Annotated in this window: 35 protein-coding genes and 1 tRNA gene (1 of these 36 cut by a window edge); 23 read left to right on the top strand and 13 right to left on the bottom strand. The window is 69.6% G+C overall.

Features of this window, described 5'->3' with window-relative positions; genetic code table 11:
* The 3 genes from IT359_19150 to IT359_19140 all read left to right on the top strand — a co-directional run.
* On the top strand, positions 1-852 hold an 852-nt coding region (locus IT359_19150; protein MCC6931117.1), incomplete at its 5' end, for a TolC family protein.
* Positions 849-2,018, top strand: coding sequence for an efflux RND transporter periplasmic adaptor subunit (locus IT359_19145; GenBank protein MCC6931116.1), 1,170 nt, complete (start codon positions 849-851; stop codon positions 2,016-2,018). The genes IT359_19150 and IT359_19145, both read left to right, overlap by 4 nt.
* On the top strand, positions 2,015-5,191 hold the full coding sequence (locus tag IT359_19140) for an efflux RND transporter permease subunit (GenBank protein MCC6931115.1): 3,177 nt from the start codon (positions 2,015-2,017) through the stop codon (positions 5,189-5,191). The genes IT359_19145 and IT359_19140 overlap by 4 nt, the downstream gene beginning before the upstream one ends.
* A gap of 220 nt (positions 5,192-5,411) precedes the next feature.
* On the opposite strand, the gene IT359_19135 is transcribed toward IT359_19140, so the two are convergent.
* Complete coding sequence (locus IT359_19135) at positions 5,412-7,709, bottom strand: carbohydrate binding family 9 domain-containing protein (protein ID MCC6931114.1); 2,298 nt, start codon at positions 7,707-7,709, stop codon at positions 5,412-5,414.
* Between the two features lie 294 nt (positions 7,710-8,003).
* On the opposite strand from IT359_19135, the gene IT359_19130 reads away from it, so the two are divergent.
* Entirely contained in the window at positions 8,004-9,764 is a 1,761-nt protein-coding gene (locus IT359_19130; GenBank protein ID MCC6931113.1) for a hypothetical protein, read from the top strand.
* Positions 9,765-9,793: 29 nt separating this feature from the next.
* Here IT359_19130 and IT359_19125 read toward each other — a convergent pair whose 3' ends face one another.
* Positions 9,794-10,825, bottom strand: a complete 1,032-nt coding sequence (locus tag IT359_19125; GenBank protein ID MCC6931112.1) for a hypothetical protein — start codon at positions 10,823-10,825, stop codon at positions 9,794-9,796.
* Positions 10,826-10,990: 165 nt separating this feature from the next.
* Between IT359_19125 and IT359_19120 the strand changes: the two genes are divergently transcribed.
* From IT359_19120 to IT359_19110, 3 genes are all read left to right on the top strand, one after another.
* Positions 10,991-11,755 (top strand): hypothetical protein, encoded by a 765-nt coding sequence (locus IT359_19120; GenBank protein ID MCC6931111.1) that lies wholly within the window; start codon positions 10,991-10,993, stop codon positions 11,753-11,755.
* Between the two features lie 132 nt (positions 11,756-11,887).
* The gene (locus tag IT359_19115) at positions 11,888-12,523 is read left to right on the top strand and encodes a TlpA family protein disulfide reductase (GenBank protein ID MCC6931110.1); all 636 of its coding nucleotides are present in this window, start codon (positions 11,888-11,890) and stop codon (positions 12,521-12,523) included.
* 147 nt (positions 12,524-12,670) lie between these two features.
* The gene (locus IT359_19110; GenBank protein MCC6931109.1) at positions 12,671-14,881 is read left to right on the top strand and encodes a S9 family peptidase; all 2,211 of its coding nucleotides are present in this window, start codon (positions 12,671-12,673) and stop codon (positions 14,879-14,881) included.
* Between the two features lie 27 nt (positions 14,882-14,908).
* On the opposite strand, the gene IT359_19105 is transcribed toward IT359_19110, so the two are convergent.
* Complete coding sequence (locus IT359_19105; protein ID MCC6931108.1) at positions 14,909-15,613, bottom strand: thioredoxin domain-containing protein; 705 nt, start codon at positions 15,611-15,613, stop codon at positions 14,909-14,911.
* A gap of 154 nt (positions 15,614-15,767) precedes the next feature.
* Here IT359_19105 and msrA point away from each other — a divergent pair, with 154 nt between their 5' ends.
* Entirely contained in the window at positions 15,768-16,310 is a 543-nt protein-coding gene (gene msrA / locus IT359_19100; protein ID MCC6931107.1) for a peptide-methionine (S)-S-oxide reductase MsrA, read from the top strand.
* 21 nt (positions 16,311-16,331) lie between these two features.
* On the opposite strand, the gene IT359_19095 is transcribed toward msrA, so the two are convergent.
* Entirely contained in the window at positions 16,332-17,684 is a 1,353-nt protein-coding gene (locus IT359_19095) for a UDP-glucose/GDP-mannose dehydrogenase family protein (GenBank protein ID MCC6931106.1), read from the bottom strand.
* A 254-nt stretch (positions 17,685-17,938) separates the two neighbouring features.
* Here IT359_19095 and IT359_19090 point away from each other — a divergent pair, with 254 nt between their 5' ends.
* From IT359_19090 to IT359_19080, 3 genes are all read left to right on the top strand, one after another.
* Positions 17,939-18,484, top strand: a complete 546-nt coding sequence (locus IT359_19090) for an Hpt domain-containing protein (protein ID MCC6931105.1) — start codon at positions 17,939-17,941, stop codon at positions 18,482-18,484.
* Entirely contained in the window at positions 18,481-19,278 is a 798-nt protein-coding gene (locus tag IT359_19085) for a response regulator transcription factor (GenBank protein MCC6931104.1), read from the top strand. Before IT359_19090 ends, IT359_19085 begins: the two co-directional genes overlap by 4 nt.
* A gap of 411 nt (positions 19,279-19,689) precedes the next feature.
* Positions 19,690-22,068 (top strand): PAS domain-containing protein, encoded by a 2,379-nt coding sequence (locus tag IT359_19080; GenBank protein MCC6931103.1) that lies wholly within the window; start codon positions 19,690-19,692, stop codon positions 22,066-22,068.
* Positions 22,069-22,157: 89 nt separating this feature from the next.
* On the opposite strand, the gene IT359_19075 is transcribed toward IT359_19080, so the two are convergent.
* The gene (locus IT359_19075; protein MCC6931102.1) at positions 22,158-23,966 is read right to left on the bottom strand and encodes a hypothetical protein; all 1,809 of its coding nucleotides are present in this window, start codon (positions 23,964-23,966) and stop codon (positions 22,158-22,160) included.
* A gap of 185 nt (positions 23,967-24,151) precedes the next feature.
* Between IT359_19075 and IT359_19070 the strand changes: the two genes are divergently transcribed.
* Positions 24,152-24,224 (top strand) — tRNA-Asn (locus IT359_19070).
* A 98-nt stretch (positions 24,225-24,322) separates the two neighbouring features.
* Here IT359_19070 and IT359_19065 read toward each other — a convergent pair.
* Positions 24,323-25,492 (bottom strand): PAS domain S-box protein, encoded by a 1,170-nt coding sequence (locus IT359_19065; GenBank protein MCC6931101.1) that lies wholly within the window; start codon positions 25,490-25,492, stop codon positions 24,323-24,325.
* A 114-nt stretch (positions 25,493-25,606) separates the two neighbouring features.
* Positions 25,607-27,205 carry a DUF4403 family protein gene (locus tag IT359_19060; GenBank protein ID MCC6931100.1) on the bottom strand — a complete coding sequence of 533 codons (1,599 nt, stop codon included), beginning with the start codon at positions 27,203-27,205 and terminating at the stop codon, positions 25,607-25,609.
* On the opposite strand from IT359_19060, the gene IT359_19055 reads away from it, so the two are divergent.
* From IT359_19055 to IT359_19020, 8 genes are all read left to right on the top strand, one after another.
* Complete coding sequence (locus tag IT359_19055; GenBank protein ID MCC6931099.1) at positions 27,198-29,438, top strand: multicopper oxidase family protein; 2,241 nt, start codon at positions 27,198-27,200, stop codon at positions 29,436-29,438. The two genes, IT359_19060 and IT359_19055, sit on opposite strands and share 8 nt — an antisense overlap.
* A gap of 33 nt (positions 29,439-29,471) precedes the next feature.
* On the top strand, positions 29,472-30,905 hold the full coding sequence (locus IT359_19050; GenBank protein ID MCC6931098.1) for an amidohydrolase family protein: 1,434 nt from the start codon (positions 29,472-29,474) through the stop codon (positions 30,903-30,905).
* A gap of 107 nt (positions 30,906-31,012) precedes the next feature.
* A complete protein-coding gene (locus IT359_19045; GenBank protein MCC6931097.1) occupies positions 31,013-31,417 on the top strand; it encodes a transcriptional repressor in 405 nt (134 codons plus the stop codon).
* Positions 31,414-32,187: a ZIP family metal transporter gene (locus tag IT359_19040; protein ID MCC6931096.1), complete on the top strand. Its 774-nt coding sequence runs from the start codon at positions 31,414-31,416 to the stop codon at positions 32,185-32,187. The genes IT359_19045 and IT359_19040 overlap by 4 nt, the downstream gene beginning before the upstream one ends.
* A gap of 123 nt (positions 32,188-32,310) precedes the next feature.
* Positions 32,311-33,285, top strand: coding sequence for a ChaN family lipoprotein (locus IT359_19035; GenBank protein MCC6931095.1), 975 nt, complete (start codon positions 32,311-32,313; stop codon positions 33,283-33,285).
* 87 nt (positions 33,286-33,372) lie between these two features.
* On the top strand, positions 33,373-33,879 hold the full coding sequence (sixA, locus tag IT359_19030) for a phosphohistidine phosphatase SixA (GenBank protein MCC6931094.1): 507 nt from the start codon (positions 33,373-33,375) through the stop codon (positions 33,877-33,879).
* Between the two features lies 1 nt (position 33,880).
* Positions 33,881-35,371, top strand: a complete 1,491-nt coding sequence (locus IT359_19025; protein MCC6931093.1) for a CHAD domain-containing protein — start codon at positions 33,881-33,883, stop codon at positions 35,369-35,371.
* A gap of 16 nt (positions 35,372-35,387) precedes the next feature.
* Complete coding sequence (locus IT359_19020) at positions 35,388-36,503, top strand: glycosyltransferase family 4 protein (GenBank protein MCC6931092.1); 1,116 nt, start codon at positions 35,388-35,390, stop codon at positions 36,501-36,503.
* Positions 36,504-36,606: 103 nt separating this feature from the next.
* On the opposite strand, the gene IT359_19015 is transcribed toward IT359_19020, so the two are convergent.
* From IT359_19015 to IT359_18995, 5 genes are all read right to left on the bottom strand, one after another.
* Positions 36,607-37,746, bottom strand: a complete 1,140-nt coding sequence (locus IT359_19015) for a glycosyltransferase family 4 protein (GenBank protein MCC6931091.1) — start codon at positions 37,744-37,746, stop codon at positions 36,607-36,609.
* A 59-nt stretch (positions 37,747-37,805) separates the two neighbouring features.
* Entirely contained in the window at positions 37,806-39,257 is a 1,452-nt protein-coding gene (locus IT359_19010) for an MFS transporter (GenBank protein ID MCC6931090.1), read from the bottom strand.
* Between the two features lie 16 nt (positions 39,258-39,273).
* On the bottom strand, positions 39,274-40,164 hold the full coding sequence (locus IT359_19005) for a lysophospholipid acyltransferase family protein (GenBank protein MCC6931089.1): 891 nt from the start codon (positions 40,162-40,164) through the stop codon (positions 39,274-39,276).
* Positions 40,165-40,242: 78 nt separating this feature from the next.
* Positions 40,243-41,841, bottom strand: a complete 1,599-nt coding sequence (locus IT359_19000) for a sigma 54-interacting transcriptional regulator (GenBank protein ID MCC6931088.1) — start codon at positions 41,839-41,841, stop codon at positions 40,243-40,245.
* 519 nt (positions 41,842-42,360) lie between these two features.
* Positions 42,361-43,284 (bottom strand): hypothetical protein, encoded by a 924-nt coding sequence (locus tag IT359_18995; GenBank protein MCC6931087.1) that lies wholly within the window; start codon positions 43,282-43,284, stop codon positions 42,361-42,363.
* 497 nt (positions 43,285-43,781) lie between these two features.
* Here IT359_18995 and IT359_18990 point away from each other — a divergent pair, with 497 nt between their 5' ends.
* Positions 43,782-44,396, top strand: coding sequence for a DUF3052 family protein (locus IT359_18990; GenBank protein ID MCC6931086.1), 615 nt, complete (start codon positions 43,782-43,784; stop codon positions 44,394-44,396).
* A gap of 67 nt (positions 44,397-44,463) precedes the next feature.
* On the opposite strand, the gene IT359_18985 is transcribed toward IT359_18990, so the two are convergent.
* A complete protein-coding gene (locus IT359_18985; GenBank protein ID MCC6931085.1) occupies positions 44,464-44,886 on the bottom strand; it encodes a prepilin-type N-terminal cleavage/methylation domain-containing protein in 423 nt (140 codons plus the stop codon).
* 599 nt (positions 44,887-45,485) lie between these two features.
* Between IT359_18985 and IT359_18980 the strand changes: the two genes are divergently transcribed.
* Both IT359_18980 and IT359_18975 read left to right on the top strand, forming a co-directional pair.
* On the top strand, positions 45,486-46,160 hold the full coding sequence (locus tag IT359_18980; GenBank protein ID MCC6931084.1) for a TetR/AcrR family transcriptional regulator: 675 nt from the start codon (positions 45,486-45,488) through the stop codon (positions 46,158-46,160).
* Position 46,161: 1 nt separating this feature from the next.
* Positions 46,162-46,171 carry the 5' end (the start) of a TolC family protein gene (locus IT359_18975; protein MCC6931083.1) on the top strand. The gene runs 1,676 nt beyond the window's last position, so 10 of the gene's 1,686 nt are visible here — the first part of the coding sequence; its start codon is at positions 46,162-46,164; its stop codon lies beyond the right edge, outside the window.

Here is a 46,171-nt window from a genome sequence, read left to right as displayed (position 1 = left end):
GAGAACCTCGCGGCGGCCGATCGCCGCCACGAGGTGGGGCTGGCCACGATCGCCGACGTGCTGCAGGCGCGGACGGCGCTGGCGCAGGCCGAGCTGGCGCAGCAGGGGGCCGACGGGGCGCTGCAGGGGGCGCGCGCGACGCTCGCGCTGGCGATGGGGCTCGAGGCCAACCGTCCCTTCGAGGTCGCCATCGACACCACCCCACTCCCGCTGCGCGAGCTCGGCGAGAGCGTCGATTCGTTGATCGCCCGTGCCGAACGAGACCGTCCCGACCTGGCGGCCGCGCGGGCGCTGGCGCGACAGGGGGAAGCGCAGGTGCAGGTCGCCCGATCCGCGACGCTCCCCAGCCTGACCATGGGAAGCTCGGCCGGGCGCAACTTCTCCAACGCGCCCGCCCTCGAGGGGCAGACCTATGCGCTGTCGTTCGGGGTGCAGATCCCGATCTTCAGCGGGCTCGCGCGGCAGTACGACGTGGTCGTCGCCCGCGAGAACGCGGCCGCCGCACTGGCCCGTGCCGAGCAGGCGCGGCTGCAGGCGGCGGCGCAGGTCTTCACTTCCTACCATGCGCTGCGCACGGCAGCGCAGCGCGTCACCACCTCGGCCAACCTGCTGGCGAGTGCCACGCAGTCCGAGCAGGTGGCGCGCGGGCGGTATGCGGAGGGGGTGGGGAGCATGCTCGACGTGCTGACGGCGCAGGGGGCGCTCGCCGATGCGCGGGCGCAATCGGTCACGGCGCGCTGGACCTGGTATTCGGTGCTCGCACAGCTCGCCCGCGATGCGGGAGCGCTCACTCCGGCGGGGGCCATGGCCCCTCGCGTTTCTCCCGACTCTACCGCTGGATTGCCTCGATGACGTGGTTCGTTTCCCTCGCGCCTGCGGTCGTTCGTTCCCGGGCCGCGACGCTGCTGCTCGCGAGTGCGGCCCTGGTGGCCGTCGGCTGCAAGAAGCCCGCGGCACCCACCCGGCCGCCCGTGGCGGTCACGGTGGCGACGTCGGCGCGTGGCGCGGCGCCGTATGTCGTGACGGCGAACGGGCTGGTCGAGCCGCAGCAGTCGGTGGCGCTGCAGTCGCAGGTGGGGGGCGTCCTGCTCGCGGTTCATTTTCGCGAAGGAGACGAGGTGCAGGAGGGGCAGCTGCTCTTCACCATCGACCGGCGCCCGTATGAGGCGGCGCTGCGGCAGGCCGAGGCGGTGTTGGCGCGCGACGTGGCACAGGCGGAGAATGCGAAGCGCGATTCGGCGCGTTTTGCCGCGTTGGTGCAGAAGGACTACGTCACGCGCGCGCAGGCCGACCAGTCGGCGGCCAACGCCACGGCGCTCGCCGCCGTGGTCGATGCCGATCGCGCCGCGGTCGCCAACGCCCGCTTCAACCTCGACAACGCGACGATTCGCGCCCCCATCGCTGGCAAGACGGGGAGCTTGCTCGTGCGCGCCGGCAACCTGGTGCGCCCCGGGGCGGTCCCGCCGCTGGTGGTGATCAACCAGATCCGCCCCATCCTGGTGCGCTTCTCGGTGCCGGAGCGCGAGTTTCCACAGGTGCAACGGTATGCGGGGCAGGGGGCACTCCCGGTGCGTGCCCTCCATTCGGCCAACGATTCGCAGCCGATCGTCGGGCAGCTGAGCTTCGTGGACAACGGGGTCGACACGACCACGGGCACCGTCACGCTCAAGGGGCGCTTCGCCAACGACGACCGGCGGTTGTGGCCCGGGCAGTTCGTGCGAGTGGAGCTGGAGCTGTTCAGCGATTCGAGCGCGGTGCTGGTCCCGAGCCAGGCGGTGCAGGCGGGACAGGACGGGACCTTCGTCTTCACCGTCGATGCGAAGGGGGCGGCGGTGATGAAGCCGGTCGTCGCCGGCCGTCAGGTGGGTAACCAGACCGTCATCGAGCGGGGGCTCGACGCCGGCGAGCGCGTGGTGACCGATGGGCAGGGGAAGCTGGCGCCGGGTTCCAAGGTGAGCATCAAGGAGGCTGGGGGGGCGGCCACCGCCGCTCCCGCCAGGCAGGGCGGGACCCCATGAACTTCACCGCGCTCTTCATTCGCCGTCCGGTCATGACCACGCTGGTCATGATCGCGATTCTCGCGTTCGGGACGATGGCGTATCGGCAGCTGGCGGTGAGCGACCTCCCGAACGTCGACTACCCCACACTCACCGTCACGGCGTCGCTCCCCGGCGCCAGCCCGGAGACGATGGCCTCCGCGGTGGCGACGCCGCTGGAAAAGCAGTTCACGACGATTGCCGGGATCGACAACATGGTGAGCTCCAGCTCGTTAGGGGCCACGAGCATCACCATCCAGTTCACCCTCGATCGCAGCATCGACGCGGCGGCGCAGGACGTCCAGGCGGCGATCTCCAAGACGCTGCGGGAGCTTCCGCCGGGGATCGTCCCGCCGTCGCTACAGAAGACCAACCCCGCCGACGAGCCGTTCCTCTACCTCAACCTGCGCTCGAAGTCGTTGCCGCTGTCGGCGCTGGACGAGTACGGGCAGACGGTGCTGGGGCAGCGCATCTCGACCATCAGCGGCGTGGCGCAGGTGTCGATCTTCGGGACGCAGAAGTACGCGGCGCGCATCCAGCTCGACCCGCGCGCCCTGGCCTCACGCGGGATCGGGATCGACGAGGTGGCGAGTGCCGTGTCGCAGGGGAACGTGAACCTCCCCACCGGCGTGCTCTGGGGGCCCAACAAGGCCTACACCGTGAGAGCCGACGGGCAGCTGGAGAACGCGGCGCAGTTCGCCGAACTGGTCGTCGCCTATCGCAACGGGAACCCGGTGCGGCTGCGCGACGTGGGGCGCGTGAAGGACGACGTCCAGAACAACCGCGTGGCCGCCTGGTTCAACGACACGCGTTCCGTCACGCTGGCCGTGCAGAAGCAGCCGGGGACCAACACCGTGCAGGTGGCCGAGGCGGTGCATGCGCTCCTCCCCACGCTGCGCGCGCAGATGCCGGAGTCGGTGGAGATCGAGACCTTCTTCGATCGCTCCGAGGGGATTCGCGAGTCGGTGGCCGACGTGAAGTTCACGCTGGTGCTGACGCTCGCGCTCGTCGTGATGGTGATCTTCCTCTTCCTGCGCAACGTGCCGGCGACCGTCATCCCGTCGCTGGCCCTGCCGATGTCGCTGGTCGGGACGTTCGCGGTGATGTGGTCGTTGAAATACAGCCTCGACAACCTCTCGCTGATGGCGCTCACCCTGGCGGTGGGCTTCGTGGTCGACGACGCCATCGTGATGCTGGAGAACATCGTCCGGCACATCGAGATGGGAAAGAAGCCGATGCAGGCGGCGCTCGATGGCGCCAAGGAGATCGGCTTCACGATCCTGTCGATGACGATCTCGCTCACCGCGGTCTTCATCCCGCTGCTGTTCATGAGCGGGATCGTCGGGCGACTCTTCCACGAGTTTGCGGTGACGATCGCGGCGGCCATCCTCGTGTCGGGGTTCGTCTCGCTCACGCTCACGCCGATGCTCTGTGCCCGCTTCCTCAAGGGGGGGCACCACGGCGAGCAGGAACTCCACAACCCGATCTTCGACGCCTTCGAGCGTGGCTACGAAGCGGTGCTGCACTTCTACGAGCGCACGCTGCGCTGGGCGATGGGACATCGCCGCTCGGTGATGGCCTTCTCGCTCGTCACGCTCATTGCGACGGTCGTTCTCTTCCAGATGGTCCCGAAGGGATTCATCCCCAGCGAGGACACCGGGCGCATTCGTGCGTCGACCGAGACGGCGCAGGGGACGTCGTTCACCGACATGGTCGCGCACCAGAAGCTCGCCGCCGATCGCGTGCGCAAGAACCAGTACGTCGATGCGGTGCTGTCGAACATCGGGACGGGGTCGGGCAACTCGACCGGGTTGCCGAACCAGGGGCGCCTCACCGTGCGCCTCAAGCCGCGCGGTGAACGTCCGAGCGCCGACGAGATGGTGCGCATCCTCGCCAAGGAGACGGCTGACATCCCCGGCATCTCCGTGTACTGGCAGAACACCCCGATCATCCAGCTTGGCGGGCGCACCGCCAAGGCGCTGTACCAGTACACGCTGCAGGGGGCCGACCTCGACGTGCTCTATCCGGCGGCGCAGGCCATGGAAGCCAGGCTGCGCACGCTCCCCGCCCTCACCGACATCTCCACCGACCTGCAGATCCGCAACCCGCAGGCGACCATCACCCTCGACCGCGACCATGCCTCACGACTGGGCGTGAGTGCGGAGCAGATCGAGCAGGCGCTGTACAACGCGTACGGGTCGCGGCAGGTCTCGACGATCTACACGCCGAACAACCAGTACTGGGTGATCATGGAGCTCCTCCCGGAGTTCCAGAGCGACCTGAGCGCGCTCGACCTGCTGTACGTGCGGTCGCGCAGTGGCGTGCTCGTGCCGCTCTCCACCGTGGCGCGCGCCGACCGGACGATCGGCCCCCAGCTGGTGAACCACACGGGGCAGATCCCGTCGGTCACGCTCTCGTTCAACCTGCGCGAAGGGGCGTCGTTAGGTGAGGCGGTGAACGAGGTGGAGGGGGCGGCGCGCGAACTCCTCCCCGAGGGGGTCAGCACCGGCTTCGCCGGTGCGGCGCAGGCGTTCCAGGACACGCAGCGCGGGCTGGGGATGCTCTTCCTGGTCGCGATCTTCGTGATCTACGTGGTGCTCGGGATCCTGTACGAGTCGTTCATCCACCCCATCACGATCCTCTCCGGCATTCCGTTCGCGGCCTTCGGCGCCTTCCTCGCCCTGCTCCTCACCGGGACGGAGCTGAGCGTCTACGCGTGGGTGGGGGTGATCCTCCTGGTGGGGTTGGTGAAGAAGAACGCGATCATGATGATCGACTTTGCGCAGGAGGCCGAGCGCTCGGGCGGGAAGAACGCCTTCGAGGCGATCTTCGAGGCGTGCATGGTGCGCTTCCGTCCCATCAGCATGACGACGATGGCCGCGCTGGTGGGGACGCTGCCCATCGCGTTAGGCGCTGGTGCCGGCGCCGAGTCGCGGCGCCCGCTGGGGATCGCGGTGGTAGGCGGGTTGGCCTTCTCGCAGCTGGTGACCCTGTACGTGACGCCGGTCATCTACACGTACTTCGACGACTTCATGAAGCGCACGCGGCGGCGCGACGAGCCGGTGGAGGAGGGCGTGGCGGCGGAACCGCCGGTGCTTCGCGCGGGAGGCGGGCAGTCGGCGGCGGCGTCGGTGGTGGCGCCGAGGGTTACGTGAGGGGACGGGAGACGGGAGTGCAAACGGCGCCAAGAGGCGCCGTTTGCGTTGTATCTGCGAGGTGAGGTCGTACCACAGGTGGGTGGGTGCAAGCTTCGAGCGGCGCGCCGTGCGCGCCGCCCAACGCTCCTCCCGTCCGTCTCACCCGGGGAAGCTCCCAGCCGCCTGACACGCACCGCGCGCGGCTTCGCCGCGCGCACTCCCGTCTCCCGTCTCGCCCTTAGGTTCCCGTCCCGAACTGCTTCGTGTACTTCACCACCAGCGACCGCGAGCGCGGCCGCTCCCAGCTGAAGAACGAGTTGGCCACCTCGCCGTCGTTGAAGACGACAAACAGCCCGGTGCCGGCGGTGTTGAGCCAACCGAAGCGCGCGTTCGCGGTCCAGATCTTCTGCTGGTTGTTGAACTGTGTCAGCGACTGGATGAAGATGCGCGGCGTGAAGAAGTACGCGGCCTTGAGCCCCACGAGCGACCGGGTGAAGCTGAAGTCGGGCAACCGGACGTCCTGGTAGTCGAGCAGGAGCGACGACGAGATGTTCGGCCCGCTCCGCGCGGTGATCGTCACCGTCCCGCCATTGCGCGTCCCGGTGTAGAACTGCCCGAAGTCGCCGCGCACGATCATCGAGAGATTCGCGCTCGGGTTGGTCTGCCAATCGAGGCCGAGCTGCACCCAGTCATAGCCCCCGATGCCGAGCGAGTCTCCCGGGTTGATCTCGAAGGGCCGCTGCAGTCCCTCGTGGAAGACGTTGACCTCGGGGCCGAAGCGGGCGCCACTCGAGAACTCGATCTCCGTGAAGTCGAGGTGGAACTGCCCGCTCTGATAGAAGTCGTCCAGCCCGTAGTAGCCGCGGTAGTTCACGTGCGGGTTCCACTGCCGGAACCACGACGCCCACTCCGTCTTGCGCACGTAGCGCATGAAGTTGACGTCGTAGAAGCGGTAACCGGCCGGGCGGCTCAGGAACCCGACCTCGGGATTGAAGTCCTCGCCGATCTGCAGGAAGCGCACACTGTTGTTCCAGTCGCGTGTGGTGTACGCCGCGCGCGCGCTGTAGCCCAGTTCGTCACCGCTGCGGTTGGGGGTCTGGGTCGTCGCCCCCCACCAGTCGATGGTCCACGCGTCGCCGAGTCCCACGCGCCCGTCCACCGCAAAGGTCCGGTTGTAGCTGCCGGAGCTGTCGGTGGTCATGCGCTGCACGCCCATCACGCCAATGCGCGAGCGGCGCGACACCTCGCGCAGCGCGCGCAGCACCGTGTACGACTGGCCGGCCAGCGTCCCCCCCGGGGCGTCGTCGGTGAAGATCTGCATCGCGCCGACCGTCGTGCTCCCCACGCGCCCCGTGAGGCGCCCGCCGCCGATGATCGGGACCGGCGTCCCGTTGTCGATCCCGATGCGCCGGCTGAAGAACAGGTCGACCGCCTGCGGCGTCCCCGCCGAAAAGACCCCCGCATTCTCCAGGAAGAAGGGACGCTTCTCGGGGAAGAAGAGCGGGAAGCGCGTGAGGTTCGTGCGCTGCTCGTCCACCTCCACCTGCGCGAAGTCGGTGTTGTACGTGAGGTCGAGCGTCAGGCTCGGCGTGAGCCCGTACTTGAAATCCACCCCCCACTCCGTGGGATACTTGGCTTTCAGCTGCGTCTCGTAATCGCGCGAGGCCGACGTGAGCAGGTACGGCGTCGCCGTCGCCACGCGGCGCACCGGAACACTCAACCCCTCGAGCGTCCCCGCCAGCGACATGCGGTACAGGTTGAACTGCCGCGGGATGAACGACCAGAACGACTCCTCGTTCTTGCGCCGGATCATGCGCGCGATGTTGAGCCCCCACGTCTGCATCGCCGCGCCGCCATAGCGCAGCGTGGAGAACGGGATGCGAAACTCGGCGTACCACCCCAGCGAATCGCTGGAGGTGGCCACCTTCCAGCTTCCGTCCCAGTTGAGGTTGAAGCCACCCATCGAGCCCGACTGCGCACGAGTCTGCCCCGTTTGGGTGACGCCCCCGCCTTCGCCCTCGCGGATGATCTGCCCGTCGTATTCAACGCCGGCCGGTGTCGTCGCGAAGAGGAAGCCGTTCTGCCGATCGTGGTAAGTATCGAAGGTGATCGCGATGTAGTCGCTGTTGGTCAGCGTCACGTCGCGCACCTTCTCGCCGGGGACGATGGCGCCCGGCTCACGGTCGTACAGCCACGCGCCGATGTAGAGCGCTTCGCCATCGGTGAGGATGCGGACTTCGGTGCGCTCGCTCGCCGGCGCCCCCTCGCTCTGCTCGCGTTGCACGAAACCGCGGAACGGTTCTCCCTCACGCCACTGCTCTTCGTCGAGTCGCCCGTCGACGACCGGTGCCTTGGTGATGAGGTGCGCCTGCCCGGCTCGAGGGGCGCGCAGGGCGCGATTCCCGCTCGGCGTTGTCACTTCCTGCGCGGCCAGCGTGGTGGCGATGGACGCCAGGCAGGCGAGCGACGCGGCGAGCCACACACGGCGACAGGCAGCGCCCGGGGCAACGCGCGCACCGAGCGTTCGAAAGGGCAAGTGCATTGAGAAGACGAAGCGAGAGAAGAGGACTGAGTATTCCCGACTTTACGCGATGGCAGGGCGTGATGCTGAGCGCCCGGGACCACAAACCATCGATGTGGTGATGCCTTGCGCGACCAGCGTGCTTGCGGGATCCCGTGCGGCGCGGACGGCATTTGCCCGGGCGGTGCCAAGCTGTCGCCATGGGCCGTCAGATGGAAGTCGCGCCTCGTGCGGTATTCGTCGCCGACGATTTGACGCGTTCGCCGGCGCGGTGCACGTTGCCAGCGCCCGCACCGTCCGAGGATCCCGATGTTCGTCGCCTCCCGCTCGCTGGCCGCCCGCATGGTGGCGGTCGCGCTCCTCCTTCTCGCCGCGTCGCTCGCCTCGGCGCAGCCAGCGTCGCGCCTGCGCATCTCGATCGCGCTCCCGCGCACGATTCCCAACGGGCTCCCCGCGGGCGCGACTGGGCTCGACGGTCGCCTCCTCGTCGTCTTCTCCGTCGACTCCGGCGCCGAGCCGCGCTTCCAGGTGGGGTCCCACGCCGGGGCGCAGCCGGCCTTTGCCGTCGATGTCACCGGGTGGAAGCCCGGCGAGGTCCGCACGATCGACGCGACGGCCTTCGGCTTCCCCGTCAGGTCGTTAGGCGCGCTCCCCAGGGGCACGTATCGCGTGCAAGCCATCCTCAACCGCTACGAGACCTTTCTCCGCGGCGATGGCCACACCGTCTCGCTCCCCCCGGACCAGGGCGAAGGGCAGCACTGGAGCACCAAGCCGGGCAACCTGTACTCCGCGGTGCGCTCGGTGACCATCGATCCCCCTGCCGGCGGCGATGTGCGCCTGACGATCGACCAGGTCATCCCGCCGGTGCCTCCCTTCCAGGAGACACCGTACGTCAAGCACGTGCGCATCCGCAGCGAGCGGCTGTCGCGCTTTTGGGGGCGCGACATGTACGTCGCCGCCTTCGTCACCCTCCCCGAGGGCTTCGACTCACACCCCAACTCGCGCTATCCGCTGGCCATCAACCATGGCCACTTCTCCACGGTCCCCGACAACTGGCGCGAGTCACCCCCCGATCCCGACCTCAAGCCCGATTACAGCGAGCGATTCTCCCTCGCCGGCTACAACCGCGTGGTGCAGGACTACTCGTACCAACTCTTCAAGGACTGGACGGGACCGGGCTTCCCGCGCTTCCTCCTCGTGCAAATCCAGCACCCCACCCCCTTCTACGACGACTCCTACGCCGTCAACTCGGCCAACAACGGTCCCTACGGCGACGCCATCCAGTATGAACTCCTCCCCGAGATCGAGAAACGCTTTCGCGGGTTAGGTGCCGGCTGGGCGCGCTTCACCTTCGGCGGATCGACCGGCGGATGGGAGTCGATGGCCGTGCAGATGTTCTATCCCGAGGAGTACAACGGCGCGTGGATCGCCTGCCCGGACCCGATCGACTTCCGCCACTTCACCGTCGTCAACGTCTACAGCGATACCAACGCGTACTTCTACCCGTCGCGCTGGAAGCGCACCCCGCGCCCCGGCCTGCGCAACTACCTGGGGCACGTCACGGTGACGCTGCAGGAAGCCAACGAGTACGAGTACCTCGCCGGGACGCACGGCCGGTCCGGCGACCAGTGGGACGTCTGGGAGAGCGTGTATTCACCGGTGGGGAGTGACGGCTACCCGCGCCGCATCTGGGACAAGCTCACCGGGAAGATCGATCCCGTCACCGCCGCCTACTGGAAGGAGCACTACGACCTCTCCTGGATCCTCCAGCGCGACTGGGCAACGCTCGGCCCCAAGCTCAAGGGGAAGCTGAGGATCTTCGTGGGCGACATGGACAACTACTACCTCAACAACGGCGTCTACGAGGTCGAGAAGTTCCTCAAGTCGAAGCCCGAGGCAGAGGCGGTGGTGGACTACGGCGATCGCGCCGAGCACTGCTGGAACGGTGACCACACGCGCGCCAACGCCTACTCGCGCCTGCGCTACACGCAGATGGTGCTGCCGTGGGCGGTGGAGCGGATCCTGCGCACCGCGCCGCCGGGGGCGGACATACACAGCTGGCGGTACTGACAGGGCGGGGGGAACGCACCGCCCCCGCGCTACCGCCGGTGTCGCTCGGCGCGTGCCTTGATGCCGCGCAGCATCCCGCGCTCCATGATGAAGTGCGCGGGCTCGAACAGGTAGAATCCCAGCGCGGCCAGCGGCACGGCGCCTAACGACGGCCGTCCGGGGCCGCGCGTGTGCACCACGAGGCGGCTCGTCGAGTCGTCGACGGCGCTCACCACGAAGCTCCCCCAGTGCTCCAGCGTCATGGCGCGCGGCGGGTCCCAGTGCGTGATGCGCCACCCGAGGTCGCGCCCCACCCGGCCACCGAGAAAGTCGGGTTGTGCCGCGCGTACCAGCTCGCCCACGGCGCGCTCCTGCCACGCCGCGACCAGCGAGTCGGCGTTGCGGATGTCGTCGCCCAGCGCGCGCTCCAACCAGGCGTAGCTGTAGAAGCCGGCGCGGTCCTGCCCCACCTGCGACAGCCATTGCCATGTGACGGTCGCCGGGGCGTGAATCGTGACGCCGTGGTCCACGCGATACATCGCCGGTTCCACGGTTGACAACCCGTCAATTGCCGCTGCGCGCTCCGCGGCGCTCGTCCCCCATGCCATGTGCCAGGGGCGGAGCACGATCAGCAGCGCCGTGACGCCGAGCATCGCAGCGGCGAGCGTCCCCCCAAGGCGGTGCCGCCACGGTGCGCGCTCGGGGATGGCCGCGTGCTCTGCAGTGGTGAAGGTGGGGGTGTGTATCTCCGGGTGCGCGCAGCGCGCCCAGCGATGCACCAGTGCGCAGAACGCGATGCCGATCGCCAGGCCGACGAACGACCACAGCCCGATCCCCGCCAGGCGCAACAGGATGGCCGAGGCGATCGTGGCGGCCATCGTGATGCCGAGCGCGCGCTCGCGCAGTCGCTCGATGCCAAAAAGGGCAAACGCGGCGGCGAGAAAGCCAACCATCGAGACGAGCCACACCGGGGTGACGATCCACGCCGTGGCACGCGCGGCCGCCCACATGCCGGCACCCGCATGGGCGAGTGCGTGCAGGAGGAGGGCAAAGGCGAGCAGGCGGGGATGCAGCGCGCGCATCTTCGCAGCGTGCGCCGGCGACAGCCGCGGTGTCAATGCTCCGCGATGAATGGGCGCTCCCGGCGACTTAACGTTGCGCCACTTGTGCCATCAAACAGACCGAGGTTCACGACACACCCTATCGCCGACGCGCCGTGGGCGCTCGCGATCGCATTCGGAGGAAATATGAAGTCAGTCACACGCCAGGTTCCGGCGCTCTCGCGAGCAATGGTGCTCGCCGTCGCCCTGACCGCTGCCGCGACCCAGATCGCCGTCGCGCAAACCACCGACTCGACCCAACCGCCGCGCGCGCGTGTGGGACCGGGGCGCGCCTTGGGGGAGGGGAGGGGCATGCGCGCGCGCATTCCCATGCGTCGCAATTTCGCCCAACCGGGTGCCCCGGGCATGAGGGCGCCGGCGATGCGTGTGGGCGAGAGGGGACCGGGGCCGCGCGCCCTGCTTCGCGGGATCACGCTCTCCGTCGAGCAGGAAAAGTCGCTGCGAGCGTCGCAGGCCAGGAAGCTGCTCGAGGCCAAGCCGCTGCGGCTCGAGATGCTGTCGGCGGGGACCGACCAGCAGCTGGCGCGCCTGAACGGTGACCAGAAGGCGCTCGACGTGGCCACCGCGCGCCTGACCGCGGCCCGAAGCCGGCTCGACTCGCTGCGCTCGAAGCGCTCGCCGGTCGAGGAACTGCGGAGCGTCCTGACCCCGGATCAGCAGAAGATCCTGGACAAGAACCTCGCCGATGCGCCGCAGGGTGGTCGCGCCTTTGGCCCGGGGCGGGGAATGGGGCGGGGGATGGGTGGTGGCTTGGGCACGCCAGGCGGGATGCGTTTCCGCGACGGGGCCGCGCCGCGCGGTTTCCGGAACGCGCCGCAGCCGCGTCGTCCAACGGGTGAGGAAGGCGAGGGTGAGGCCACCATGGACCGCGCCGACATTCCGGCTCGGTAGGCCACACGGCGGCAGCGCCCGGGGGCGCGTGCCGGCCCGCAGGGCGGTTCAAGCAAGAGCGTTGGATCGGGGCCACTCGAATCATCGGGTGGCCCCGAACGTTTTTCGGACGTGCGTGATATGCTAGGCACCATGTCCGATCGCGCCGCCCCCGATCCGCCAGCCGCTCCGTCCGTGCCGCCGGCTGCGCCTGCTCCGCCTGCTCCGGCTGCGCCGCGCCCGGCGTGGCGACGCTGGTTGTCTCCCTGGAACGTTGTCACGGCCGTCGTCCTGGTGTGGGCACTGCCGCGCCTCATCCCGCACCTTGGCGCCGTTGTTGGCGTGCGATCGGGTGAGAGCCGCCACCCCGCATTTGCCGCGACGACGATCGATGGCCAACCGGTGAGCGACGCCTCGCTGCGCGGCAAGGTGGTGCTGGTGAACTTCTGGGCGACGTGGTGCGGACCCTGTCGCGTCGAGATGCCGCTCCTGGAGCAGATGTACCAGCGGCATCGCGACCGAGGGTTCGTCCTGTTGGGATTCAGCGTCGATCGCGCGGGGGACCAGGTGGTGCGCGATTACGTGCGCTCGCGCGGGGTCACGTACCCGGTGGCGGTGGTGGGGGCGCGGGAGGAGGGGGCGTTCGGGGGAGTGCGCGGCTACCCGACGTCGTTCCTCCTGGGGCGCGATGGCGTCGTGCGGCACGCGGTGATCGGCCCGCTGGCTCCCGCCTCGCTGGAACTCGCGGTTCGCCGCCTCCTGGACGAGGCGCCGCCTAACGCGCCATAGGGGTTGGTCGACACGCCTTGGCGTGCAGGGGTCGGGCTCGCGGGGGCGATGCACGCGGGGGCGATGCCTTCGGTCGTGACGCCTATCGCAACGTCCGTCGACGCTGCACCGTAGCAGGAAGGTCCCCCACCCTCCGCTTCTGCCCCCATGCGCTGCCCAGTCCCTGCCGGCCTCCTCCCCCACGCCGCGCTCGCCGCGCTTGCGTCATTCTCGCTCGCCGCGGCCGCGCCGCGCGCCGCCCAGGCGCAGCGCCCCGCCCCGGCGGCGTCGTCGTTCACGCTCGACCAGCTCACGCGCTATCCCTTCCCCTCGGAGCTCACGGCGGCGGCGCGGGCGAACCGCATCGTGTGGGCGTTCAACGAGGATGGGGTCCGCAACCTGTACGTCGCCGAGGGTCCCGACTTCGTGGCGCGGCGCCTCACGAACTACACCAGCGACGACGGGCAGGAACTCACGTCGGTGCAGCTGACGGCCGATGGCCGCACCGTTGTCTACGTCCGCGGCGGCGACCACGGCTCCAACTTCGACGACATCCTCCCGGTCAACCCGCTCGGCATGCCGCAGCCGGTGCGCGTGCAACTGTGGAGCGTCCCGTTCGAGGGAGGGGAGCCCAAGTCGTTAGGTGAGGGCGACTCGCCGGTGGTGTCGCCGCGCGGCGACGTGGTGGCCTTCGAGCGCGAGAACCAGGTGTGGACGGTGGCAATCGACGGCTCGGCGCCGGCGCGGCGCCTGTTCACGGCGCGCGGAAACAACGGCGACCCCCAGTGGTCACCCGACGGAAGCCAGCTCGCCTTCACCTCGAATCGGGGCGACCACGCCTTCATCGGGATCTGGCGCGCGAGCGATGCGCCCATCACCTACCTGTCACCGTCGACGAACCGCGACGGGAGCCCACGCTGGTCGCCGGACGGCAAGCGCCTCGTCTTCGTGCGGCGCCCGGGGGCGGGCGGGGCGGCGCAGAACGTGCTCGAGCAGCGCCCCACGGAGTGGGCACTCTACACGGCAGATGCAGCCACGGGCGAGGCGCGCCTCCTCTGGACGTCACCGCGCACGCTGCGCGGTTCGGTCCCCAACACGCACGGCGGGACGAACCTGCACTGGGCGGCGGGGGGGCGCATCGTCTTCCTTTCGTACATGGACGGATGGCCGCACCTGTACTCGATTGCCGAGTCGGGGGGAGCGCCGCTCCTCCTCACGCCGGGGAACTACATGGCGGAGTACATCCGCCTCTCGCCGGACGGGAAGACGCTCGTCTTTGCGGCGAACGCCGGGAGCACGCCGGATGACCTCCATCGCCGTCACGTGGTCGCCGTTCCGGTGGACAAGGCGGCGCCGCGCGTCGTCACGCCAGGAACAGGGCTCGAGTGGACCCCCGTGGTGCTCGGTGACGGCGCCACGCTGGCCTATGTCGGGGCCACGGCGCAGCGCCCGCCGCTCCCCGCGGTTGTCCCGTTAGGCGGCGGGAGCGCGCGCACGCTGGCCGCCGATCGCGTCCCCGCGGACTTCCCCGCCGCGCAACTCATCACCCCCAAGGCCGTCAGCTACACGAGCGAGGATGGCGTGCTGGTGCACGCGCAACTGTTCGACGCCGGGACGTCGGCGCGTGGCGCCACGGCGGCGCGCCGCCCGGCAATCGTCTACGTGCACGGCGGACCGCCGCGACAGATGCTCCTGGGGTGGCACTACTCCGACTACTACACCAACGCCTACGCGATGAACCAGTATCTCGCCTCGCGCGGGTACGTGGTGCTCTCGGTCAACTACCGGCTCGGCATCGGCTACGGCTACGAGTTCCACCAACCGCCGAATGCCGGCGCCCGCGGGGCCAGCGAGTACCTCGACGTGAAGGCGGCCGCGCTCTACCTCCGCACGCTGCCGCAGGTGGACGGGGCGAAGATCGGGATCTACGGCGGGTCGTATGGCGGTTACCTCACGGCGCTGGCACTCGGCCGCAACTCCGACCTGTTTGCGGCCGGCGTCGACGTGCACGGCGTGCATGACATGTCGGCCTCCACCTCGGGCGCGGGGAGCGCGCTCGCGGCGGCAATGAGCGGGGCCAACCGCTTCGAGCCCAACGATCGCGACAAGGCGGTGGAAGTGGCGTGGCAGTCGTCGCCGGTGTCGAGCGTCAAGACGTGGAAGTCCCCCGTCCTCCTCATCCACGGCGACGACGACCGCAACGTCCGCTTCTCGCAGACCGTCGACCTGGCGCGGCGCCTGGCGGCACAGGGAGTCGACTACGAGGAGATGATCATCGTCGACGACACGCACCACTGGATGCGTCACGCCAACCAGCGGCGCGTGAACGCGGCGATCGTCGGCTACTTCGACCGCAAGCTCAAGGGGGCGGTGCAGTAGGCGCGCACGACGACGCTCGTGCGCGCGTCAGCGCCCGCCCCGTCCGCCGTATGACTTGATCACGGCGTCCATCCCCTTCACGAAGACGTCGGTGGGGAGCGCCCCCGGGATCACTTCACCGTTGATGAAGAAGGTCGGCGTGCCACGCACCATCAGCGTGCGGGCCAGGACGTTGTTGCGCGCCAGTTGCTCGCCAGCGCCCTTCCCCTTCATGCATGCCGCGAACTTGGTGAGGTCGAGCCGGGCGCGCTGCGCGTAGGTAGTCATCTGACCGCGCGCGTCGCTCGCCTTCATCCACTCCTTGCGCTTGTCATAGAGCACGTCGTGCATCGGGAAGAAGCGCCCCTGCTCGGCGGCACAGATCGAGGCCTCGGCCGCATGGCCCGAGTTGGGGAAGGTGCCCAGGGTGAACGGGACAAACTTCCAGTAGATGCGCCCCTTGTTGATGTAGAGCGAGTCGAAGACGGGGAGCGTCTCGCGGAAGAACTTCTCGCAGTAGCCGCAGCCGAAGTCGGCGAACTCGACGACCCAGACATCGGCCGAGGGGTTGCCCCGCTGGTAGCCCACGGCGTCCAGCGCGATGGTGCGTTCCCCGGCCTTGACCAGCATGCGGGAGACCATCTGGCCGCCGGCGTTCGTGCTGGCGAGCGACAGCGCGACGATGGTGCCAAGGGCGCCAACGGCGGCGCGCGCCCAGGCGAGCCCGGCAAGGGGACGAGAGAGGAGTGTCATGGTACCGACAAGCTAGCGCACCGTGCCAGCGGCGGCATGGGGCTGGTGGGCATGCGCACCCCGCGGCGCCCCGCTCACGCGTGGGGTGTGACGCCGGGCGGTGCCGCGGGAGCGATTCGGCGCTCCGCCGTGTTGATTCCAGTGGATCCCAACCATGAGGGCAACGGTGCAGGGGATGACACGGCAGGCAACGTTAGGCGGTGGGTGCTTCTGGTGCCTCGAGGCGGTGTACCAGGAGGTGGATGGCGTCACGTCCATCGTCTCCGGGTATGCGGGCGGACACGTCGCGCACCCGACGTACGAGCAGGTGTGCGGCAAGAACACGGGCCACGCCGAGGTCGTGCAGCTCACGTATGACCCGGCGCGCGTGAGCTATCGGGCGCTGCTGGAGGTGTTCTTCGCCATCCACGACCCGACCACGCCGAACAGGCAAGGGGATGACATCGGCCCCCAGTACCGCTCGGTGATCTTCACGCACGACGACGAGCAGGCGCGCGAGGCGCGGGCCATCATCGACGAGCTGTCGGCGGAGCACGTCTTCCCTGCGCCGATCGTGACCGAGGTACGCCCGCTCCCCGAGTTCTACCCTGCCGAGGGCTACCATCGGGACTACTTCCGGCAGCACACCGAGCAACCCTACTGTGCCTTCGTCATTGCGCCAAAGCTGGCCAAGTTCCGCAAGCGCTTTGCCACGTGAGCGTGCGCTAGCGGGAGCGCGCTACGACGCGTGCGTGTCGCGGTCGTTGTCCCGCAGCGCGGCGGCTGCCGTGTTGTAGGCAATGCCGGCGCCCAGCATCTCGCGCTGGTTCCACAGCCAGAGCGGGTCGACGACCACCGGGCGCGCCATGAGTCGCCGCGCGCGCGCGAAGTCGGTGGCGCGAATGGCGGGGAGGTCGCACAGCACGATCAAGGCATCGGCACCGGACAGGGCCGCCATGGAGGAGTCCGAAAGCTCCGTCATGCTGCCTAACGCGGTGCGTACGCCTTCGTCGAGTCCCGGGGCATGGACCACGACATTGGCCCCCGCGGAGCGCAGCGAGCGGGCCACCTGCAGCCCCAGCGAGTCGCCGTCACCGTCGTCCTCGCCCCATCCGGCGAGCCCCCACATCGCGATGCGCTTCCCATCGAAGGTGTCGCCGATCGCCCCACGCAGTCGCTGCAGGATGCTCTCCACGGTGCGGGGGACCTGGTCGAGCGCCGCGGCCGCGGCGCGCGGTGCGCACCCCCACGTCATCGAGAGCTCGGTCATCGCCCTGGCGTCGCGCAGGTCGCCGGCGGTGGGCGATGCGCACACCGCCGAGCCCAGCGCCAGCGAGCGCCACTCGCCAGCCGCAACCGACGACAGCTCGCGCAGGACCTCGGCGATGTCGGCGCCGCCTTCCTCGCAGAAGTCCGCCACCTCGCGTGCGAACGACTGCACCACCACCTGCATTGCCGCTGCCGCATAACGCATCGCTTCGGCGCTGCGCTCGTCCACCGTCACCAGCGTGCTCCCCTGCCGCAGGAAGGGGGCGTAGAGCGTGCGCAGCACGCGCAGCGCGTGTTCCGTGTCGCCCCCCACGACGATCCGCTCCGGCGCGAGCGCCTCGTGCAGCGTGGCACGACGCAGGTGCATCGACGGGAGCGTGACGACGTCGAAGTCGCGCCCGGACTGCCGCCCTTCCTCTTCCAGGATGGTGCGGATGAGCTGCGTCCCCCCCGGTCGCAACGTCCCGACCACCCCCACCACCGTGTACGGCCGCAGGAGCGAGGCCAGACGGCCGGCCATCGTGGCCCACGCCGACATGTCCGTCATGCCGTCGCTGTGCGCCGGCGACGGCAGGGCGAGGAAGATCACCTCGGCCCCGCGAATGCCCTCCGACAGGTTCGTGCTGAACTCGAGGCGCAGCTCCTGCGCGTTGCGACGCATCGACTCGGCGAGCGCCGGTTCGCGAACCGGGAGGATTCCCTCCCGCAGCCGGGCCATGCGACCGCGATCCGTGTCGACGAGTGTGACCGAATGCCCAACTTCGGACAGCGACGCGGCGGTGACGAGTGCTGTATGTCCAGTACCAATGATGGCGACTTTCATTTCGAGCTCCTGAGGGTCCCGTGTTCCCCAAAGGAAGCCGCCCAGCGGCGCGCACACCCTCGCCTTTCGACCAGCACCCCCGTTCGGTCGACGAACGCGCCTGAGGGGGCGATGAACGCGGCGCCGGCCGGGCGGCGACTGCGCCGGCGGGCCCCGCCTGCCGACACTAGAGAGGGGGCCTTGTCGCGCGGGCGCCTGCAGGCGCCGCGCGCCACGTGGACTTTGCCCCCCTTCATCCGGACCCGCCGCCTTCCGTGCCCGAACCGGCCAACGCCCGTTTGCAGCTCCTGATCGCCAGCCTGGACGAGGCGTTGCTCATCGATGATGAGCGCGCCCTCATCGCGCTGGCGAACCGCGTCGTGTGCCAGGGGCTTGGCGTCGCCGCGCCGCAAGGAACACGCGGGGGCGTGGATGGCTCGCTCGTCGCCGAGGAGGGTGCGATCGACTTCACGCTGCTCGAGGCGCAAACCCTTGGACAGCCCGAGTTCACCGTCGAGATGATCGACGTCTACCTGGAGAGCCTGACGCCGCAGTGGGAGGCGGTGCGCGCGGCGGGCGCCGATATGGACCGCCCAGCGTTGCACGCGGCGGCGCACAAGCTCAAGTCGGCGAGCGCGGTGGTGGGGGCCAATGCGCTGCGCGAGACGCTGGAGCATCTCGAGGATGTGGCGCCGTCCGCATCGCTGTCGCAGGTCGCCTTCCTCATCCACGTGGCGTCGATGCAGGGCAACGCGGTGCGGCGCTCGCTCACCAGCGCGCGCCTGCGATACCAGGCCTCGTGTGCCGGGGGCGCGGCATGACGCGAGCCATCGCGTCACCACCGGCGGTGCTGCGCGCCCTCGTGGTCGACGACGACCCGGTGTCGCGCGCCCTCCTGGCCCGTTATGTCGGCCAGCACGATGCGTTGCAGCTGGTGGCCACGTGCGAGTCGGCGGTGGCGGCGGTTCCGCATCTGCGCGCCGGGGAGGCGGACGTCGTCTTCCTCGACGTCGAGATGCCGGAGATGTCGGGGCTCGAACTCGTGCGCGCGCTCGACGCCTGCCCGGCAATCATCCTGGTGACGGGCAAGGCGCACTATGCCGTCGAGGCGTTCGCCGTCTCGGTCACCGACTATCTCCTCAAGCCGGTGCAGTACCCGCGCTTTCTGCAGGCGGTAGAACGCGTGGTGCGCCAGTGCCGCCAGGAGCAAGGCGCGCAGGGTGCCGCTTGCGCCACGCCTGGTGACCTCGCGGCGCCGTCACGCCCCCGCACCACGCAGTCGCGCGCCGGCGACGGTGAGGTGCGCGACGTCCTCTTTGCCCGCATCGACGGGCGCCTGGTGCGCATCCCGCTGGCCGAGGTGCATTGGGTGGAGGCCAAGGGTGACTACGTCCTCCTCCACGCCCCCAAGCGTCGCTACATGGTGCACACGACGATGAAGACAATGGAGGAGCGTCTCCCGCCCAGCGACTTCGTGCGCGTGCACCGCTCGCACATCGTGCGCGTCGACCGGATCGTCGACCTCGAGGACGCAACGATCGTCGTCGACCGGGATGTGATTCCCGTAGGAGCGTCGTATCGCGACACCCTGCTCTCCCGCCTGAACACGCTCTAATCATCCGGCGCGGACGCGGTTTTTTTCACCGCCCCGCTCGACAGGACAAATCGGGACGACTGGCTCCGTCAGTCCGCATGACCTCACCGATGTAACCCGCGTCTCCCCGCGTTCGTCACTGATCGCGGGCGGGGGCAGGGGTCCATCGCGCGCATGAAGAACTTCTCATGCAGGCATGGAGCCGGCGCCCAACAGAACCGCTCGATCGCGCGTTGAACCGGCGACTGGAATGCGATGGCTCTTGGGGCTGCTTCGCCAGCGAATGCCCAGGTGATGACGACGTGCAGTTGTACGGAGGCGAGTGTGGCGCAGGCGAATGAGCGGGCGACGTTGCCTATGGGGCGCGTGCAGGCAGCTTCGGCGGACCGAGGGACTTCGCCGGAGCGCGCCCACCTGCGGCAGTTGCGCCGCATGCTGCAGACCGCGGTTGGTGGCGGGCCGCTGGGCGACGTGCTCACGCGCGTGGCAGAATGGGTCGAGCGGGCCAGCCCGGGCTCGCTCTGTTCGGTCCTCCTGCTCGACGAGCGGCGATCCCGCGTTCGCCATGCGGCGGCGCCCTCCCTCCCCAGGGCGTACGTGCGCCTCATCGATGGCCTCGAGATCGGGCCGCGCAATGGCTCGTGCGGCGCGGCAGCCTACACCGGGAACCCGGTCATCGTCGCCGACGTCGAGACCGACCCGCTGTGGGAGAACTACCGCGCACTGATTGCCCCCTTCAATCTGCGCGCCTGCTGGTCGCATCCGATCGTTGGGGGAAACGGTGCGGTGCTCGGAACCTTCGCCGTCTATCGCCGCGAGCCGGCCACCCCGTCGGACGATGAGTGGGAACTGCTCGTCGATGCCTCGCACATCACGGCGCTCCTCATCGAGCGGTCGCGTGCCGAGCAGGCCAGGGTCGAACACGAGCGCAACCTGCGCTCGATCGTCGACAACGCCCTCGACTACATCATGCGGCTCGACGCCGATGGGCGCTTCACCTACATCAACCCTGCGGCACTCGCGCGCATGGGGCGCACGTGGGAGCAGGTGATCGGGCGGCGCTTTCGCGACCTGGGATACTCGCCCCACATCGCCGACGCACTCACGGCGCACTTCGATGAGGTCACGCGCACGCGCGCGCCACTTCGCATCGAACTCGCCCTCCCGGTCCCGGATCGCGACATCTGGTTCGACGCCGTCTTCGCCCCCATCATCGACGAAGCGGGCACGCTGACCGCCGTGGTGCTGATTGCCCGCGACGTCACGGAGCGGCACCTGAGCCAGGAGGCGCTGCGCCGTTCCGAGGAGCGGCTCCGCCTCCTCTTCGCGCGCTCCGAACGATCCATTGCCCTCCTCGACGTGGAAGGGCGCGTGCGTGAAGTCGGGGACCATGCCACGCTGTCGACGAACATCGCGCGCGACCTGATCCTGGGCGTCCACTTCTGGGAACTCCCCGCCGTCGCCGCCACCGCAGATACCCAAGCGGCGCTGCGACGGGCCATTCGCGACGCCGCACACGGACAAACCACCAGCGGCAACATCACCTACCGAGGGGCAGCAGGCGAGCATCGCCATGGCTGGTTCCAGGTCCATCCCGTTCACGACGCCGAGGGGCGGGTGGCCGAGCTCCTGCTCGAGGGAAGCGACGTGACCGCCATGCGCGAGCTGGAGGTGCGCCTGCGCCAGTCCGAGAAGATGGAATCGCTGGGGCGACTCGCCGGCGGCATCGCCCACGACTTCAACAACATCCTCGCGGCAATCCTCGGCTATGGCGAACTCCTGCTCCACGACGCCGTCCCCGGGACGGTGTCGCACGAAGGGTTGCACCACATCGTCGCGTCATCGCGCCGGGCGCGTGACCTCGTGCGCCAGATCCTCACCTTCAGCCGCAAGGCGGAGATCGCCCACCAGCCGGTGAACCTCGCGGCGGTGGTGGCCGATGGGCTGCGCCTCCTGCGCGCCTCACTGCCATCGACCATCGAGCTGCAGGAGAAGCTCCCCGAGCGGTCGCTGGTCGTGATGGGCGACGGGTCGCAGCTCTCGCAGGTCATTCTCAACCTTGGCGCCAACGCGGAGTACGAACTGCGGAAAGCCAAGGCGGGAACGCTCCATGTGTCGCTCGACCTGCAGCTGTTCAACGACGCGCAGGCCAGCGCGTTCGGCGTGCACGCGGGGCCGTACGCGCGGCTCGTCGTGCGCGACAGCGGCGGTGGCATCCCGGCGGACGTGCTCCCCAAGATCTTCGAGCCCTTCTTCACCACCAAGCCGTTAGGCGAGGGGACGGGGATGGGACTCGCCGTGGTGCATGGCATCGTCGTCGCGCACGGCGGCGGCGTGCGCGTCTCCAGCTCTGCTGCCGGCACGACCTTCGACCTCGTCTTTCCCGTCGTCACCACGCCGGCCGACGCGCCTACGCAGCGCCCGGACTCGACGGCGCACGGATCGGGGTGCGTCCTCGTCGTCGACGACGAAGTGGCGATCGTGAACCTCCTGCGCCGGATCTTGCCGCGCCGCGGCTTCGAGGTGGTCTGCATGACCTCGCCCGTCGACGCGGTCGAGGCGTTCCGCGCCGATCCGCAGCGCTTCGACCTCGTCGTGACCGACCGCACCATGCCGCGCATGACCGGCGAAGCGCTCGCCGACGCCGTGCACCGGCTACGTCCCGACCTCCCCATCGTCATCACCAGCGGGCAGGGATGTTCGGCCGACGAGGAGGATCGCGAGGGGCGCACCGTCTTCCTCGCCAAGCCGTTCGATGCCGGCGACCTCATGGCCGCCATCGAGCGTGCCCGGCGTCGCGTGGCGCGCTGAACGCGCCCGGCGCCCTGAACGCGCCCGGCGCGCTGAACGCGCCCGGCGCGCGCGGCTGTCGCCGTCCGCCAGGTGCAGGCTGCGATTGCCTAACGCTTGCCCGCCATCTCCTCCGCGCGGCAAAAGTCGGACAGGGCGCGCCACAGTGCGGTGTGCTGGCGCGAGCGCAGCGCGAAGTCGCGTTCCTGCGCGTTCCCCTTGGCCTTGAACAGCGCCACCAGGGCGCGGCGGTCGTGCGGCGACCACTGCTTCACCTGGTCGAGGACGAGAGCGACGATGGGCCCCACGCGCTGGAGCCCGAAGCGCGTCTCGGCGTCGCGCGAGCGCCACTGCCGCAGGCCGATCGCGCGCGCCACCGCGTCGAGCGTGGCATCGCGTCGCGCCAGGCGCGCAGCCGCCTCGGGGGTGGCGAGCGTGCGTGTCACCGCACGCGCCAGCGTCACCAGCCATCGCTCCTCGAACAGCGACGTCTCGACCGCGCCTGGCAGTTCGAGGACGAGGTCGCCCGCGGCGAGGCGGCGCAAGGTGGCTATCGACGTGCGGTGTTCGCGGTTCGCCGCGCGCCGCGCGCGCTCCTGCGCCGCCAGCGCAGCCACGCGCGCGTCCACCGGATGGAACCCCAGCCGGTCGTAGAACCAGAACGCACCGCTCGCCAGCGCCTCGTCGTTTCCTGCTCCGAACTGGTAGGGATTCACGATGAAGCGCGTGACGCCGAACAGCGTGCGAAACGCGCGCAGCGCCTGCGCGAAGAGCATCGCCGCCTCGGCGTGGCGGAATGCATCGAAGATGTTGACCCCCGTGTTGGCCTGCGCCGCCAACGGTGTCACACCGCCGTAGCCCACGGGAACACCGTTCGAGAAGAGGACGTAGCCGTAGTTGGCCTCGAGCGTGAGCCGGTCGTCGGGCGCCGCGCCGATGAGACAGAGATGCGCCCCCTCGCCCAGGTCGGCGCGCCAGATCTCGTCAGGGTTGGCGTAGGTGATGGCGTGCACCTCGCGGCAGCGCGAGGCCAGCGCCGCGCGCGAGGCGTCGAGCCAGCGTTCCCCCTCCGCGCCGGCTAAACGTACGATGCCGGGGAGCGGCGCGGCGATGTGCGCCACCGGGTCGGCAGGTGCACCGCGCATCGACGTGCGGAATATGGGCGTTGCCCCCGCGACCGCATTCCCCGAGACGGAGCGCGCCGGCGACACGCGCCAGCGCACAGGGAGTTCGAGCGCTTCGTACATCAGTCGCACCACCGCAGGATCGGGCGCCTCCGCTGGGCGACGCGCGGCGTCATGTACGGCGAGCGCCGAGCGTGTCCCGGCCGGCCCCGCGGCCGTCTGTGCGTCGCGCGCCAGCCACGCCAGCGCCCCTGCTCGGGCGCTGCCACGCGCGAGGTCCAGCCAGCCGCGCGTCGACAGTTCGCCCGAATCGAAGGCGTCGGCCTCGGCCTGCGTGAGCGTCAGGCGGAGCAGCGGGTCCAGCCGTTCCGGCGTTTCCACGTCGTCCCACGCGATATCCGCCGCTTCGCCAACGTTCACCAGCCAGCGGGCGATCCCGAAGGCGAAGGCGTGCTTCGTCGTCGTCCCCGCCACGCCACTGTCGTCCAGCGCGCGCCGCTGCCGCGCCGGGAGCGCGTGTACGCGCCGCGCCGTGTGCCCCAGCGCGCGAATCGCCAGAGTCTGCACGCGCAGGTTGTCGGGAAAGGCGCGCAGGAAGAGAAGGTCGTCGTGATACGCGGCGAGCGCAGGGCGCGCGCGCGGCGGCTGGCGCTCCAGTTGCGCGAGGAGGGCGAGCTTCTCCGCCGTTTCCGCCGGCGAGTAGCGATGGCGAATCGCGTGCAGCCGTTCGAGGGCAGACGCCGGGCGGGGCGGTGCCGACGACGCGCGTCGCTTTGCTGCGGTTGACCTGGCCATGCGGGCGAGAGCCTCACGAGTGGGATCGGACTCCCCAAGCTGCGGGATATGGTGGGACGCGGCGTCCGAAAGTACCGCTCCGATTCGTAGGGGAAGGGACGAGTTGCGTCCGGGGGCGGGAGGCGGTCATTATTCGGCGTCCGCTGCGACGTGCTCGCGCAAGCGAGGGCGTGGCCGGGCTGTCTTGGGGTGTAGCTTAGTTGGCAGAGCGCCTGACTGTTAATCAGGAGGTCGCTGGTTCGAATCCAGCCGCCCCAGTTGCGTGTACGCACCAGAACCATCAAACGCCCGCGACCACCTGGTCGCGGGCGTTCTGCCGTGCGGGATCGTGCGAATCGCCACGCCGCCCGCGCCGCCTACAACCTCGCGAACTCCACGGTGAACCGGCTCCCCTCGCCCGGCGCCGAGCGCACGTGCAGCCGGAACCCCATCAGCTCGCAGAGCTGTCGCGCGATAGCCAGCCCCAGCCCGGTCCCGCCGAACTTGCGCGCCGTGGTGGTGTCGCCCTGCTCGAACGGTTCGAAGATCGTCGATTGCACCTCGAAGGGGATGCCGATCCCGCTATCCTGCACCTCGAGCGAGGTCGGCTCGCCGTCCACGTCGGCACGCACGCGCACGACCACGTCGCCGGTCGGGGTGAACTTGAGTGCGTTGCCCAGCAGGTTGATGAGGACCTGGCGCAGGCGGTCGGCGTCGGCCATCACCGGCCCCAGTTGGTCGGGGATCTCCGCCGTCAGTTGCAAGCCGCGCACCTGCGCCTGGTCGGCGAGCTGTCCCACGGTCTCCAGCACGAGCGCGCGCAGGTCGACCGGGAGGCTCCGCACCGTCACGCGCCCCGCCTCCACCTGCGACAGGTCGAGGATGTCGTTGATGATCGTGAGCAGGTGCGTCCCGTTGGCCCGGATGCGCTCGAGGAAGGCACTGTCGGCGTGCTCGCCCTCGCCGTTCGTGCGGCGCCGGGACAGGAGCAGCGTGGCGAAGCCGATGACCGAGTTGAGCGGCGTTCGCAGTTCGTGGCTCATGCGAGCCAGGAAGGCACTCTTGGATCGGTTCGCGAGCTCCGCGGCCTCCTTGGCCGCGCGCAGGACCTGCTCGGCGTGCACCTGACGGGAGATGTCGGTGAACGTCGTCACGACCGCCGTCGGGAGCGCGGCGCCGCCCTCGACGATCGGGGTGCTGTTGACGTTGATCCAGGTCAGCGTCCCGTCGGGCTTGTGCACCCCCATCACCGTTCCCCACACCGGGCGTCCGGTGCGGAGCGTCTGCATTGACGGATGCTCGGTGGCCGGGAAGGGCGAGCCGTCGAGCCGGACCGCAAGCCAGGGCGGATCGGTCGAGCCACGTCCGGAAAGTTCGTCGCCTGAAAGCCCAAGGATCTCCTCTGCCCGCGGATTCCACCCGCGAATCGTCCCGTCGGCATGCTGCACCACCACCCCCTCGCTCATCGCCCCCACCACCTGCCGAACGTCCAACGATGCGAAGCGATCGAGGCCACTCGGCGTTCGAGTGGGTACTGCGAGTGTCATGTGCGGTCGAACGAGAAGGAAACCGGCGGTGAGTGTGCTCCAATAGTGTCGGCGCCGGCTCGCGAAAGCTTGACGTGGCGGCGACGAAATGCGGTACCGGCTACCGGTGTTTTGCTAGCGCGCCGGTTTCGAGCGTGAAGGGGCGCGCTTCACGTCGATCGGTCGCTCGATGTCGAGGCGAATCGATCCCGAAGCGTCGGCCTGCACGTGGATTGCATCGCGCCGTGCCCGCACCGTGACATCCTTCAAGGGGTCGAGCGCCGCCACGAGCGCGACTCCCTCGGCCAGACTGCGATTCATGCCGCGCTCGGCGCGCGTGCGCAGTTGGTCCAGCTCTCCCTGCAACGGGAATCGCGCGTTCTGGCGCAGCAGGTCGCGAATCTGGTTGTCGCCCAGGAAGGCCAGCCCCTTCACGAAGAGCGAGGTGGTGCGCAGGTCGTAGTCCAGGTCGGGAATGAGAAGCTGGTCGACGGCGTTGTCGTAGCGCGGCGTCCCCGTGAGGTAGACGAGTCCGCGCGCCTGGCCATCGAAACGCACGCCTAACGCGACGCGCCCGCCGCCGATGCCCGAGAGCGTTACGTCGCGGAGCGTGATGCGCCGGTTGGCCCACGTGAGCGTCTTGCCGACCAGCGCGCGGCGCAGCATCCCGCTCGCCACGTCGTACCCGAACAGCCCCTCCAGCGCAACGCGCATCCCGCGTCCCGCGAGCGCCCCCTTGGTGAGTGGCGGGAGCGGCGTGAACAGCTCGAAGTCGTTGGGGCGGTTTCCCGTCCCGATGCGCGGCGCCGCCTCCAGGCGCAACGACGCCACCGCGACGCTGCTGTCCACGCGAATGCCGCCCAGCTGCACACGCTTTGGGTTGATGGTGAGGTAGATGGAGTCGGTGAGGCGGATGGGGCGCGAGATGTCGCGCCACCAACGCTCGAAGCGCTCGCGCGTGTGCACGGCGGCAATGGCCCGGTCCAGGGTGCGCAGCTCCTTCTCCAGCGCCTGGCGCGTTGCCTTCATCACGCGATCCGTCACGTCGATGCGAAAAATCGTGACGGCGCACTTGTCGCGCGACTCGCTGCTGTACGGCGCCACCCGCGTCACGCGCGTGCGCGCCGACAGCTGCCACGACTCCTGCAGCGCCAGCGTGCTCTCCAGCCGCACGCGCGTCCGTGGCTTGGGGACGTTCCCCGTGCCGCAGGCGGCGCTGATCTCGGGACCGATCGGCGGCTTGTACCACCCCCGTCCCTCGTACTCGACGATGCTGGAGACGGTCACCCGCTGAGAATCCACCGAGATCACGAACGGCGAGCGCCGAGCCTCGAACGCCACGTGCATGCGCTTGTTGCTGGCGACGTCGAGCCGCTGCGTGATGTCGCCGAAGGTGCGCGGCACCGCGCGCTCCAGCGCGGCAAGCGCCGGCTCGAGGTCATAGCGGATCTCCGACTCCACCACCGATGGCGCGAGCGTGAGGAGGGTATCGGCGGCGTCTTCACTCACCTCGGGGGGCGGGGCGTCGATGTCGGGCGTGCGGTCGCAGGCGACGGCCGCCGCCAGCGCCAGCACGCCGAGCATGCGTCGCGCGGCGAGCATGCGTCGCGCACCACGCGCACCAGCCGCGAGGCCGCCGGCGTCGCCTGGGGGCCATGCGCCGTCACGCCCTGCGGTGGCACGCCCCTCTCCGCCACGCTGCTGGCGACCCTCCCGCCTGCGACTCATGTTCATCGTCATGAAGGCTATCGCGCGCAGCCAAGCTGTCGAGTCCCTCGCCAAGGGGCGAGGCGCCGTGCAGCGCGGGCATCGTGTGCCTTTCATCGTGGTGCTCACCTCCCTGGCGGTACTTGATGTCGCCCCGGCGCGTGCGTCCGCGCAATCGCCCCCGCGAGGTGAGCCGCTCTGCCCTGCAGGGATTGCCCCGTTCGCGTCGCCGCTGTGCGCCGAGCTCGTCCCTACGCCCGATCTCCTTGGCGTAACGGGGATGCTCGAGCTGCGCGCGGTTCGTTCGCCCTTCGGTGTCGCGGTGACCGCCGACGGGCGGTTGCGCCATCGTCTGGTGGCGCGCATTGCCGGGCTCCCGGCGCCGTCGTCGTTAGGTGACTACGGCGCGTACGTGGCCTGGGGATACGACGTCACCATGGCGGGAGAGCGGCGCCTCGGGGTGGTGCGCGACGGCGAGTTTGACCTCGGCGAGCTTCCCTGGGAGCGCTTTCGCGTGGTGGTGAGCGCCGAACGCTCCTCCAGCGCAACCGCGCGGCGGGGGCGACTCGTCCTGCGCGCCACCTCACCGGCCGCCCTCCTCCTCGCGCATCGCGACGCGATGGGGGCAATGAACGCCGGCGCAGCCTCGCCCGCATCGCCCACCGCGTCACCCACGGAGTCGCCGCACGTCGAGCACGCGCACCACGCCGGCGGCTGGCCCGCTCCCCCAAACGACGCGCGCATTGCGCCGGCGCCCATGGCGCACCCACCGCCCAGCACCGCACCCTGGCGCCCCGACACCGCGGGCGCCGAGGTGCGCGAGGCCAGCGCGCGCCGCCTCGTCGACCTGCGCGACGGCGACACGTTGCGGCTGACGGCAGGTTTCGTGCGCCGCACCATCGGCTCGCGCACCTTCGTCATGTACGGCTACAACGGACAGTACCCGGGGCCTCTCATCCGCGTTCGGCAGGGCGCGGAGGTCGTGGTCCGCTTCCTCAACGCGATTGACCTCCCGTCGACCATCCACTGGCACGGGCTCCGCCTCGACAATCGCTTCGATGGCGTCCCGGGCGTCACGCAGGCGCCGGTGGCCCCGGGCGACTCGTTCACCTATCGCCTCCGCTTTCCCGACGCGGGGATCTACTGGTATCACCCGCACGTGCGCGAGGACATCCAGCAGGAGCTGGGGCTCTACGGCAACCTCCTCGTGATGCGGCGCGCGCGCTCGCGCGTCCCCGTGCACCGGGAGGAGATCCTCGCCCTCGACGACTTCCTGGCCGGAAGCGAGGGCGCGTATCCGTTCGGTGCCGATGCCCCGTCGCACGCCCTCATGGGGCGCTTCGGCAACCTGCTGCTCGTCAATGGCGAGCCGTCGTACCGATTGCAGCTGCCGACAGGGAGCGTGGTCCGCTTCTACCTCACCAACGTCGCCAACGCCCGCATCTTCAACCTCCGCATCCCCGGCGCCCGCCTCAAGCTCGTGGGCGCCGACCTCGGCGACCTCGAACGGGAGGAATGGGTCGAGTCGGTCGTCATCGCCCCGGCGGAGCGCTACATCGTCGAGGCGCGATTCGATGCGCCCGGCGAGTACGCGATGGTGAACGCCGTGCAATGGCTCGACCACATGCGCGGCTCGGTGCGACCGGCCGTCGACACCATGGGGATGATCACGGTGGGCCGGACGGCGGCGCACCCCGACCTCGGCGCCTCGTTCGCCACGCTGCGCTCCAACCGCGACGTGCAGGAAGAGATCGCCCCCTTCCGGCGGTTCTTCGACCGCCCCGTGGACCATACCCTCACGCTCGGCATGCGCACGACCGGACTCTCGCCGGCCATGGTCGCCATGCTCGTCGGCGTCGCCGTCCCGCTCGACTGGAACGACGCCATGCCGATGATGAACGCGCCGCTGAGCGGGAAGGACGTCACCTGGACACTCACCGACGAGCGCGGGCGCGAGAACATGGACATCCACTGGCGCTTTCGCGTCGGTGACGTGGTGCGCATCCGGCTGCGCAACGACCCGGCGGTCACGCACGCCATGGCGCACCCGATCCACTTTCACGGCCAGCGCTTCCTCGTGGCCTCGCGCAACGGCGTCCCGAACGACAATCTCGTCTGGAAGGACACCGCCGTCCTCCCCGCGGGGGAGACGATGGAGCTCATCCTCGAACTCTCCAATCCCGGCGACTGGATGTTCCACTGCCACATCGCCGAGCACCTGGGGACCGGGATGATGGGCCTGATGACCGTCACGCGCTGATCCGCCGACTTCCTCCCCTCACGCGAGCGCCCCATGCGATTCTCCCCCCTCACCGTCGCTGCGCTGGTGGCGGCTTTCAATACTGCGCTGCAGGCACAGCCCGCGGCGCGCACCATCGCCCCAGGCATTCGCCAGTTTGTCTCCATCGATGCGCCGGTCGTCGCGCTCACCAACGTGCGCCTCGTCGACGGCACCGGCGCCCCCGCGCGTGATGGGCAGGTCGTCGTCATCGAGGGAGCGACGATCCGCGCCGTCGGGCCCGCATCGTCAACCCGCGTCCCCGCCGGGGCGCGCGTGGTGGACCTCGCCGGGCAGGTAGTCATCCCTGGCATCGTCGGGTTGCACGACCACATGTACTACTCATCGGCTGCCGGCGGCTCGATGAAGATGATGCTGCAGTCGTACCCCAAGCTCTTCCTCGGCGCCGGCATCACCACCATCCGCACTGCGGGGAGCACCGACTCGTACCAGGAACTCAACCTCCGCGCGGCTATCGAAAAGGGGCTCGCCGTCGGCCCCGAGCTGTTCGTCACCGGCCCCTATCTCCAGGGCCCAGGCGTGGGTCCCGGCGCCATGCACGCCGTCAACGGCCCCGAGGACGCGCGGCGCATGGTGCGCTACTGGGCCGAGGAAGGGGTGACCTGGTTCAAGGCGTATACGCAGATCTCGCGGGCCGACCTGGGCGCCGCCATCGACGAAGCGCACAAGCACGGGGTGAAGGTCACCGCCCACCTCTGCTCCGTGGGGTATCGCGAGGCCGTGGCGTTAGGCATCGACAACCTGGAACACGGCCTGTTCGCCAACACCGAGTTCTATCGCAACAAGCAGCCCGATGCCTGCCCCACCGTGGGCGACTCGATGATCTTTGCCGACGTGCGCCCCGACAACCCGGAGGTGAAGCGCACCATCGACGAGATGATCCGCCACGGCGTCTCCCTCACGTCGACGCTGGCGGTGTACGAGACCGCCACGCCGAGCCGGGTGCGGGAAGACCCGCGCGTGCTCGAGGCCCTCATCCCCGATGCCGCCGCCGCGGTGAAGCGGTGGTACGACGCCGCGCCTAACGCCAATGACGCCCCGTCGCGCGAGGTGCTGCGCAAGACGATGGAGTTCGAGCGCGCCTTCGCGAAAGCCGGCGGACTCCTCGCCGCCGGCTCGGACCCGTGCTGCCTCCACGTCATTGCCGGCTATGGCGACCAGCGCAACTTCGAGCTCCTGGTCGAGGCCGGCTTCACCCCCGAGGAAGCGGTGCAGGTGATGACGCTCAATGGCGCGCGCGTCCTCGGCATCGACCGGCGCGTGGGGAGCATCGCCCCCGGCAAGCAGGCCGACCTGGTCGTGATCGCGGGCGACCCCACCAGGAATCCCGCCGACATCCGGAAGGTGGTCACCGTCTTCCGGCAGGGAATCGGCTACGACTCGGCCAGGCTCATCGCCTCCATCAAGGGACAGGTCGGTCTCAAGTAGCGACTTGGGAAGCGCTTGTACGGCGGGGTGGACGGGGTGCCAGTCGCGCCCCGTTGCCAGCCAGCCGGAGTGCACCGTTTGTTGAGAATCGGTTATCATTATCGGCGATGACCGTCGAGCGCCAAACTCAACAGACCCGCCGGACTCGTCAGCGCGCCGCCGTACGCGGGGCTCTCGAGGATACGCTCGTTCCCATGCGGGCGCAGGAGGTGCGCGCCGCGGCGGCGCGACGCGCCCCGGGAATCGGGCTGGCCACGGTCTATCGCTCGCTCAGGTCGCTCATCGAGGCGGGGGAGGTCGCGCTGGTGACCCTTCCCGGCGAGACGCCGCGCTACGAGTTGGCGCACCTGCATCATCACCACCATTTCCACTGCCGAGCCTGTGGCGGCGTGTTCGAGGTGGAAGGGTGTCCGGGCGACCTGGCGACGCTTGCTCCGATCGGCTTTGCCGTCGACGGGCATGAGGTCGTTTTGTACGGGCGTTGCGCCGGGTGCGCCGGGTGCGCCGGATGAGTGGAGGGAGTGCGGTGTGGGGGGCGTCGCTCGCCGCCGTCTTCGTGGCCAGCGCCATTCCGCTGCTCGCCACGTGGTTCCTGGCCAACCGGCCGGCGCTCACCGCGCAGCTCGTCCCGCGCCTCATCATGATCGCCGCCGGGGCGCTGCTGGGCGCGGCGGCCTTTCACCTCATTCCCGAATCGCTGGCGCGCGTGTCGTCGGGACACGTGTGGCTCCTTACCGGAGCAGGGGTCGCGGCGCTGGCCCTGCTCGAGCGCGTCATCCACGCCATGGAGCACCCCGCGGCCGGGGTGAGCGTGACGCCGCACGAGACACTGGGGCACCGGTCTCACCTCATGCCGCTGGGCATCGTCAGCGATGCGCTGCACAACACCATCGACGGCGCGCTGGTCGCGACCGCGTTCATGACGAACCCGTCGCTTGGCGTCTTTGCCGGTGCGGCGATTGCCCTGCACGAACTGCCGCGCGAGTTGGGGACGTTTGCCCTGTGCGTGGACGGGGGGATGACGCCGCGCCGGGCAATCCTGATCAATGCGGCCACGGGGGTGCTCGCGCTGCTTGGCGCGGTGATCGCCTTGGCCATCGGGTTCGATGCGCGGCGGTTCGGCGAGTTGCTCCTCCCGTTCGCGGCGGGGAACTTCATCTACCTGGCCGGGGCGATCCTGGTGGCGCAGCGCCGCGAGTCGCGCACCGGGTCGTTGGCGATGCGTATCGCGCTCGTGCTGGCCGGGGTGGCCATGACGGCAATGCTCCAGGGGCAGCACTGAGGTATTCCCTCCCGCCCGATTGACCGCACCCCGCCAACTGGCGAGACTCGCACATCGCTCCCGCGTCGCGGGCGCGGCGTGCCCGAAGCGCTGCCGCGCGCCCACATTCATCCGATGTCATCCATGATTGCCCGACTGTCCCGCACGCTCCCCGTGGTCTCGCTTCTGGCGTTGGGTGCCTGCGCGCGCGCTGGCGGCGCGAGGATCGCACCGTCACCCGCGCCGGAGAGCCGCTACGTCTCGTCGGCCACCGGGCGAGACGTGGGGCTGGAAGGGGTACTGCAGCGGGCCGCTGGGGCCGACGTGGTCTTCCTGGGCGAGCAGCACGACGATCCCGCCACGCATCGTGTGGAGCTGTCGATCCTCGCCGCGTTAGGCAGCGGGGCGCGCCCGGTGGTCCTCTCGCTGGAGATGTTCGAGCGTGACGTGCAGCGGGTGCTGGACGACTACCTGGCCGGGAAGATCTCCGAGGGGGAGTTCCTGGCCAAGTCGCGCCCGTGGGAGCGCTACACCACCGACTACCGCGGCATGGTGGAGCTGGCCAGGGCGCGCGGGTGGACGGTGGTGGCGTCCAACGTCCCGCGCCGCCACGCCACAGCCGTCAGCCGCAAGGGGCTCGCCGCGATCGATTCGCTCCCGGCCGCCGAGCGGGGACAGGTGGCACGGGAACTCATCTGCCCGCGCAACGACGACTACTACACACGCTTTGCCGACACGATGAAGGGACACAGTGCCGGCGGCGGCCCGCCCACCGCAGCCGACTCGGCCATGATGCGCAGCATGACCGATCGCTTCTACGAAGCGCAGTGCGTGAAGGATGAGACCATGGCCGAGTCGATCGTCGCCGCCCTCGCGGCCGCGCCGAAGGACGCCCTCGTCTTTCACGTCGACGGCGCCTTTCATTCGGACTATGGCCTGGGGACGGCCGCGCGTGTGCGCCGCCGCAACCCTGGCGCACGCGTCCTCGTCCTCAGCGCCGTCCCGGTCGACACGGTGGCCCAGGCCAATGCGGCGCCGTTCGCCAAGCGCGGCGATATCGTCATCCTCACGCGGAAGGCACCGGCCGCGCCGCCGTCGCCCGCCGCGCCCGCCAAGTAGCGCCACGTAGCGCCAAGTAGCGACACGTAGCGACACGCCACCGCCGGATCGACGTTCGCGCTTCACGCCGTCCCGTAGCGACTCCCCATGTTCCTCCTCGTCATCCGACACGCCATCGCCGAAGAGCGCGACGCCTTTGCCCGCAGCGGGGCGAGCGACGACGAGCGGCCGCTGACCGCGCTGGGCAAGCGGCGCATGCGGCGCAATGCGGCGGGACTGCGTCGCGTGGCGCCGCACCTGGATGTCCTGGCGACATCGCCGCTGGTGCGCGCGCAGCAGACGGCGCGCCTGGTGGCCGAGGCGTACGGCAAGAGCGCGATCGAGACGGTGGAGGCGCTGCGGCCCGAGGCCGCGCCGCGTGCGCTGTTCGCGTGGCTGGCGCGGCAGCCGTCAGATGCAATCGTCGCCGTGGTGGGGCACGAGCCGCACGTGGGACGCCTGATGAGCTGGTCGCTGGCCGGCGTCGACGATTCGGCGGTGGTCTTCAAGAAGGGCGGGGTGGCGCTGGTCGAGTTCGCGATCAAGCCGGCGGCACGGAAGGGGCGCCTGCACTGGCTCCTGACGCCGGCGCAGCTTCGCGCGCTGGCGAAGTAGCGTGGCCGCCTTTCCCGCCACGATCCTCGACGACGACGACGCGCGCGCCGTGCGCCTCGTGGCGCTCGCGCTCCTCAGCGACGCCGCGGCGCAGCGCGAGCGCCTGTCGCAGCCCGACGACCCGGAGGCGTTGCACGACTTCCGCGTCGCGGTGCGCCGCCTGCGGTCGTGGCTGCGCGCGCACGAGGAGACGCTGGGACGCAGTGCGCCGGCGCGCGCCGCCAAGTGGTTGCGACGCCTGGCCAGCGCCACCAACCAGGCGCGCGACGCCGAGGTGTTCGCGGAGTGGTTGGCCGGCGAGAAGGCGAGCCTCACGGAGCGGCAACGCAGCGGCGCCACCTGGCTCCTCAAGCGGCTGGAGGCGCTGGGCGCCGCGGCCGACGCCGAGGTGATGAGCGAGGTGGCACGCGACTTCGAGCGCGCGCGCGAACTGCTGGAAGAGCGCCTGCCGCACTTCCGCCTGCGGATGCACGTGCACGACGGGGCGCGCGTGACCACGTTCGCGGCGGCCATGGCCATGATGCTGCGCTCGCACGCCGCGTCGCTGCGGCGGCGACTCGAGGCGGTGCGCAGTGTGCATGACGACGAGGCGGCGCACCGCGCGCGCATCGCGGGCAAGCGCCTGCGCTACCTGCTGGAGCCCATCGTCCCGCACGTTCCCGGCGGGAGCGACGTGCTCGCGCGCCTCAAGCGACTGCAGGACGCGTTAGGCGACTTCCACGATGCGCACGCCTGGCAGCTGGTGGTCGCCGATGCCGTGGAACGCGCCGCGCGCGAGGAGGCGCGCGCCCTTGCCTCTCGCATGCCGGACGAGGATGACGCGCTCGAGGGCGGGAAGCCGGCGCGCGCGCGCGCTGCATCCCGTTCCCGCAACCCGCGCCCCGGGATGATGGCAATCATCGCCCATATCCAGGAACGCGCGCGCACCACGTTCGACGCGGTCGAGCGCGACTGGATCGGTGCACCGGCGGCCCAGCTCCTGGACGGCGTCGAGGCGATTGCCCGCGCGCTCGACGAACGCGCGCGCAGCGGGTTGGAGATCGAGCGGAAGTACCTCCTGCGCGGCATGCCGCACCCCATGCCCGAGGCGACGGTGAAGGAGATCGAGCAGGGCTACCTCCCGGGGGAGCGCCTCCTCGAGCGCGTGCGCCGCGTGCGCGTGCGCGTGGGCGAGAGCGAGCGCTACTTCCGCACGGTGAAGCTGGGGACTGGGCTCGTGCGTACCGAGATCGAGGAGGAGTGCGGGCGCGACGTCTTCGACGTGCTGTGGCCACTCACCGAGGGAAAGCGCGTGCGCAAGCGCCGGCACGTGGTCGCGGACGGCGCGCTCAACTGGGAAGTGGACGAATTCACCGATCGCGAGCTGGTGCTGGCGGAGATCGAACTCCCGGCGGCGGGAATCACGACCGAGTTTCCGGCGTGGCTCATGGCGCACGTCGAGCGCGACGTGACCGACGACCCGGCGTACGTGAACGCGAACCTTGCCTGCTGACGGGACGCGGGAGCGCGTGCGCGTCTTCGTCGTCACCAACGACTTCCTGCCGCGCGTGGGCGGGATCAACGATTACGTCGCGCAGCTCTTTCGCCGCTTCCCGCCGGGATCGGTCACGATCTTCTCGTCGAGCTACCGAGGCGCAGCGGCGTACGATCGCACCTATCCGCAGGAGGTGATCCGGCTCGACACCGAGATGATGCTCCCCACACCAGGGGTGCGCCGCCAGCTGCATGCTGCGCTGCGCGATCGCCGTCCGGATGTCGTCCTCTTTGGCGCGCTGTGGCCGCTGGGGCACATGGGGCCCGCCGTCAGCCGCAAACTGGATCTCCCGTACGGCGGCTTCTCGCACGGGCTCGAGCTCACCGGAGCGCTCGTCCCCGGGTTGCTGTCGCACATTGGACGCCGCGCCACGCTCCTCACCGCCGTCAGCGACTGGGCGCGGCGCCGGCTGGAGCCGGCGTTTGCGCACGCCATGCAACTCCTCCCGTCGGGAATCGATACGGAGAACTTCCACCCTGCCGTCTCCGACGCGGCGGTGCGCGAGCGGCACGCCCTGGGCGATGCGCCCGTGGTCTGTTGCGTGTCGCGCCTGGTGGCGCGCAAGGGGCAGGACATGCTCATTCGCGCGCTGCCGCAACTGGCGCAGGCGGTCCCGCGGGTGCGCCTCCTGATCGTGGGGAGCGGTCCCTTTGACGGCGCCCTGCGCCGCCTTGCCCGCGACACGGGGGTGAGCGACCGCGTGACGTTCGCCGGCGCGGTTCCGTACGCCGAGCTTCCCGCGTACTTCCGCGCCGGCGACGTCTTTGCCATGCCGTGCCGGTCGCGACTCGGCGGGCTCGACGTCGAGGCGTTAGGCGCCGTCTTCCTGCAGGGACAGGCGGTGGGGCGGCCGGTGGTGGTCGGGAACTCGGGCGGCGCCCCCGAGGCAGTGCGCGATGGCGAGACCGGGGTCGTGGTCGACCCGGAGCGTCCCCACGCCATCGCCGACGCCATCGCCCGTCTCCTGCTCGACCCTGCGCGCGCCGCCGACATGGGGCGGGCCGGCGCCGCATGGGTCCACGATGCGTGGAGCTGGGACGCGATGGTCGGTCGCCTGCAGCGCTACCTGGGCGAGTCACTCGCCCGTTAGGCGGCGGCCCGTCAGGCGTTCGCCCGTCAGGCGTTCGCTCGTTAGGCGTTCGCCCGTTAGGTGGCACCGCGCGCCGCTTTCGCGGAGCGCGCCGCCGGGTGCGTCAGGCGCCGGCGAGCACGGGGACGCGACGCTGGATGCCGGCCAGGCGCTCGTACACCAGTTCCAGCTCGTCGATGATGTGGTCCCAGGCGTAGGCCTGCGCCCGCTGCGCACCGTTGGTGCCCAGCCGCGCCCGCTCCTCCGGGTGGTCCAGCAGGTGCGCGATCCCTTCGGCCAGCGCCTCGGCGCTGGACGGCGCCACGAGCACCGACTCGCGCCCGTTGCGCGCCACATCGCGATAGCCGGGAATGTCGCTGGCCACCACCGGCAGCCCGGCGGCCATCGCTTCCACCAGCACGATGCCGAACGACTCCGCCCCGGTGGCCGGCGACACGAAGATGTCCGACGCGCGATGGTACGTGGGGAGCGCCTCGTACGTGACCTTCCCCTTCATGTGCACGCGCGCGCGCCACTCCCTCGGCACTTCCTTGATGGCGTCGCGCTGCGGGCCGTCGCCCACCACGATGAGCGAGAGGTCGGGATAGCGGCGCGCCAGGTCGATGAAGGCACGCATGGCGAACGGCAGTCCCTTGCGCGGGTCCAGGCGGCCGACAAACAGGAGCTTGCGCCCGGCGGGGACGTCACGCGCCGGCGTGGCGTCGGCGAAGCGCTCCACCTCGATCCCGTTAGGCAGGATCTTCACGTCCCCCTTCCCCATCCGCCCCTTGGCCGAGTGGCGCGCCGCCTGGCTTACCGCAATCCGCTGGTGCACGCGGTTCCAGGTGGGGCGCAGCAGCGGCGCAATCGCGGTGTAGATGCGCCCCTCGCGCGTCTCGCGCGGGAAGTACGAGTGGAACGTCCCCACCACGGGCGCCGGCGCATGCTTGGCCGCCGCAATCCCGATGGCCGGCGCGAACGGCTCGTGCACGTGCACGATGTCGGGGGCAAAGCTGCGCATCTGCGCCGCCAGCTCGCGGATCGTGCCCGGCGCGCAGGAGATCTGCGCGGTGGAACCGTTCGACCACGTCGTGAACGTGCGCCCCACGATGTGCACGTGGCCGTGACGCCCGGGCGCCTCGCCGGGGGCCAGCACCAGCACGTCGTGCCCACGCTCCTGCAGGTGCTTCGTGAGCTGCCGTATGTGGATCTGCACCCCACCGGGGGCGTCCCAACTGTACGGGGAGACCTGGATGATCCGCATGCGATCGATGGTGAGTGGGGGGGCGCCAGACCGTGTCGTGAACAGGCGGAGTGAGTGCCTTAGCCCTGCGGCGCGCGACGTCGCTCGGCAGCCAGCGAGAGCTGCCCCGCAACGCCGCTCGTGAGAACCACGAGACCAACGCCCGACAGCGCCAGGCGATAGGGCTCGTCGACCCCGAGCAGGCCGAGCAGGTAGATCGTCCCCCCAACCGTGAGCGCCGACAGCATGAAGACGCCCGCCAGGATGAGGTCCTTCGTCGAGAAGACCAGCGCCCGCGCCGTCGGCGGGGCGCTTTCGTGCAACAGCGTATCCTGCGACACCATGACAGGTGCAAGCAACGCCCCGCCCAGGAATGCCACGGGGGCAAAGATCGCGAACGAGAAGAAGACCCCGCCCACGAGCATCAGGAGACCGATGATCGCGTTCCCCACCAGGATGGTGCGCCGCTTGTCCCAGCGGGAGCCGATCGTCCCCACCAGGAGCGACCCCAGGATCATCCCCGCCCCCAGGATCCCCCCGAGGTACCCCACCCCCTTCGTCCCGCGCCCCATCACCGTCTGCACCGAGTAGGTCATTGCCACGTACACCGTGCTGGCAAAGAGCGACAGCGCCACCAACGTTCCAAAGACGAAGCGCAGGTTGCGGTCATGCCGGATGACCGAAAGGGTGCGGACCACGTCTCCTACGACAGTCCCGAGCGACCGTTTCACCCTGATCTCGGGAGGGGGCGCAACGGCGCTCGACGCGGCATCCCGCGCGTCGCCGTGCGGCGACATTGCCCGCGCGAGCGGCGTCCCCCCGCGCCCAAGGACCACGATGCCGAGCAGCGTGAGCACCGAGACCAGATACGACGTCGCGTCCAGGTAGAAGCCGGCGGCGTAGTCGCTCCACCCGAACTGGCGCCAGAACCCCAGGCCGATGATGACTCCGCCACCCACGATACCCAGCACGGTGGCGAAGCGCCCCACGAAGGTGAGCGCGGCGTTGGCCGGCAGGAGTTGCGCGCGCGGCACCAATTCCGGAATGAGCGCCATCTTCGCCGCATTGAAGAAGACGCCGAGGAGGAAGACAAGGAAGGCAACGAGGTAGACGGGCCAGAGCTGCCCGGTGGCCGCGAAGAGCGCAGGGATGATCGCGACGAGCAGCGTGCGTAGCGCGTCGCAGGCAATCATCACGGTACGCTTGTTCCAGCCATCCACCATTGCACCCGCCACGGGGCCGAACACGACCACCGGGGCGGTGAAGACGACGGAGAGCTTGGCGAGTTCCAGCCCGCCGGCGTTGGTCGCCGCCCCCGCGCCAATGAGGGCGATGAGCGCCATGTGATGCAGCTTGTCGCCCAACTGCGAAATGGTTTGCCCCGCCACGAGGATGGCGAAGCGCGGGCGCGCCAGCACCGTCGCGATCGTCACCGGGGCGTTGGGCGACTGCTCTTCTTCGCTGGATGGGATGAAGGTCGGTGTCACGGCCGACGCCGATCGCGCCGAAACGGTCGCGATCGGTGAGTCCACGGTGCCGGGAACGAGCTCAGTTTCGGGGAGAAGCGTCACGCCGGGCCCATTCGGGTTGGAAGACGTACCACTGATCGGGGTGAGATTGCACAGCACTCGCCAGCGATGAAGCGATACGGCGCGTGAGCCGATCGCGATCTCGGGGTCCGTCACCCGTCCTCGATGCAACAACCGGGGGTTCCATCTCCACTATGTATCGCGTCGCCCCCGTCTGGTTCCGTGCGATGTGACCGATGATGAGCGGTGCACCCGTCGACAAGGCGAGCGTTGCAGGTCCCGTGGGGATACGCCGTTCCCCTCCGGCGAACGGAACGGCGATCCCTTCGGTCCCATCGCCAACCACGCGGTCGGCAACGAGGACGACGATCTGTCCTTCCTTGAGCAGTCGCAGCACCGGTCGGATCCCCGCGTTGCGCGAGAGGAGCTTCATCCCCGTTGCCTCCCTATACAGCGCGAGCGCCGCGTTGGTTTGGGGATCGAGCTCTTCCACCATGGCATGGACGGGATACCCCGCCAAGGCCAGCCAGGCTCCCGCGAGCTCGTACGGACCTAGGTGGGCGGTCACGGCGATGACTCCTCGCCCCATTGCCAGCGCGGCATCCATGTGCTCTCGCCCACGCACCTCGACCAGCGTCGACATCTCTCCGGCACCCATGGTCGGTAGGCGATAGAGGTCAACCGCGGCTTCGGCGAGGTTCATCATCGTGTGCCGCGCCGCGCGCCGCCGCTGGGTGGGAGACGCCGCCGGCTGCAGGAAGCGCTGGTTGTCGAGCAGCGTTCGGCGCCTGCCGCGCGCCACCACGAAGCCAACCGCCCCGGCGGTGCGCGCCAATGCCCGCACCGGCGCCGCCGGCACGACACCCAGCAGGCGCACGGCCGCACGCACCAGTGGAGCGGAGGGGATCATGCCGCCAAAGATGCCCTTGGGGTTTGGGGGACGGCACTCCGGATTGCTCCGTTGCGGGCGCCGGCACCCGACGGCCGGTCAGTCGCTCTGTGCCTCCCCCTCCGTCGCGTCCTTCCGGAACCTGGCCCAGTCGACCTTGAGCTTGCGCATCCGGGCGCGCAGAGTGTGCGGGTTCACGCGCAGCAGCGCCGCCGTCCCACCGCGCCCCTCGATGCGCCCGCCAGTCGCCTTGAGTGCGCGTTCGATGTGTCGAGCCATGGCTTGATCGAGGGGGAGGATGGTGGGGTCCTCGGTTGCGACGTCGGGAGTTTGGTGCTCCACCTCAGAGGGATTCGGGGCGCCCAGGGCAGCCGCCAGCCGCAGCGTTCTTCCATCTCCAAGGATCGCGGCTCGCTCGATCACCGCGGCCAGTTCGCGAACGTTTCCAGGCCACGAATACGACAGCAGCAGCTCGATGTCGTCTGAAGTGAGCGCGAGGGCGGTCCCGCCCAGGCGCGTGCCGGCGCGCGCGGCAAAGTGCGAGGCCAGGGCGGGGATGTCTTCTGGACGAGAGCGAAGCGGCGGGATCTCGATGGGGAAGACGCTCAGCCGATACCAGAGATCCTCGCGAAACGTCCCCTGCGACACCATGTCGCGCAGCTTGCGGTGCGTTGCGGCGACGATGCGCACGTCGACCCGGTGCGCGCGTTGCGCGCCGACTCGCTCGAAGACTCCGTCCTGCAGGATGCGGAGGAGGCGCACCTGCGCCGCGAGCGGCAACTCGGCGATCTCGTCGAGGAAGAGCGTCCCGCCGTCCGCGCGTTCGAACCACCCTTTGCGCGTCTGGATCGCTCCCGTGAACGACCCTTTCTCGTGCCCGAACAGTTCGGAGTCGATGAGGCCAGCCGGGATAGCGCCGCAGTTCACGCGTACGACCGGTCCGCTCGAGCGCCGCGAGCGGGCGTGAATCGCCCGGGCCACGAGCTCCTTCCCCGAACCCGTCTCACCCAGGAGGAGGACTGGGGCGTCGGTGGGTGCCACCTGCTCCACGCGCAGCATCACGTCGCGCAGTCCGCTCTCGGCGCCGACGATGGTGCCCGAGACCTCATCGCGATCGAGGCGCTGGAGGAGGGCGCGCCGGTCGGCTTCGAGCGCCTCGCGCAGGCGGTGCTCGTGTTCGCGTTCGTCCTCCAGGCGAAGCGCGGTCCCCAGCGGCGGCGCCAGTTGGCCGAGCAACTGCGCGTGGCTGGGGTCGAGAACGCCCGAGTTGCGGGCGACGAGGACGACGAAGCCCATGGCGCGATCGCCCTCTGCCAGCGGGGCGATCGCCATGGCGCGCCAGCTCCCGTCGGGTGCAAAGGGGTGCAGCGCGTGGTCCACCGGCTCCGGGGTGACCAGGCGCGGCGCTCCCTCGCGCTGCATGGCGCGCAGCGTTTCGGTGATGGCGGCCGGGATGTCGCGGGTGACCGGCGCCGGCCGCGGCCCTGGGCGGACCGCGCTCGCGGCGACCGATTCCAGGCGATCGCCGTCGCGCGCGAGTCGCCAGACGGCGAGGGTGTCGGCTCGTACGGTGCGGGCGAGCATGGCGGCGACGCGGTCGACGCATTCGTCGAGCGCGGCGGAGTCGGTGGCGGCGCGCCACACGTCGACAACGAGCTGGTATAGTGGCGGGAGGTCGCTCATCGAATACCGTGACATGTCACGGCCGGAAAGGTGGTCTGCGAAATATGACGGGTCAAACCGTGAATGATCACGGTCGAGTGTCGCGCGACGTCGACGGCCGTGAGGGCTAAGTGCTTGAGTGGCAGTCGATAAGCGCGCTTCGCGCGTAGCGGAACGCTCCCTGCCAAGACAAGAGTGGTGCCGGTCCGCCGTCGCGGGTGCAGGGGGCACTTCCCTTGCTTGAGACAGTGGCATCCGGCACGTCGCGCCCTCTGGGCTGCGTTTCCGTCCACCGACTCGCGGACTTACTCCATGACCCCACGCCGCCTCCAGCCCACGAGACATGCCGCGCACACGCTGCTGACCGCGCCGGCCCTGAACTCGGCGGCGGCGCGTGTTGCCGGTGGCGGTTGCTCCACGCCCGATGGTCATGGCGGGGCGTCACCGGGAATGGGGAGACCGGCCGAAGGGAGGAGCGAGGCGTCACCCCCCTCGCCGTCCGTCAGCCGCAACCCGGCGTCGTGACGCGGGCGGCGCGCCGCGGCGCCCGGTGGGTCAGGTCGCCGGTGCGTCTGGCGGTGTGACCGAGCGTGGCGTGAAGGAGATCGGAGTCCGGCGCCCGGCCACGAGTTGACGAATCGCCGCCGCGAAGCGGCGCGGCGCCGATGGATGATGCCGCAAGAAGAGGTCGGGCTCGACCAGTTCCAGCTCCATCAGCATCAGCGAGCCAGCCACGTCGCACACATCGACGCGCGCGTACAACCACGGTCGCGGAATGTGCGTGAGCACGCCCTCGGCCTGGGCAATCAGCGCCGAGCGCGGCGTCTCGGGCGTTACCGAGCCGCCAAAGTCATCCTGCACGCGGAACTCGCCCGCGCGCGCGCGCTTGCGCACCGCGTGGCTGAACTGCCCGGCGAAGAAGAGGAGCGACCATTCCCCATGCTCCACCACTTCGGCGATGAACGGCTGCACCAACACGTCGCGCTCGCCGAGCAGCTGGGCGAAGCCCGCTTCGTGCGCCGCGTGGTCGCCGGAGCGGACGTGTGCGCTGCGATAGCCCGATGCCGCTATGGACGGTTTGTACACGACCTCGTCCCACTCCATCTCGTTGACGACGTCGGTGAGCGTTACCGGCGCCGCGCGGTCGAGAATCACCGTGGGGACCGTCTCCACGCCGCGTTCGGAGAGGTCCAGGAGGTAGCGCTTGTCCATGTTCCATCGCAGAAGCGCCGCCGGATTCCAGATGGGAATCCCGAGGGCGTCGATGTGGGCGAGCCACCGTTCGAAGTCGTCGGGGCGCAGGTGGTAGTCCCACGTGGATCGCACCACGATGCCGTCGTAACGCGACCAGTCGACGAGCGGCGAGTCCCATACCGCGCTCTCCACCGAGGCGCCCTGCTGGCGCAACTCACCCACCGCGAGTCGATCGTCCTCGCTCAGCTGCGGGAGGGCGCGGAACGTGGCGAACGCGAGGCGCATCGGCGGAGCGTGCGGAAAAGGGAGCCTAACGACCGTTCAGCGGCGCGACGGATCGGGGTTGAGCCGGGCAATCGCCCGCTGCGCCTCGGCAACATAGGGGTGGAGCGCGGGATCCGCATGGCGCGAGGCGCTGGCAAGGTAGAGGTAGGCGTCCAACGCCTTGAGGCGTGCGGACGCCTAGAGGCGTGCCGACCCCTTGGGGAGCGAGGCCTCGTCCGAGGAGTCCGCGCGGTCGAGCGCGACCTCGGTGGCCAGGGAGACACGGCTCATGCCACCGCCGCCAAGCTCGCGCTCAACGCGGTACCCGCTGCCCACAGCGGCCTATGTCGGGCTGGCGCAAGCTAACGGCGCAGCACGCCGGTGCTATTCCGAAAGGCGGGAGAGGTTCCGGAAGCGGTATTCTCTCACCAGTATTCTTCGCGACGAGATGGACACGTTGCCACATGGCGCGACCGCGGGGTGTCCAGCACACGCGCCGCCTCATCATCACCCAACGCATGGGTCTTGAAACCCCCTGCACGCTCGAGCGCGCTCGCCGGAAGACGGTCGGGCGTGCGCTGCTCGAGGCCGATCACATCGCGTTTCGGGGAAAGACCAGGAGCGAGAGGTTCCTCCTGGCCGACGTGGCGCGCGTGGAGGTGCAGGGCAATGCGCTCATGCTCGACCACGCCGACGGCCCGGCGCTCCTGCACTTCGCCGAGGGGATGGCCGCCAAGTGGCTGGCCAAGATCCGCAACCCGCGCACCCTCCTGGACCGGCTCGGCATCACCGATCAGAGCAGGGTCGTCGTCCTCGGCGTGGATGACGCCGAGTTCGTCGACCAGCTGACGCGCAAGGTGGGTCGCTACAAGACGGCGCCGGCGCCTAACACGGACGTCATCGTCTATGGCGCGGAGTCGGTCGATGCCCTGAGCCGACTCCCCGAACTCAAGGCCACGCTCGTTCCCAACGGCGCCATCTGGATCGTGCACCGCAAGGGGGCGGAGGCGACACTCAAGGATGTCGAGGTCTTTGCGGCGGGGAGACGCGCGGGGCTGGTGGACAACAAGGTGAGTTCGTTCTCCGCGACGCACACCGCGGAGCGGCTCGTGATTCCGCGGGCCGATCGCTGATCGGGGGGAATGAAGAAGCGCCCGGATGCATCGAGCATCCGGGCGCTTGTCGTCTGTAGGGCTCCCGTCAGGGTGAGACGGGCATCCCGGGACCGGGGGTGGGGCCGCTCACCGAACCGCAGGTGATATCGCCCGACGGCGTCCCCGCCGCCGTGACCCTGCCGACCGACATCGAGCACTGAATGCCGGCCATGCTGAGATGGCGCGCCGTGGCGTCGAAGCCGGCGTATGGATCGGAGACCGAAATGTCGACGCGGACGTCGCTGGTTGAGCGCCAGTCGAGCTGCGTGGTGTCGGTGGTGTAGCTGTGGTTCTCGGCCCAGAAGCCTTCCTGCGCGATGCGCAGCTCTGCCAGGTCGGCCTTGAGAGCGCCGACGTACGCCTTTTCGCGCATCTGCCGGTACTTCGGGACGGCGATGGCGGAGAGGACGCCGAAGACCGCCATGGCGACGAGAATCTCGACGAAGGTGAATCCGGAACGGCGGGGCATGGGCGACTCCCTGAGCACAGTGAACGACCGTTTGGTCGGTCACCACAAAGGCAGGAGAGATGCCAGTCGTGACGCGGCGCACAGCCCGTCGCCGGAATGACGGGCCGCGACGGCGTGTGCTTGAGATGGTCTCTTGGTCCGGCGAGTGGATCGTGGCGGGGTTGTTTCGCGACATAAGAACGCAACTGGCATAGACTTGCACGCTGGCTATGGAACATGCGTTCTCGCCTTTGCGCTCCCCGTTCAGAACCGTGCGGGGCGCTTAGCGTGGCGCCACACGGAGCGAAATGAACCGTGGCGCGGCGTCGGGCACCGTCACGCCGGCGCCACAATCCGTCACGCCAGGCGCGCTCGCCGGACTGGAACGAACCGGTAAGGACAGCCGGTTCTGGTCGATTCCTCCTATCGCGCTCTGACCACACGAGGGCGGCTGCGCGATTCGAGGATGGGTCAAACGACCGATACGCGCCGCGTCTGCCGGTGAGATCCTCCCGAAAACTTGGAAAGACGAAGTTGAAACCGGGAAAGTGGTCTTGGCGTTACATGCAAGTACTTGCTTGCGCACAGGGATATATTCCCGGACCACTTTACCACTTTTCATGGACAATCGAGAGAAGCTCCTGACCGCGGCGAGTCGGGTCTACGCCGAGGTGGGATTTCGCGGGGCGACGACGCGCCGGATTGCCGAGGAGGCGGGGGTCAACGAGGTCACCCTCTTCCGACTCTTCGGCTCCAAGGCGCAGCTCCTGGCGGAGGCGATCACCTGTCATGATCCGATGGGATCGGTCCTCCTTCCTGCCGAGCCGGTGGACCCGATGCGCGAACTCACCGAGTGGAGCGAGGGGCACCTCGTCGCCATTCGCGAGATGCGCGGCATGATTCGCAAGACGATGGCCGACCTGGAAGAGCACCCCGAGATGGGGCCGCACATCTGCAACGGGCAGACGCCGCACTTCAATCGGCTCACGTCGTACGCTTCGCGGTTGGTGCAGATGCATGGCATCGCACCGGGCGACGTCGATGTCTTCACGACGTGCTCGATGTTGTTCAGCGCGGTGTTTGCCGACGCGATGTCGCGCGAGGTGGTTCCCAATGTCTATCCCCAACCCGATCGCGAGGCGGCGATGCGCTACGTGCGCGTCTTCCTTCGCGCGCTCGGCGTACCTGTCCCGGCGTCGGCGACCGTTCCGCCGGCGTCCGGGGCAGCGCACGACTGTTCCACCCAGGCACCTCCCGCTGCGCGACATCACGCCAACGGAAGTGAGGCTGCCTGACATGTCCTTCG

The sequence above is a fragment of the Gemmatimonadaceae bacterium genome (assembly GCA_020852815.1).
GTDB lineage: Bacteria > Gemmatimonadota > Gemmatimonadetes > Gemmatimonadales > Gemmatimonadaceae > SCN-70-22.
Note: the sequence above shows the minus strand (reverse complement) of the source record. Positions and strands in the feature narration are given on the sequence as shown.

Bases quoted from the DNA above. Each gene is read 5' to 3' on its own strand.
- IT359_19035 (MCC6931095.1), top strand. From the start codon at position 32,311: ATGATTGCCCGACTGTCCCGCACGCTCCCCGTGGTCTCGCTTCTGGCG.
- IT359_19145 (MCC6931116.1), top strand. From the start codon at position 849: ATGACGTGGTTCGTTTCCCTCGCGCCTGCGGTCGTTCGTTCCCGGGCC.
- msrA (MCC6931107.1), top strand. From the start codon at position 15,768: ATGAGGGCAACGGTGCAGGGGATGACACGGCAGGCAACGTTAGGCGGT.
- IT359_19015 (MCC6931091.1), bottom strand. From the start codon at position 37,746: ATGCGGATCATCCAGGTCTCCCCGTACAGTTGGGACGCCCCCGGTGGG.
- IT359_19080 (MCC6931103.1), top strand. From the start codon at position 19,690: ATGCTGCAGACCGCGGTTGGTGGCGGGCCGCTGGGCGACGTGCTCACG.
- IT359_19060 (MCC6931100.1), bottom strand. From the start codon at position 27,205: ATGAACATGAGTCGCAGGCGGGAGGGTCGCCAGCAGCGTGGCGGAGAG.
- IT359_19105 (MCC6931108.1), bottom strand. From the start codon at position 15,613: ATGACACTCCTCTCTCGTCCCCTTGCCGGGCTCGCCTGGGCGCGCGCC.
- IT359_19095 (MCC6931106.1), bottom strand. From the start codon at position 17,684: ATGAAAGTCGCCATCATTGGTACTGGACATACAGCACTCGTCACCGCC.
- IT359_18980 (MCC6931084.1), top strand. From the start codon at position 45,486: ATGGACAATCGAGAGAAGCTCCTGACCGCGGCGAGTCGGGTCTACGCC.
- IT359_18995 (MCC6931087.1), bottom strand. From the start codon at position 43,284: ATGCGCCTCGCGTTCGCCACGTTCCGCGCCCTCCCGCAGCTGAGCGAG.
- IT359_19120 (MCC6931111.1), top strand. From the start codon at position 10,991: ATGAAGTCAGTCACACGCCAGGTTCCGGCGCTCTCGCGAGCAATGGTG.
- IT359_19055 (MCC6931099.1), top strand. From the start codon at position 27,198: ATGTTCATCGTCATGAAGGCTATCGCGCGCAGCCAAGCTGTCGAGTCC.
- IT359_19075 (MCC6931102.1), bottom strand. From the start codon at position 23,966: ATGGCCAGGTCAACCGCAGCAAAGCGACGCGCGTCGTCGGCACCGCCC.
- sixA (MCC6931094.1), top strand. From the start codon at position 33,373: ATGTTCCTCCTCGTCATCCGACACGCCATCGCCGAAGAGCGCGACGCC.
- IT359_19125 (MCC6931112.1), bottom strand. From the start codon at position 10,825: ATGCGCGCGCTGCATCCCCGCCTGCTCGCCTTTGCCCTCCTCCTGCAC.
- IT359_19140 (MCC6931115.1), top strand. From the start codon at position 2,015: ATGAACTTCACCGCGCTCTTCATTCGCCGTCCGGTCATGACCACGCTG.
- IT359_19065 (MCC6931101.1), bottom strand. From the start codon at position 25,492: ATGACACTCGCAGTACCCACTCGAACGCCGAGTGGCCTCGATCGCTTC.
- IT359_19000 (MCC6931088.1), bottom strand. From the start codon at position 41,841: ATGTCACGGTATTCGATGAGCGACCTCCCGCCACTATACCAGCTCGTT.
- IT359_19110 (MCC6931109.1), top strand. From the start codon at position 12,671: ATGCGCTGCCCAGTCCCTGCCGGCCTCCTCCCCCACGCCGCGCTCGCC.
- IT359_19115 (MCC6931110.1), top strand. From the start codon at position 11,888: ATGTCCGATCGCGCCGCCCCCGATCCGCCAGCCGCTCCGTCCGTGCCG.
- IT359_19085 (MCC6931104.1), top strand. From the start codon at position 18,481: ATGACGCGAGCCATCGCGTCACCACCGGCGGTGCTGCGCGCCCTCGTG.
- IT359_19005 (MCC6931089.1), bottom strand. From the start codon at position 40,164: ATGATCCCCTCCGCTCCACTGGTGCGTGCGGCCGTGCGCCTGCTGGGT.
- IT359_18990 (MCC6931086.1), top strand. From the start codon at position 43,782: ATGGGTCTTGAAACCCCCTGCACGCTCGAGCGCGCTCGCCGGAAGACG.
- IT359_18985 (MCC6931085.1), bottom strand. From the start codon at position 44,886: ATGCCCCGCCGTTCCGGATTCACCTTCGTCGAGATTCTCGTCGCCATG.
- IT359_19040 (MCC6931096.1), top strand. From the start codon at position 31,414: ATGAGTGGAGGGAGTGCGGTGTGGGGGGCGTCGCTCGCCGCCGTCTTC.
- IT359_19130 (MCC6931113.1), top strand. From the start codon at position 8,004: ATGTTCGTCGCCTCCCGCTCGCTGGCCGCCCGCATGGTGGCGGTCGCG.
- IT359_19050 (MCC6931098.1), top strand. From the start codon at position 29,472: ATGCGATTCTCCCCCCTCACCGTCGCTGCGCTGGTGGCGGCTTTCAAT.
- IT359_19045 (MCC6931097.1), top strand. From the start codon at position 31,013: ATGACCGTCGAGCGCCAAACTCAACAGACCCGCCGGACTCGTCAGCGC.